This window comes from Pseudomonas sp. W2Oct36 (assembly GCF_041060465.1).
Lineage (GTDB): Bacteria > Pseudomonadota > Gammaproteobacteria > Pseudomonadales > Pseudomonadaceae > Aquipseudomonas > Aquipseudomonas graminis_B.
Genome location: NZ_JAUERW010000020.1, coordinates 57672 through 99601 on the forward strand (window position 1 = coordinate 57672; position 41930 = coordinate 99601).

At 56.9% G+C, this 41930-nt stretch carries 32 protein-coding genes and 1 pseudogene; 13 read left to right on the forward strand and 20 right to left on the reverse strand.

The features are described from left to right. Nucleotides 1–256: 256 nt before the first annotated feature. From gmd to QWI18_RS21615, 3 genes are all read left to right on the forward strand, one after another. Nucleotides 257–1288, forward strand: a complete 1032-nt coding sequence (gmd, locus tag QWI18_RS21605; RefSeq protein WP_369319811.1) for a GDP-mannose 4,6-dehydratase — start codon at nt 257–259, stop codon at nt 1286–1288. Then, the gene (locus QWI18_RS21610; protein WP_065988337.1) at nt 1288–2184 is read left to right on the forward strand and encodes a GDP-mannose 4,6-dehydratase; all 897 of its coding nucleotides are present in this window, start codon (nt 1288–1290) and stop codon (nt 2182–2184) included. The genes gmd and QWI18_RS21610 overlap by 1 nt, the downstream gene beginning before the upstream one ends. 135 nt (nt 2185–2319) lie before the next feature. Further along, a complete protein-coding gene (locus tag QWI18_RS21615; protein ID WP_369319812.1) occupies nt 2320–3441 on the forward strand; it encodes a glycosyltransferase family 4 protein in 1122 nt (373 codons plus the stop codon). 672 nt (nt 3442–4113) lie between these two features. On the opposite strand, the gene QWI18_RS21620 is transcribed toward QWI18_RS21615, so the two are convergent. Beyond that, a complete protein-coding gene (locus QWI18_RS21620) occupies nt 4114–5451 on the reverse strand; it encodes a DEAD/DEAH box helicase (protein ID WP_296315014.1) in 1338 nt (445 codons plus the stop codon). Nucleotides 5452–5511: 60 nt separating this feature from the next. Then, the gene (gene yedA / locus QWI18_RS21625; protein WP_369319813.1) at nt 5512–6411 is read right to left on the reverse strand and encodes a drug/metabolite exporter YedA; all 900 of its coding nucleotides are present in this window, start codon (nt 6409–6411) and stop codon (nt 5512–5514) included. Nucleotides 6412–6930: 519 nt separating this feature from the next. Here yedA and QWI18_RS21630 point away from each other — a divergent pair. Further along, a complete protein-coding gene (locus QWI18_RS21630; protein ID WP_369319814.1) occupies nt 6931–9276 on the forward strand; it encodes a DUF4214 domain-containing protein in 2346 nt (781 codons plus the stop codon). Nucleotides 9277–9297: 21 nt separating this feature from the next. Here QWI18_RS21630 and QWI18_RS21635 read toward each other — a convergent pair whose 3' ends face one another. The 3 genes from QWI18_RS21635 to QWI18_RS21645 form a co-directional block, all read right to left on the reverse strand. Next, entirely contained in the window at nt 9298–9912 is a 615-nt protein-coding gene (locus QWI18_RS21635; protein WP_369319815.1) for a PolC-type DNA polymerase III, read from the reverse strand. Between the two features lie 75 nt (nt 9913–9987). After that, nucleotides 9988–10467 carry an NYN domain-containing protein gene (locus QWI18_RS21640; RefSeq protein ID WP_192133557.1) on the reverse strand — a complete coding sequence of 160 codons (480 nt, stop codon included), beginning with the start codon at nt 10465–10467 and terminating at the stop codon, nt 9988–9990. Nucleotides 10468–10722: 255 nt separating this feature from the next. Further along, complete coding sequence (locus QWI18_RS21645; protein WP_369319816.1) at nt 10723–11547, reverse strand: DUF2076 domain-containing protein; 825 nt, start codon at nt 11545–11547, stop codon at nt 10723–10725. Between the two features lie 189 nt (nt 11548–11736). Here QWI18_RS21645 and QWI18_RS21650 point away from each other — a divergent pair, with 189 nt between their 5' ends. Both QWI18_RS21650 and QWI18_RS21655 read left to right on the forward strand, forming a co-directional pair. Then, the gene (locus QWI18_RS21650) at nt 11737–12390 is read left to right on the forward strand and encodes a YciC family protein (RefSeq protein WP_369319817.1); all 654 of its coding nucleotides are present in this window, start codon (nt 11737–11739) and stop codon (nt 12388–12390) included. 4 nt (nt 12391–12394) lie between these two features. Further along, entirely contained in the window at nt 12395–13489 is a 1095-nt protein-coding gene (locus tag QWI18_RS21655; protein ID WP_369319818.1) for an endonuclease/exonuclease/phosphatase family protein, read from the forward strand. 93 nt (nt 13490–13582) lie between these two features. Here QWI18_RS21655 and QWI18_RS21660 read toward each other — a convergent pair whose 3' ends face one another. Next, the gene (locus QWI18_RS21660; RefSeq protein WP_369319819.1) at nt 13583–15646 is read right to left on the reverse strand and encodes a TonB-dependent siderophore receptor; all 2064 of its coding nucleotides are present in this window, start codon (nt 15644–15646) and stop codon (nt 13583–13585) included. 195 nt (nt 15647–15841) lie between these two features. Further along, nucleotides 15842–17995 (reverse strand): annotated as a pseudogene (hrpB, locus tag QWI18_RS21665) (ATP-dependent helicase HrpB); the annotation flags it as partial. Nucleotides 17996–18069: 74 nt separating this feature from the next. Between hrpB (QWI18_RS21665) and QWI18_RS21670 the strand changes: the two are divergent. The 4 genes from QWI18_RS21670 to QWI18_RS21685 all read left to right on the forward strand — a co-directional run bounded on the left by QWI18_RS21670 (nt 18070) and on the right by QWI18_RS21685 (nt 24598). Next, entirely contained in the window at nt 18070–20472 is a 2403-nt protein-coding gene (locus tag QWI18_RS21670) for a hypothetical protein (RefSeq protein ID WP_010426713.1), read from the forward strand. Next, entirely contained in the window at nt 20456–22558 is a 2103-nt protein-coding gene (locus QWI18_RS21675; protein WP_369319820.1) for an integrase, read from the forward strand. Before QWI18_RS21670 ends, QWI18_RS21675 begins: the two co-directional genes overlap by 17 nt. Further along, nucleotides 22555–23181, forward strand: coding sequence for a hypothetical protein (locus tag QWI18_RS21680; protein WP_369319821.1), 627 nt, complete (start codon nt 22555–22557; stop codon nt 23179–23181). The genes QWI18_RS21675 and QWI18_RS21680 overlap by 4 nt, the downstream gene beginning before the upstream one ends. A gap of 232 nt (nt 23182–23413) precedes the next feature. Continuing rightward, on the forward strand, nt 23414–24598 hold the full coding sequence (locus tag QWI18_RS21685) for a site-specific integrase (protein WP_010426707.1): 1185 nt from the start codon (nt 23414–23416) through the stop codon (nt 24596–24598). Nucleotides 24599–24810: 212 nt separating this feature from the next. Here QWI18_RS21685 and QWI18_RS21690 read toward each other — a convergent pair whose 3' ends face one another. The 3 genes from QWI18_RS21690 to hrpB (QWI18_RS21700) form a co-directional block, all read right to left on the reverse strand. Then, nucleotides 24811–25752, reverse strand: a complete 942-nt coding sequence (locus tag QWI18_RS21690; RefSeq protein WP_122593049.1) for a hypothetical protein — start codon at nt 25750–25752, stop codon at nt 24811–24813. 317 nt (nt 25753–26069) lie between these two features. Then, the gene (locus tag QWI18_RS21695) at nt 26070–26291 is read right to left on the reverse strand and encodes a hypothetical protein (RefSeq protein ID WP_025990757.1); all 222 of its coding nucleotides are present in this window, start codon (nt 26289–26291) and stop codon (nt 26070–26072) included. A gap of 9 nt (nt 26292–26300) precedes the next feature. After that, the gene (gene hrpB, locus QWI18_RS21700) at nt 26301–28823 is read right to left on the reverse strand and encodes an ATP-dependent helicase HrpB (RefSeq protein ID WP_369319822.1); all 2523 of its coding nucleotides are present in this window, start codon (nt 28821–28823) and stop codon (nt 26301–26303) included. 270 nt (nt 28824–29093) lie between these two features. Between hrpB (QWI18_RS21700) and QWI18_RS21705 the strand changes: the two genes are divergently transcribed. Next, on the forward strand, nt 29094–30128 hold the full coding sequence (locus QWI18_RS21705) for a glycosaminoglycan attachment site (RefSeq protein WP_369319823.1): 1035 nt from the start codon (nt 29094–29096) through the stop codon (nt 30126–30128). A gap of 48 nt (nt 30129–30176) precedes the next feature. Here QWI18_RS21705 and QWI18_RS21710 read toward each other — a convergent pair whose 3' ends face one another. Together QWI18_RS21710 and QWI18_RS21715 are read right to left on the reverse strand one after the other, a co-directional pair. Next, complete coding sequence (locus QWI18_RS21710; protein ID WP_010426698.1) at nt 30177–30836, reverse strand: HAD family hydrolase; 660 nt, start codon at nt 30834–30836, stop codon at nt 30177–30179. Between the two features lie 462 nt (nt 30837–31298). Further along, a complete protein-coding gene (locus tag QWI18_RS21715; RefSeq protein WP_369319827.1) occupies nt 31299–31613 on the reverse strand; it encodes a hypothetical protein in 315 nt (104 codons plus the stop codon). 347 nt (nt 31614–31960) lie between these two features. Here QWI18_RS21715 and QWI18_RS21720 point away from each other — a divergent pair, with 347 nt between their 5' ends. After that, a complete protein-coding gene (locus QWI18_RS21720; RefSeq protein ID WP_157769297.1) occupies nt 31961–33214 on the forward strand; it encodes a hypothetical protein in 1254 nt (417 codons plus the stop codon). Nucleotides 33215–33433: 219 nt separating this feature from the next. Here the strand turns inward: QWI18_RS21720 and QWI18_RS21725 are convergent, their stop codons facing one another. Then, nucleotides 33434–33793 carry a hypothetical protein gene (locus QWI18_RS21725; protein WP_369319824.1) on the reverse strand — a complete coding sequence of 120 codons (360 nt, stop codon included), beginning with the start codon at nt 33791–33793 and terminating at the stop codon, nt 33434–33436. Nucleotides 33794–33962: 169 nt separating this feature from the next. Further along, nucleotides 33963–34766: an AbiJ-NTD4 domain-containing protein gene (locus tag QWI18_RS21730; RefSeq protein WP_010426688.1), complete on the reverse strand. Its 804-nt coding sequence runs from the start codon at nt 34764–34766 to the stop codon at nt 33963–33965. 1077 nt (nt 34767–35843) lie between these two features. Here QWI18_RS21730 and QWI18_RS21735 point away from each other — a divergent pair. After that, the gene (locus QWI18_RS21735; protein ID WP_010426684.1) at nt 35844–36581 is read left to right on the forward strand and encodes a hypothetical protein; all 738 of its coding nucleotides are present in this window, start codon (nt 35844–35846) and stop codon (nt 36579–36581) included. Between the two features lie 126 nt (nt 36582–36707). Here the strand turns inward: QWI18_RS21735 and QWI18_RS21740 are convergent, their stop codons facing one another. The 6 genes from QWI18_RS21740 to QWI18_RS21765 all read right to left on the reverse strand — a co-directional run. Further along, nucleotides 36708–38171 carry an SIR2 family protein gene (locus QWI18_RS21740; protein ID WP_369319825.1) on the reverse strand — a complete coding sequence of 488 codons (1464 nt, stop codon included), beginning with the start codon at nt 38169–38171 and terminating at the stop codon, nt 36708–36710. A gap of 39 nt (nt 38172–38210) precedes the next feature. Continuing rightward, a complete protein-coding gene (locus QWI18_RS21745) occupies nt 38211–38714 on the reverse strand; it encodes a TIR domain-containing protein (RefSeq protein WP_010426682.1) in 504 nt (167 codons plus the stop codon). Between the two features lie 104 nt (nt 38715–38818). Then, complete coding sequence (locus QWI18_RS21750) at nt 38819–40204, reverse strand: hypothetical protein (RefSeq protein WP_010426681.1); 1386 nt, start codon at nt 40202–40204, stop codon at nt 38819–38821. A gap of 157 nt (nt 40205–40361) precedes the next feature. After that, on the reverse strand, nt 40362–40742 hold the full coding sequence (locus QWI18_RS21755) for a hypothetical protein (protein WP_010426680.1): 381 nt from the start codon (nt 40740–40742) through the stop codon (nt 40362–40364). Then, nucleotides 40726–40995, reverse strand: a complete 270-nt coding sequence (locus tag QWI18_RS21760; RefSeq protein WP_239642828.1) for a hypothetical protein — start codon at nt 40993–40995, stop codon at nt 40726–40728. The genes QWI18_RS21755 and QWI18_RS21760 overlap by 17 nt, the downstream gene beginning before the upstream one ends. Before the next feature lie 345 nt (nt 40996–41340). Beyond that, a partial coding sequence (locus QWI18_RS21765; protein ID WP_369319826.1) for a hypothetical protein occupies nt 41341–41930 on the reverse strand: 590 nt, incomplete at its 5' end.

Below are 41930 nucleotides of genomic sequence, written 5' to 3' on the forward strand. Positions count from 1 at the left end.
CCGAGAGGACTTAGGAAGTTGGAGCGCAAGCCTGATGGCGCCGCTTCAGGGCTCTTACGTAGTTGGCACAACCCTTGTAAGAGGATGCAAGAACTGCACGTAGAACTTTGGGGAGCACTTTTATCTGGCGCCTATCGAGCCTATTGCCGGTTCCGTGTATATTTCCCGGCAAACAATTCGCGCGCGCCAGCGGTTGCTGCAACGCTGCCGGCTTTTCGCCACCAATACATAACTACCAACGGAGCTTGATCCCCGCATGAAAGCAATTGTTACCGGCATCACTGGTCAAGACGGCGCCTATCTGGCTGAACTGCTGCTTGGCAAGGGCTACACCGTCTACGGCACCTATCGTCGTACCAGTTCTGTCAATTTCTGGCGGATCGAAGAACTGGGCATCCAGAACAATCCAAACCTGCACCTGGTCGAGTACGACCTGACCGACCTGTCGGCCAGCATCCGCCTCCTGCAGACCACCGAAGCCACCGAGGTGTACAACCTCGCCGCGCAGAGCTTCGTGGGCGTTTCCTTCGAACAGCCCATCACCACCGCCGAAATCACCGGCCTGGGCGCTGTGAATCTGCTGGAAGCCATCCGTATCGTTAACCCGAAAGTCCGCTTCTACCAAGCGTCGACTTCCGAGATGTTCGGTAAGGTTCAGGCCATTCCTCAGATGGAAGACACCCCGTTCTACCCGCGCAGCCCTTACGGCGTCGCCAAGCTGTACGCTCACTGGATGACCATCAACTATCGCGAGTCGTACGGCATTTTTGCGACCAGCGGTATTCTGTTCAACCACGAGTCGCCACTGCGCGGCCGTGAGTTCGTCACACGCAAAATCACTGACACCGTTGCCAAGATCAAGCTGGGTCTGCAGGACTCGCTGGTACTGGGCAACATGGACGCCAAGCGCGACTGGGGCTTTGCCAAAGAGTACGTCGAAGGCATGTGGCGCATGCTGCAGGCTGATGAGCCGGACACCTTCGTTCTGGCCACCAACCGCACTGAAACCGTCCGTGACTTCGTCGCGATGGCATTCAAGGCTGTCGACATCACCATCAACTGGAGTGGCGAAGCCGAAGAAGAAATCGGCACTTGCGCCGCTAGTGGCAAGGTTCTGGTTTCGGTCAATCCGAAGTTCTATCGCCCGACCGAAGTTGAGCTGTTGATCGGCAACCCGGCCAAAGCCAAGGAAGTTCTGGGCTGGGAGCCTAAGACCAACCTGGAAGAGCTGTGCCGCATGATGGTGGAAGCGGACCTGCGTCGTAACGAAAAAGGGTTCTCGTTCTGATGAGTATCGCCGGCAAGCGAGCGCTGATAACGGGTATTCATGGATTTACGGGGCGCTACATGGCCGCCGAGCTCACAGCCCAGGGCTGCGAGGTGGTTGGCCTGGGCAGCAATCCGTCCGATGAAGCCAATTATTATCAGGCCGACCTCACCGATCTGGTGGGTCTGAGCAAGCTGCTGGCGGACCTTCAGCCGGACATCGTCGTTCATCTCGCGGCACTGGCGTTTGTCGGGCACGGCGCGGCGGATGCGTTTTATCAGGTCAATCTGATTGGTACGCGCAATCTGCTCGAAGCCATCGCCCACTGCGGCAAAGCGCCTGAAAGCGTTTTGATCGCCAGCAGTGCCAACGTGTATGGCAATGCGTCGGAAGGGCTGCTTGATGAAAGCACCAGGCCGGCGCCGGCCAACGATTACGCCGTGAGCAAGCTGGCCATGGAATACATGGCCAGTCTGTGGTTCGGGCGGTTGCCGATCATCATCGCGCGCCCGTTCAACTACACCGGCGTCGGCCAGGCGGAAAACTTCCTCCTGCCGAAGATCGTCAAACACTTTCGCGAGAAGGCCGAGAAGATCGAGCTGGGCAACCTGGATGTCTGGCGCGATTTCAGCGACGTCCGTTCGCTGGTGGCCGCTTACCGCGGGCTGCTTGAAGCCAAGCCGTTCGGTCAGTACGTCAACGTTAGTTCAGGCAAGACTCACTCGCTGCGTGAAGTGCTCGACATGTGTCGCGCCATCACCGGCCACGACCTCACCGTCGAAGTGAATCCTGCTTTCGTGCGGGCCAACGAGGTCAAGACCTTGTGCGGCGACAACAGCAAGCTGAAGTCGCTGGTCCCGGGCTGGCAGACACCCGAGCTGAGCGAAACGCTTGGCTGGATGCTGGCCGACGCGTAACGCCGCAGTACCCAACCCGAAGCGCTGTGAGGCGCTTCGGGTTTTCCTTTACCCTCCGCTCCACACATCCCCGCTCTGCCCGCAACGCACCTATCGCGAGAACAGCGGACGTTATCGTTTCGTCAGAGAATCCTGATGACCAAAGTTTTGCACTTCTTCAAGACCTACTTCCCGGAAAGCAAGGGCGGTGGGGTCGAGCAAGTCATCTTCCAGCTGGCACAGGGTTGTCAGGCCCATGGGATCGAGTCCCAGGTGCTGTCGCTGAGCACACAGGGCGCGGCGCGTAACGAGACGGTCGGCAATCACATCGCCCACCGTTCAAAGCAGGATCTGTACGTCGCGTCGACGGGCTTTTCGGTGTCGGGCATTCGGGACTTCAAAGAGCTCGCGCGCGACGCTGACATCGTGCACTACCACTTCCCGTGGCCGTACATGGACATCGCGCACTTCGCCGCGCAGATCAAAAAGCCGACGGTGGTGAGTTACCACTCGGACATCATCAAGCAGAAGACGCTGCTCAAGCTGTATGCGCCGTTGATGAACCGCTTTCTGGGGAGCGTTGATCGGATTGTCGTTTCCTCGCCCAACTATGCCGCCAGCAGCGACGCGCTGACCCGGTTCAAGGATAAGGTCGAGATCATTCCCTTTGGGCTGGATCGGGCCACGTACCCTGCCCCGTCTCAGGCGAAACTCGAGCACTGGAAGCAGCAACTGGGCGAGCGCTTCTTTCTGTTCGTCGGTGCGCTGCGTTACTACAAGGGGTTGGATTTTCTGCTTGAAGCGGCGCACAGGAATCGCCTGCCGGTGGTGATCATGGGCGGTGGGCACCAGGAGCTGGAGCTAAAGGCGAAGGCCAAGGCGCTCGGGCTTAGCAATGTCGTGTTTGTGGGCAGCCTGCCGGATGAGGACAAGAACGCGCTGCTGATGCTGTGTGAAGCGTTTGTATTCCCGTCGCACCAGCGTTCGGAATCCTTCGGGATCTCGCTGCTGGAAGCGGCGATGTATGGCAAGCCGATGATCTCGTGCGAAATGGGCACGGGCACCACCTTTATCAACATCGCGGACGAGACCGGGCTGGTGGTTCCGCCACGGGATTCGGATGCGTTGGCGGCCGCGATGAATACGCTGTGGAATGACAGAGAGCGGGCGACGCAGATGGGGTTGAAGGCGGCGCAGCGGTTTGAGTCGATGTTTACCGCGGAAGAGATGGTGCAGGGGTATGCGGATCTTTATCAGGATGTGCTGCGCCGGCGATAGGTATTAGCAGGATTGGCTTTAGCCGGGAAGACGCCGGTCGTCACGCCGCACAATTAATGGCGCTCACACTGGCCTCTTCCCGGCTGAAGCCGGTCCTACTGACACAGCGCGCTCCCATTGATCGCGTACACCCGTAGGACTGGCTTTAGCCGGGAAGGCGTCAGGTGTCACGCCGCAAATCTCATGGAGCTCATGCCGGCCTCTTCCCGGCTGAAGCCGGTCCTACTGACAGCACGCGTTCACCCTGTGGGACTGGCTTTAGCCGGGAAGGCGTCAGGTGTCACGCCGCAAATCTCATGGAGCTCATACCGGCCTCTTCCCGGCTAAAGCCGGTCCTACTAACACAGCGCGGTCCCGCATTGATCGCGTACACCCGTAGGACTGGCTTTAGCCGGGAAGGCGTCAGGTGTCACGCCGCAAACCTCATGGAGCTCATGCCGGCCTCTTCCCGGCTAAAGCCGGTCCCACTGACACAGCGCGGTCCCACATTGATCGCGTACACCCGTAGGACTGGCTTTAGCCGGGAAGACGCCGGTCGTCACGCCGCACAATTAATGGCGCTCACACTGCCCTCTTCCCGGCTGAAGCCGGTCCCACTGACACAGCGCGGTGCCACATTGATCGCGCTGAAGTCCGGGCACTGGTGAGAGGGCCCGGACTCTGCCGCTCTTCTTACGGCTTACGCTTGCGCGGTCCGGTGTTGAACACCGGCACTTTGCGCACTGGCTTGATGGACGGCACTTCTGCCGCCGCTTCGCCGCTGTCGACCCACTTGCCCAGATTGCGTTTGCCGCCTCCGCCACTGGTTTTGGGTTTCTTTGGCTTTTTCGGCTTTTTCAGAACCTGCCCGGTCGCGTCGGTGGCCGGCACGCGGTGTTCTGGAATGAAGTCGGGTTCTTCGCGGCGCTGGAGGGTCTGGCGGGTCAGCATTTCGATGGCGCTGAGCAGGTCGACTTCGTCGGCGCACACCAGGGAAATCGCTTCACCGGTCTGGCCCGCGCGGCCGGTGCGACCAATGCGGTGGATGTAGTCTTCGGCAACGATCGGCAGGTCAAGGTTGACCACGGTCGGCAGGTCATCGATGTCCAGACCACGGGCCGCAACGTCGGTGGCAACCAGGATCTGCACGTCGCCGCTCTTGAAGCGATCCAGCGCGCGCTGGCGAGTGGCCTGGGGTTTGTCGCCGTGAATGCCGTCGGCGTTGAGGCTCAGGCCTTGCAGGCGCTCCACCAGTTGGTCGACGCCGACGCGGGTTTTCGCGAAGACCAGCACCTGACCCCAGCGATGCTTCTTGAGCAGATGAATGAACAGCTCGCTCTTGCGCTTCTTGTCGACGGTGACGATCCACTGCTTGACCGATGATGCCGCGACGTTACGCGGGCTGACTTCGATGGTCAGCGGGTTGTCGAGCATCTGCCCGGCCAGCGCGCGGATCGCATCGGAGAAGGTCGCGGAAAACAGCAGCGTCTGGCGACGCTTCGGCAGCGCGGCGTAGATGTCACGCAGTTCTTCGGAGAAGCCAAGATCGAGCATGCGATCGGCTTCGTCGAGGATCAAGGTCTGGAGCTGCGAGAATTTCACGGCGTTCTGACGATACAGGTCGAGCAGGCGGCCAGGGGTAGCAACCAGCACGTCAACGCCTCGACGCAGTTTCATCATCTGCGGGTTGATGCTGACGCCGCCGTAGGCCGCGTAGGTGGTCAGCGGCAGGTGCTCGGCATATTGCGCGATGGCTTCGTGAACCTGCTCGGCCAGTTCGCGGGTTGGCACCAGCACCAGCGCGCGCACGGAGTTGGCAGCGACCTTCGGGCCTTCCATGGTCAGGCGTTGCAGCAATGGCAACGCGAAACCTGCGGTCTTGCCAGTGCCGGTCTGGGCGGCGGCCATGAGGTCGCGGCCTTCGAGCACGGGCGGAATCGCCTGGGCCTGAACGGGGGTGGGAGTCTGGTAGCCCAGTGTTTCGAGGGCACGCAGCAGGGGTTCGATCAGGCCGAGGGAGGCGAATGTCATTTCAGTACCGTTGGAAAAAGGTCAGCGCACAAGAGTCTGTAGAAGACAATGGCGCGCAGTTTACCCTTTCTGCAACGGTTTCTGCTTGCGCCACTGCGGCAGGCCGATGAGCACGACGGCGCTGATGATCACCGCCATCGCTGCACCTTCCGCCCAGCCGATGTGTTCGCCGGCGAACAACACGCCGAGCAACACCGCCACCGCCGGGTTGACGTAGCAATAGCTGGTCGCGGCGGCGGGTCGCACGTTCTTCAGCAGGTACATGTAGGAACTGAACGCAACGATGGAGCCGAACACCACCAGATAGGCCATCACCAGCCAGCCGGACAGGCCGGGGGATTGAGTGATGCGCTCGCCGCTCACGAAGCTGCCAAGCAACAGCACGGCGCCGGCCACCAGCATTTCGCAGGCGCTGGCCATCGGTCCCGCGGGCAATGGCAGGTAGCGGCTCCACACCGAACCGAACGCCCAGGTCGCGGCGGCGAAGATCACCAGCGCGGCGCCCATGGGGCTGGCCTGCAGGTTCGAGCCTAAGTTGAGCAAGGAGATGCCGACAAGGCCGAGCAGGATGCCCGCCCATTCCAGCCCGGTGTTGCGATGGCCCCAGAACAGGCCGAACAGCAAGGTGAACAATGGCACCACGGCTACTGCCAACGCTGCGACACCAGAAGCAACGCCTGCGTGTTCCGCCAGGGTCACGCCGCCATTGCCGCAGGCGAGTAGCAGAAAGCCGATCATCCCGGCGGATTTCCACTGTTTCCAGGTGGGCATCGGCGCGCCACGAAAGCGCATGAAGGCGAACAGGATGGAACCGGCGATGGTAAAGCGCACCCCGGCCATCATGAGCGGAGGCCAGGTTTCGATACCGATGCGGATGGCGAGATAAGTTGAGCCCCAGATCACATAAAGCGCGAAAAAGGCCCCGATGAGCAGCAGGGGAAAACGGCGGGCGGCAGGCATGAAAGGCTCTAGTACAGTCGTTTATTGTGGGACTGATTCTAGAAATGTCCGGGCCGCTGGCGTCAGTTACAAATGTGGTTTATTCGACCCATACACTTTTGCTGGCGGGGTGTTCGCAGCCGCTCACGAGGGGGCGGCAAGATGATCGGGAATTGAAAGTACGCAGTAAGCGATAGGCGCCATGACAGCCCGGCGGGCAGCCTGCCGACAACGCCTGCCCGGCCATCGCCCTCCTCCAGCCTCTCCCAGCGGTATTTCGTCGGCCCTGGAAAAAACCGCCTTTAGTCGCCAGAAAGCATGCCGACAACCTCATCAGGAATGGGCACTAGCGTCTTCGACCGTGCCCTGCCGTACCTTCTCGAAGAGCCACACCCTCGTCAAGACCAAGGCGGGTCAACGCGCGTGAAGGTCATGTAGCCCGTTTTCAAAGCTGGCTCAGCGGATTGAACTCATCACCGATCCCTACCCGATTATTGCGTCATTGACCTGGCCAGGCCTGCCTTGCCCCGGAGTTTCTACATGTGTTCGATGTGCGATGCGCTCACCCAACTCTGGACGGACGGAGCGAACAGCCAGGGTGTGAGCCAACAGACAGCCACCAGCCAGGCGACGCTTGGGCACCTGACGCTTGATCAGCAAGCCAACTACCTGACTGATGGCTATTGGCACGACGCCTATGGCGGTTCCCAACACCACTTTGACGTGCACGCCGGTGGGTCGCTCACCGTCAACCTGGCCAGCTTGAGCGCAAATGCTCAGGTTGTTGCTCGATATGCGCTGCAAAGCTGGACCAATGTCAGCGGCCTGAAATTTGTGGAAACCACCGCTGCCGCTGCGATCAATTTCAGCGAAAACAAAAGCGGTGCGTATAGCAGCTCCAACTATGCAGGCAGCATCATCTCGAACAGCAGCGTCAACATCGCTTCCGATTGGGTGAAATACGGTTTGTATTATCAGCAAACCTACATTCATGAAATCGGCCATGCGCTGGGGTTGGGCCATGCGGGCAATTACAACGGGAGCGCGACCTTCCCCAACAATGTTTTCTATCAAGAGGACAGCTGGAAATACTCGGTAATGTCCTACTTCAGTCAGGACGAGAATACCTATTCCAATGCCTCTTTCGGCTATGTCGCTACGCCTATGCTGGCGGACATCGTAGCCATCCAGTCACTGTACGGCACCGCCGTTACCCGCACAGGTGACAATACATACGGCTTTAACAACAACGCCGGAACCGACTTCATGCCAGGTCTGGTGGGCACAATTTATGATGCGGGCGGCAATGACACTATCAATGTCGGCACCTATGCCGGCGCTCAAACAGTCGATTTGAGAAGTGAAGCTTTTTCCAGCCTGTACGGCGGTGTATCGAACATCGCCATCGCGCGCGGTACGGTTATCGAGAACGCCATAACGGGTGCAGGCGCGGATACGCTGATCGGCAACGCCAGTGACAACTTCCTCAATGGCAACGCGGGCAATGACCAGTTGTTTGGCGGCGATGGCAACGATCGGCTGATGGGAGGGGCGGGTTCGGACATGCTCAATGGTGGCAACGGCTTAGACACCGCCTTGTATACCGAGGCAGGTGCTCGCTACTTTGCACACTACGATGCCGCGCTTGTGAGTGGTGCCAGCCTCAGCGTTCATGACGCGCAAACGTCCGATGTGGACTCGCTTTCAAGCGTCGAAAAGCTGGCTTTCATGGACCGCAATGCCAGTGTCGACGAACTGCTGATGGCTTTTCACAGCCGGTATGGCGCCTTTAATGCCGAGAGTGACGCCACTGTTTCATTGAGTTTTGGCATGGACCTACATCACACAGCGCTCACCGAGGATCAGGCTTACGTTGCCAGGCTCTACTCATTGTTCGGTCGGACGCCCGATTATCAGGGCTTGAATTATTGGCTGACGCATCAGGCGATGGGCAGTTCGGATGCAGAGATTCGCGATGGCTTTCTGAATTCCGCTGAAGGGATACAGCGCTTCAGCATGCTTGGTAGTCGGGACTTTGTGCTTGAGCTCTATCAGAATGTACTGCATCGCACAGGCGATGATTCAGGTGTGTCGTACTGGAACACGCTGCTGCAGCAGGGTTTGAGTCGAACAGCGGTTGCTGATGGCTTCCTGAATTCGCGCGAGAGCCATGACTTCTCGGAGGGCGAGGCAGGCTACATCAGGATCGTGGCTCATAACGCCTGGAACAATCTGGATATGGTGGTGGGCAAGGGCGTGGCCACCGGCACGGCTGGCGACGATCAGATCAGCGAGCAGGAAGTCAGGCTTGACGGCAATGCAGTTTCGCATCTGGCCGGCAACGCCGGTATCGACACCTTTATTTTCAACGACGCTGCATCCGCCTACACGATCAGCGCGCTCGATACCGATACGCTATCCGTTAGTCGTTCCACGGGAGCTGCGGCGACGTTCGACCTGAGTGGCTTCAATGTGCTGGATTTCGCAGATCGCGAACTGTTCGTTCTCGACTCGGCGCAGGCAAGTATTGGTCGTCTGTATGCCATCCTGGATCGTGCTCCCGATATCGAAGGCCTGAAGTTCTGGCTGTCTCACGGCGCCGCAGGCGAAACCGGTGCCCAGATTGCGGATGGTTTTGTGCAATCTGCCGAGTTTTCCCAACGCCTGCCCGATGGCAGCAACGCAGCCTTTGTCGAAAATCTGTATCACAACGTCCTGGATCGAGGCAGCGACGCTGGCGGCCTTGCCTATTGGGTCCAATCGCTGGACGGCGGCACGAGCCGTGGGCAGGTCGCATTCAATATCGCCAACTCCCCGGAGTCTGCTGCACTGACTCAAGGCGATGCCGGCTTCATTCACCTGATAGGGCATGCTGATTGGGTTTGAGCCACCTGCGCCGCAGTCTGGCTAGAGCCCCCGATGCTTGCTGATGGCATCCGCAATCTTCTTCGCCGGGACTTTTTGCAGCGTGCAGAGTAACTGGTGGGAAACGCCGGCCAGACCGTGGGTGTCGCGCAGTTGATGCCCAAGGTGGAGCGTGAGGTTGGCGGCCATTTCCGCGTCGGCCATGGCCCGGTGAGCCTCGCCGGTGTGGGGCAAGCCGGCCCAGCTGGTGAGGGTGCCGAGTTTGTGGTTCGGTGCGTGTGGCAGGAGACGTCGCGCCAGCAGCATCGAGCAGGCGAAGCTTTGTACGCGATTGCGCTTGATGCGTGACAGCTCGAAGTCCCAGAACTTTTGGTCAAACGAGGCGTTGTGCGCCACCAGTGGCGTCAGGCCGACGAACTCGGCGACCTCGTTCATGACCCGGTCAGCCGGCGGCGCCGTGCGCAGCATGCTGTTGCTGATGCCGGTCAGGGACTCGATAAAAGACGGGATGCGCACGCCAGCGTTCATCAGGCTTTGATAGCGCTCGACGATCACGCCCTGCTCCACGATCACCACGGCGATTTCCGTGGCGCGGCAGTAGCTGCTGGGGGAAATGCCGGTGGTTTCGAAGTCGATGACGGCGATACGTTCTTGCATGGCGTGGCCTTCAAATAGCGGGGTGGTGCGTGGACGTGAGATGTATCGGGCGGCCTGATCAGCGCGCTGCTGGCATCAATTCTTGAGCAGCAACCCGCCCTCGATGGGCACATAACGACTGGCCGCGCGGATCAGCGAGTTGGCGGTCAACCCCGGCACACCGTAGGCAATCGCTTCGACGCCGTGCTTGCTGATGATGCGCTCCAGCAACAGGTCGAAATCCCCATCGCCGGACGCCAGCACAACCTCATCGACATTCGGCGCGACGTCCATGATGTCGATGGTGATGCCCACGTCCCAGTCGCCTTTGGCCGAGCCGTCACTGCGCTGGATGTAGGGCTTGAGTTTGACGGTAAAGCCGAGGTTGCGCAGGATCTGCTGAAATTGCTGCTGCTTGCTGTCGCCACGGTCGATGGCATACGCATACGCCTCGACGATCTGACCGCGCTGGCTGATGTCAGCCCACAGGGCGGCGTAATTGAAGTGACAACCGTGAGCCTGACGCACTGTGTAATACAGATTCTGTACGTCGGCGAAGACCGCGATTCTTCTCACCCAAATTCCTCGATGCGCTGACAAGCGACAGGTATCCGAAAACCGGACCGGCGCTCAGTATGCCAGTTTGGGGAAGGGATAGAAGGATTGGGTGGAGGGCGCGGTTGTGCTGCGCAGACCTGATCCCTATAGAAACAATCCTGTGGGAGCGAGCTTGCTCGCGAAATGGCTTGGCCATCCGCCGAATCTTCAGCGACTGAAATGCCGCCTTCGTGAGCAAGCTCACTCCCACAGGGAGGGCGTTAGCTGCGGCTATCAGACGAACGAATCGTCGTCGTCAAACATGCCGCCACCGGAGTCGCTGCCGTAATCGGTATCGGCGAAGCCATTGGAATCACTGCCCCAGGCGTCGTTGCCGGTAGTGTCATTACCCGTCACGCGCTGCTGGTCGTCACCCCAGCCACCGCTGCCGCCCTGATCATGTTCAGCGGCAGGCTGGGCCGGCTGCTCCTGGATGATCTCGACGACTTCCTGCGGTTGGCTGTTGTGGTGGAACAGGCTGCTGATGCCTTCCGCCAGCATCACGCCACCGGCCACGCCCGCGGCGGTTTTCAGTGCGCCACCCAGAAAGCCACTACCGACGGGCGCCGCCGGTGCCTGTTGCGGTTGGGCATAGTTTTGCGGTGGCTGAGCATAGTTCTGCTGCGGCGCGTTGTAAGGCGGCGCGCTTGCAGGGCCACTTTCGCGCCAGCCGCCCGACGAAGGCTGCGGATTCGATGGACGCGAGAACGACGAAGCCGGTTGCTGAGCCTGAGGCTCGCGCGAACCGCCACCAAAGATGCTCGACAGAAACCCGCCGCCACTGCCGGACGGCGCAGGCGCCGCGGATTTTGACCGTTCCAGCTCAGCCCGCAGTTGTTGAATCTGCTCGTCGCGCTGACGGTTCTGGGCCTCCAGCTGCTTGATCGCGACTTCCTGCACCAGAATCGACTGCGCCATGTAATAAGGCGCAGCGGGCTGGCGAGTCAGGTGCTCCTTGATCAGCGCTTCGGCCTGCGCATCACGGGGGGCCGATTCGGTTTCTGCTTGCTTGAGCTTGCCAAACAAGCCGTCGATCAGGGTTTGTTCTTCGCTGTTCATGGCGACCTCGTTAGATTGCCGTAGGAATTCTGTTCTGAGCCATTGCTCAGGCATAGCCAGTAATGGGGCTGTTCAAGGGCGTTTCAATAGCATGTAAAAAAAGTTAAGAAGGCTCGCAGGTCGCGGCCGGTTGGCCGGTTCTGCGGCGCTACGTTACAGTGTTGGCCTGCTTATCCTTGTGATCCGTTCATGAATCCGCTGACCCTTCTGCAAGACTCGTTTTACTTCTTCCGACGCAACTTCGGCAGCATTCTTACGCTGTGCCTGCCGCTGGTGGTACTGGAGGCCCTGACCAAACAGCTCGTCGGCTTCGGGGCGAGCACCGGGGCCGCGCCACTGTTGGTCGGACTGCTTTTCTACCCGCTCTATACCGGCGCGCTGATCCTGTTTATGGACGCCAAAACCCGTGGCGAAGAACCGGTCAAATCCAACCTGTGGGCGGTTGCCTTGCGCCTGTGGCCCACCTTCGCGGTGCTGACGGCGCTGAGCACGCTGCTGATCATGGCCGGCATGTCGCTGTTCATCCTGCCGGGCGTGTGGGTGATGGTCAAACTGGTGCTGTCGGAATACCTGCTGGTGTTGCGCGGGATGGGGCCGCTGGAGGCGATGCGCGAAAGCTTCAGGATGACCCAGGGCCATGTGGTGCGGATTTTCGTCTGCGTGCTGTGCGTTTACATCCCGCTGTCGCTGCTTGAGGCGCTCAGTTATTACGTGCTGCCGGACCAACAGAGCCCAGGGCTGTCGATTGCAGTGGACAGTATTTCCAGCTTCCTGCAGTTGTTTATCAGCGTGGTGATGTTCCGGTTGTTCATGCTCATCGACCCACCTGCCCGGTCGGCCTGACAAGATGGCACGCCCGACGCGGTATCTGCTTTACCTCGCGGTGTGTGCCGGGTTGTTCGTGATACTGCTGTATGACGTGACCTGGCACCCCACCCGGCACGAGAAGGTGGCGGTATCCTGCAACGCGAAGGACGGAAAGCCACCGGTATTGGCGCCGGGTCAGACGCTCAAGGTGATGACCTGGAACATTCAATACCTGGCCGGCAAGCGTTATGTCCTCTGGTACGACCTGCCTGACGGAAGCGGCCCGGATGAGCGGCCAACGCCAGAAGACCTGGCCTACAACCTCGATGAAGTCGCGCGGGTTATCCGCGATGAGCAGCCGGACATCGTCTTGCTGCAGGAAGTCGACGACGGCGCGAAGAACACCGACTACGGCAATCAACTCGCCCTGCTCCAGGCGCGGGTCGCCGATCTGTACCCGTGCAGCAGCGAGGCGTTTTACTGGAGGTCCGACTTCGTGCCGGATCAACACATCTTCGGCAGTGTCGGCCGCAAGCTGGCAACGCTGAGCCGCTACCAGATGGACAGCGCCGAACGCCTGCAACTGCCCTCGCCGTCCGGCCATTTCATCAGCCGACTGTTTCAACCCCAGCCTGCGCTACTGGTCAGCTACCTGCCGCTCAAAGATGGCGGGCGCCTGGCAGTGACGAATACGCATTTAAGCGATGCCGAATCGGGCGGCGACGTGCAACAGCGGCAAGTAGCGTCGGTTCGTCAGTTGCAACAAGCCTTCGAGCAGAACGGGACGCTGTGGATAAGCGGTGGCGATTTCAATCTACTGCCGCAGGGGCAATATCAGCGGCTACCTGCCGGACAGCGCGCGCCGTATTCGGCGGAGAGCGAGCTGCGCAGCTTGTGGGAAAGCTTCCCGATGATCCCAAGCAATGAAGACGTAGCCGGTGAGGATCGTCGCACGTGGTACACCCGCTTCCCCAACGACCCGAGCATCAGCGGCCCGGACCGGACGCAGGACTTTCTGTTCTACAGCCCGAAGCTGAAGCGGGTGGAGGCGCGGGTGAGGCAGGCGGATACCCTGTTGATCTCTGATCACATGCCGGTGATTGCGCGATTCAGGGTACCAGCGAAGGTCGAGTAGAAAAGCGCCTCTAAAGCCTGCTTCGCGGATCCATGGCAGAGGGGCTTGATGTGAACCGACCGGTGCCGGATTACTCGGCACCGGTCGCTGCCATCAGAACGTGACGCTGGCCGTCAGCCGCGCGGTTCGGAGCGCCCCTTCCTCGACCTGGAGCGTGCTGCTGCCCGTGGTGGCCGGGTAGTATTCCTTGTTGAACAGGTTGTCGATGTTCAACTGCAGGCTGGTCTTGTAGTCATGGGTGGGCAAATCCCAGCGCACAAAGGCATCGGCCGTTGTGTAGCTGTCCAGCCAGAAGCTGTTGGCGTCGTCCCCCGGCCGCTCTCCGACGTATCGGGCACCTGCACCAACATGCCACTTACCGGTTTCGGCAGGCAGTGCGAGTTGATGGCTGAGGTACAGGCTCGCGGTGTGCATCGGCGCATTGGGCAAGCGGTTGCCTTCCTGCTCGGGTGACTCTTCGTTTTTCAGCACTTCCGTGTGGTCATAAGCGTAGGTGCCAATGATGCTCCAGTTACGCGCTATCTCTCCGGTCACATCCAGCTCAACCCCTCGTGAGCGGGCCTTCCCCACCGCTTCGTCGATGCTGTCACCGTTGCTCTGCAGCACGCTGTTCACAAGGTTCTTCTTGACGATGTCATACACGGCCAGGTTCATGTTGAGTGCCTGGACCGGGCTGTATTTGATGCCGACTTCGTAGCTGCGCCCTTCGGTAGGCTTGAAGCTGTTGCCCGCGTCGTCAGCATCGTTAGGCACGAAGGAACGGCTGTAGTTGGCGTAGAGCGCAACGTTGTCGGTCGGCTGGTAAACAATCCCGCCAAAAGGGAGAAACTTGTCGCCGTTGGAGTCGGCGCCCGGTGCGTACGAACTGCCCAGCCCCTGATCGCTGTATTGATCCCAGTGTTCCTGACGACCCCCGAATACCAGAATCCAGCGATCATTGAGGTGCCAGTTGTCCTTGAAGTATGCCGACGTGGTGACCAGGTTATTTTCGGCGTTGCTCTGGACCGCGCTGACCGTCGAAGGCTCAGCCAGATTGCCGTAGGTGGGGTCTTGGATGTTGAGGTTGCCGGCGGTGCTGCTGGCATTGCGATAGGTTTTACCGCGGTATTTATCCAGCGACTCGTTGTCCACCCCGACAACGATCTCATGCCTCTGGCCGAACAACTGCTGATCGCCTATGAAGTCCAGAGCGGTATAGCGGCTCTCATAATCATAGTGCCCGCCATTTGCAATCCGGCGCAGGGTGTCGCCTTTCAAGGTGCTCGGCTGTGCAATCGCCAGGCTGTAACGATCCTCGGTCCATCCGTAGGTCAACCGGCTTCGCCAGGCGTCATTGAGCTGGTACTCGAACTTCGCGGTGGTGCTTTGGCTGATGCCGACGGTCTTGGCCCAGCGCTCATCCAGACGGTCGCGGTAACTGATGTCGGCCGGGTGGCCATTGGCGAACACGGTGCCGCGGTCAAAGGGGCTCGCGTAATCGTTGTAGGTGTAGGCCAGCGAGAAACTGGCGCGGTCGCCCACCCAGGCGATCGATGGCGCAATCAGCGTGTGCTCATCAACACCATAATTACGCCAATAGTCCTCGTGGGAGCGCTCGGCAACCAGCCGATAAGCCAGGTTGGTATCGCCCAGCGGCCCAGTGGTGTCCAGACCAAACGTCCCGCCGCCTTCACTGTAACCAGACCCGGTCAGAGTCGTGCTTTGGGTGAATTGCGGCTGCTTGCTGATCACATTGATCAGCCCGCCCGGCTCCAGCGCGCCGTACATGAGCGATGCCGGGCCCTTCAGCACTTCTACGTGATCGGTGGTGGCGCCGAGATTGCGGCCGATCGCCGAGCGCACCCCGTCCCGCAAAATGGAGTTGTCGTCGTTGCTGCCAAATCCGCGCTTGATGACAGCATCCTTCGTGCCCCCCAACGTATTCGTCTGGGACACCCCACTGACAAAGCGCATGGCGTCGTTGAGATCTTTGACCTGATAGTCATCCAGGGTTTGCGCAGTGACCGTGTTGACGGTCTGTGCTTCATCCCGATTCTGGGTGGAGGTCTTGCTGGCGGTGCTCCCTTCAGAAACCGTATAGCTCCCCGAGCCGTCAGCTGCATCGCGTGTGGACTGGATGACACTGGGCGCCAACTCGGTAACCGTCTGAGCGGCCATTGCAAGACCAGGTAGGGCAGAACACAGCAGGACCGATGCATGAGTCCGGTTAAAGAGCTTGACCACGAGCTGACTCCGTAATGAAAAGAACGCTAATGCGATTCGTTACTATTACACGGGTTGAACTCGTATTTACCTCACATGGCTGATGAAGTTTTTTTTCAGCCGCTCGGGGTCATGCCTTTGTGCAGCCGATCACTTCCTCGGCTTCACCCGCGCGGTCGGTTCTGCAATCAACGGATCGTCCGGCCAATAGTGCTTCGGATACCGGCCTTTCAAATCCTTCTTCACCTCGGCATAGGTGCTGCGCCAGAAGTTGGCGAGGTCTTGGGTGACTTGCACTGGGCGGCGTGCGGGGGACAGCAGGTGCAGCTTGACGATCTGCCGGCCGTTGGCGATGCGCGGGGTGTCGGCCAGGCCGAAGAGTTCCTGCAGGCGCACTGCCAGAATGGGCGGGGACTCGCTGTAATCCAGGCGCACCGATGAACCCGACGGCACGGTCAGGTGATGCGGCGCCAGTTCGTCGAGCCGCAGGGGCAAGGGCCATGGCAGCAGGTTGTGGAGGATCGATGACAGGTCCAGGTTGCCAAAGTGGCTCAGTCGCGTGACCTTGCCCAGGTACGGCAGCAGCCAGTGCTCCAGCGTCGCCAGCAAGCCATCGTTGCTCACGTCCGGCCACTCGCTTTCGCTCAGCTTTTGCAGGTCCATCTGACGCAACAGGCCGACTCGCGCCTGCCACTGGCGCAGCTCCGGTGTCCATGGCAGCAGCTCCAGCCCTTTGCGCCGCACCAGCGCCAGCAACGCCTGCCCCCGTGCTGAATCGTCCAGCCCGGTGAGCGGCTCGCGGCTGATGATCAGTTCACCGGCCTTGCGCTGACGTTCGGCGCGGAATACGCCCTCGCGCTCGTCCCAATCCAGTTGATCGAACTGCGTCACCTGTTCGGCGAGCACTGTGTCGAACAGGTCGGAATCGAACTCGGCGGCCAGATAAATACGTTCTTCGCGCTGGCCCTGGCGGCTGCCCAGGTCGGCCACCACCAGCCACGGCTGTTTCATCAGTGCGTCTGGCTCGGCGAACAAGGCGGCACGGCCGTTGGCGAGTCGATACTCCGCGCCGCCAGCACGGCGTTGTTGTGCGACGCGATCGGGATAGGCCAGCGCCAGCAGCGCACCGAGCCAGCGCGGGTGATCAGGATCGATGACCGGTTTCCGGGCCGCACCCCTCAAATACCCCCGATATTGCCGAGACAATTGCCGCGCCCGCTGCACGCCGCCTTGCGCACCTTTCGCTGCGCGTTCTGCTCCCGCCAGCAACGTCAGTCGGCTGTGCAGATCGGCACCGGCGCCGCGCAGAATGTCGCGCTCGCCCAGCAATGCAGCGACATCGCACGCCAGCGGGCCCAGGCCCAATTCATGACCGCGCAGCAGCAAATGGGCGATGCGTGGATGCGCGGGCACCTCCGCCATCGACTGGCCGTGAGGCGTGAGTTTCCAATCTTCGCCCGGCTTGCGCGTCAGAGCGCCCAGCCGAGCCAGCAGGTCTTGCGCCTGGGCGTACGCGGCGGCAGGCGGCAGGTCCAGCCACGTCAGCTGCGCCGGTTCGACGCCCCACCGCGCCAGTTGCAACGCCAGGCCGGCGAGGTCGGCCTGAAGGATTTCCGCCGCGCCGTAGGCCGCCAATTGATCGTGCTGAGCCTCGGACCACAGCCGATAACAGACGCCCGGCTCAAGCCGCCCTGCCCGACCCGCCCGCTGAGTGGCGCTGGCCCGGGAAATCCGCTGGGTGTCGAGGCGCGTCATGCCGCTGCCGGGATCGAAACGCGGCACCCGCGCCAGCCCCGCGTCGATTACCACCCGCACGCCATCAATGGTCAGGCTGGTCTCGGCGATGTTGGTGGCCAGCACGACTTTGCGTTTGCCCTTGGGCGCGGGTTCGATTGCCGCGCGCTGAGCGCTCAGGTCGAGCTCGCCATGCAGCGGACACAGCAGCACGTCGCTGCGATCGCCGACCGCTTCAATCAGCTGCTGATTGACCCGACGGATCTCGGCCTGCCCCGGCAGGAAAACCAGCACGCTGCCGGACTCGCTGCCCAGCGCATTGAGCACGGTCTGCACCACCCGCGGCTCGATGAACTCCCCCGGCTGAAACGGCCGCCCCCACTGCATCGACACCGGGAACATGCGCCCTTCGCTGCTGATCACCGGCGCATCGTTGAGCAAGCTCGACAGCCGCGCGCCTTCGAGCGTCGCCGACATCAGCAAAATCTTCAGCGGCTGCTCGTCACGAAACAGCGCGCGACCGTTCAGGCTTAGCGCCAGCGCGAGATCGGCGTCGAGGCTTCTTTCATGAATATTGCCACTTGCACTGTCTTGTCAAAACCACGAAACTATAGATAACACAAGGACTTCAGGCAATCAAGACCGTGGAAAAAAATCTGACAATTATCAAAGGAGCGCTCTCGCTGGTGAACTATCCGTTCACCACCCTCCCCAGCGATGTGCTCGCACTGATGGAGCGCTGCTACGCTCCGATCGCGATGGATGGCATGGGTCAGATGATCAAGCTGTTCGATGCGTACTGCGGTATTACTAGAACGCAGGTCAGCTACCTGGGGATGTCCTCCCCCGGCTTCGAGCGCGTCATTCGCGGCTTCCTAGGTGCATTGTCAGATGAAACATTTGTCGACGTTAGCCGTGGACTCAGGGTCTCGTATGCCAAGGAATTCGTTAAGCTCATTCAAGCTATGGCAGAGGAGATTCCGTTGCTCCCCTCCTTCGAAGAGAAAAAAGACGGCTGGCCGAAGAACAACGTCAAGCATTGGGAAGTCGCCAGGGAGAACCTTGACCCTCAAGCCGTGAGATTTTGGAATGGGTGGCCCGTCGAGAGCGCAAACGGCAAAACCAGCTATCTCTCCATTCCTAATCTTTGGCTTTCGCATGGCCCAGATTTCGCTGAACATGTGTACAAATCCGTAAGCCAATGGGCGATCAAGATGCGCCGCCCGAGGACTAGTGAATTCAGCGCGTTCCTCGGTTTTGTATCACAGCGCCATGAAAGCTGGCCTATCGAAGCCTTTAAAGATCCAATTCAGATCAAGAATCTATTCCTAGAGTTCATGCTCTGGTACTTCAACGACCAACTTGCCCTGGGAAATGATCTTGCAGCCGCGACCAAGTCTTACGCTGCGTTTATTAATTTGGTGAATTCTTCGATGCTCGCGACAGGCTTTTGGGTTAAGCCTTTCGCGGGTTCATTGCCGAAGCCAAAAATTCTCCATGTGCCGGGTGCTGACACTAATAATAAGAAGAACACGAAAGGCGAAGTTATTAAGTCCAAACTAATCACCGAAATCCCGTATCAGGTGACAGACACTCAAGCTATTGAACTCCTGTTCAAAGAAATCAAAGCTGACAACGATATTCTTTATCGGTGGGCGAATACCAAAGCCTGGAACACCTCGAACAATCGGAAGGCCAGAAACCGCCTGGCTTTGTCGGGCAATTCTGAAAAGATCATTTACGCCACGCACTCTCAACCAGAAGATCTCAACCCTGCGGACGTGTGCGCAGCGTTCAACAAACATGGCTTCGACTACGTCAAAAGCGACTTTGCAAAACGATTTGGCAAGAACATCACTAGAGAATATCTAAACAACTTCCTGAACATTCCGACACCTGATGATCTTTACCCGTTCAAACTGCTATTGGTTCACGCATACCCCCGGATCACCCAGTCGTGCATCGACAATCTAGAGCTGTATAACAGCAAGGGTGAACTCACGGGCTTCGTGAAACTTGAAGGTTACTATCAACTCACTGGTTTCAAAGATCGGCGTGGGGGAAAGCTCAGCGAGATCAAAATCAAGCTGGAGCCAAGAGATGCGGTGCGTGTGCGGCAAGTCATCAAAGCCACACAGCCGTTGAGAGACTACCTGCGAGCCCAGGGCGACGACGCATGGCGGTACCTTTTCATTGCTTGCTCTCGCGGCCTGACACATCCGACGAAGATGATGCCGACGAACTGGAGCGCGGGCACCCTAGCAACGCGTTATCAGCATCTTGCTGACGAGTTCGCCCCATACTTCACGAATTCGAGCAACCCCAATACACTCAACAACCCCAGCAGCCCCAGCAGCCCGAGCCTTTCGAGAGAAGAGATCGAGGAGTACATCTGCCGGATCTCTATTACCTCTCTGAGGGCGACCCGAGCCGTTCTCATCTACATCGAGAGCAACAGCATCACAGAGACAGCCCACGCGCTGGGGCATTCTGAAGTGTCCCCTGATCTGCTGAGCAGCTACCTGCCAGAGCCGATTCTGGCCTTCTTCCAGACGCGGTGGATCCGGGTGTTCCAGCGAGGCATCATTTGCCAAGCGATGAAAGACAGCAAATATCTGCTGCGTGTCTCGAACTTCCAGACGATGGATGAACTCCACACCTTCCTTGAGAATCATGCACTCAAAGACATCCCTGAAAGCATGCGAGACCCGGAAGCATTGAAAAACCCGGAACTAGCCAAGTCGTCTGCCAAGAACAAAAGCAAGGACAAAAGCACGGACAAGGAAAAGGAAGCAGCAGACAGGGTCGTCATCTCTCTCGATGTCGGCATTCTGACTGCCCTGCTCTCGATCGAAGAAGCAGTGCGCATCTCCACCCGACGCGATGAGATCAACGCCAAAGCTCTCTACTGGGCGAAGCTGACCACCCTTCTTATTAACGATATCGTCGACGGGAACGAGTTCGACCTACAAGACTACCTTGCCACCGCCCGTACCCAGATTGACTCTGCTCAGATGGAGAACCTGATTTATGCTGCTGCCGCCTGAACTTGCGTTCCTCGAACCTCTGCTCCGCGCACCTGGAGAGGAGTACAAATCAGCCGTTTGGTTGTTGAACGATTTCGACAGCCCGGTCTGGCAGTATTCTTTTGAGTACAAGAAAAGCCCGAAAGAGCTGGATTGGGATGTCACTCTCTCCGACGGCAGCTCACTGCTTGACGAGAAGAACAAATCGCTCATGCAGGGATTCAAGTATTTTCTGACCTGCAGCACACGTAATGATTCTGACACAGGGGAGACGAACGACCTGAAGGGACAGCAGGCGAGGCAGTTCTGGCGGGCTTGTCACATCATTGATTTTCTTCTCCTGAATGACGCCAGGTACCAGCTCTGCAAGTATGGGTTAGCCGGGTTGACAAGCGGGAATCTCATCGAGCTGCTGGACACCCTCTCTAAGAACACATCAATCTCAGAGTCTGTGTATCAATGGACGACCAAGCTCAGAGAATACTGCTATGCACTTCTCAAGAAGACGGACGAACTGGATATCGTCGAGGCCCTCAAAGCGCGTCCTCAGCTTCTGGTTATCACTAACGAGCAGAAAGACGAGGACGGGCTGGGAATCCCACTAGAGCTCATTCCTCCCATTAGAGCGTCGTTGTACATCAACGGGATGTACGGCACCCCACAGGTTGACTATGGGCATCAACCCAACACGATCAAGCTGTCTCAGATCCTCTATCCTCAGTCGCTATGGGGCAAAAACCAATCGAAGACTACCCATGCAATTCTAGGGTTCAATGACGACACCTCCATGTTCACTCGCGAGTACCGAGGAGTGCCAGCGCACACCGGCGCGAACTCAATAATGCGTGACCAGACATATTTCAGTTATCAATCAACACTGTATAACCTCGGCACGCTTCATGAGATTGGTCTGCCAGCGCCACCAGTTTCCTCCTTGCTGGAAGCTGACACTTACACTCCAAAACTTGGCGCCAAGGGTCGCTTTAGAACCGTCCCCTCCGATACCGTCTTCAGATCGATTCGTCATGCAATTGAATTTCACATTGAGCATGGGGAGCAAATCATCAAGGGGTTCTGTCGAATTGCGCTGGAGTGCCAGAAACGCCAGATTGCGCCATCTTCGCTCTCAGAAAGCGAAGTCAAGAATATTGTAGGGCCTTACCTAGTAAACCTGGGAGTCTCACAGCTGTCCTTAAGCTCGCGGGTCATCGACACTAAAACGTTGTACGAGTCGATCAAAGGTGACAAAACCGAGTACTTTAAGAATCTCAGGGGTAATGTAGGACTCTACGATCTGCTTGCGACCTACGTCGGTGGAATCCAATTAACCGTTGGAATCTTGATGGCCAGGCGTGTTAGCGAGCTATCCAAGCTCAGAGCCGATAAGTGCTTGAGCGAGTGTGGTGAATGGCTGTATTTCGGCAACGCCAAAAGCAGCAAACATCTGTTTGGTCTTCGCCGATCTGAAGCACGGCCCATCGAACCGATCGCTGGTGACATGATAAAAAGCCTTATCAAAACGCAAAAAATCCTTTTGCGTATTGGGTATATCAAGTCTTATCACACTCTTTTCGCGGTGCCACACATGCGCGGGCAGCGAGGTCTCGTCGACACTAGCAATACAGCCTACAACCGCAACCTCGACATTTTCTGCGACTATTTCCAGACGCCACTGAACGAAAGTGGGCAGCGCTGGTACTTGCGTCAGCACCAAGTGCGTCGTTTCTTCGCGATGCTATTTTTCTATTGCGGTAGTTTTTCCAACCTCGACACGTTGAGGTGGATGCTGGGGCACACTGACATCAAGCATCTCTACAACTACATCACTGAGAGTACGGACGGTGCGATCCTTTCGTCAGCTGCGGCGCAGCATGCGGCTGAAAACATTCACATTGGCAATACCGAAAACTTCAAAGAGCTGGTCGAACTCATCAAAGAGCACTATCAAACTGAAAACTACACGCTCATCGCGACTTCCGAACTCGAAGATTTCATCAGTGATTTGATGAGTGAAGGAATGATTGAGATCGAGCCTGAATTTTTTACTGATGCTGATGGCACTCACATGAAGATCGTCTCCCGCCTGAAGTACAAGGAGGCAGCATGACAGACAAGAAGCCTACGCGTTCCGAATCCGTCAGGATTGGAGTACAGGCGCTGCATCACCTTCTCGGTCAAGTCATCACGACACCTCACTCATTCATCAGCGACGAGGCGTTGATCGCTGCACTCAATACCCAAGGTGGGCTGGCTCAGCTAGACCGTGCCGTAAACACGGCTGGTGGTCAAACGCTTAACACCTTCCCCACAAGTCTCAACACTCTCAAGAAGTACAGTGATGAAGTGTTCACGGGAGGGTTCAACACATTGAACGCACTGCGCGTAAAGGCTATTGAGGCTATCGAGCGCCATGAGCGAAAAAAAACCAAAAGCAACAAGCGCACGCGAGAAGGACTCAAGTTAACAGTCGCCGAAAACGAGCAAGAGCTCGATATGCTTCGACAAACCAATTTTCTGCTTCTTCGAGCACTTCAGGAGTCGATGGGCCAGATCAAAAACATTAGCTCCGCTAATGATCCGCTCCTTCGAGAAAAATGGGGGGCAGATGCGATCGCAACACTTTTGGCGATTACAAGTCTTTGCATTCCCCCGTTCAACCTGACTGAACTACCGGCTCATCAAAAAAACATAACTTCGACCGTGACTGATATCAATGACTACCGGACATAAGCACTCAGACATTTCATCTGGAAAGCTGTATACGCTTCTAGGGGAGCATGAGACGTTTGGCAGCTTCTCAGTTGACAGAATAATGCTGCGTGATGCTACGAACATTCCATTCATGAGCTGGCCTAACGGCTCGCCGTGTATTATTGGAAACCTGTTCATGCTCACGCTATTCAATAGGCCGGGGCGGGGCAGGAGGCGCGGGCTGTCTCGTTCGGGCCAAGGTGGGGGGACAATGGGTGATTACGCCGCCAAACTTAGTCAGTTGCTGCGACGCTGCTATCGGGACGAACGCGATCCCGTGATGTTGAACGATGGCAATTTTACAGACTATATCGGTGAGCTGCGAAGTGAGATTTCCCTAAGGAACCCACCTGGGAAAAAGCGCGTTGAAGACTCCATCAGTGAGATTGGTCGCGTGTGGCTCGACTTCCTGGGCTTTGTAGGACGCATTCATGGCTACGAGGACTTTGTATCGCCAGAGGGTCGAATTCGTGCAGAGATGAAGACTTTTGAGTTCGTAGATGTAGCAGGCAACAAGTCGAAACGTAGCTACCTCACCCACCATTCCTTCGGCCCACCGTCTCGACGTCACTCAAGAAACCCTATTACCACCGAGCAGATCATTCTGCTCAAAGAAACCTCCAGACAATCAAGAGAAACAAACTTTGTCAAAGCCAGGCGCTCATTGCTAATTGACGTGCTGGCAGACACTGGCGCTCGTCGCTCAGAGATCCCCTATCTCACAATCGATGACGTTAAGAAAGCCAAGGCAATGAAAGCACCCACTCTATCATTGACGACATTGAAGAGGGGTGAGCCTGTAATCAGACAAGTGCCTGTCAGCCCTTCGCTTCTTCACCTGCTTGATACCTTTATTGATAAGCAGCGCAGGACTTTGATGAAAAAGCTCAAAAAGGGAGCCAAAGATCATCGTTACTTTTTCGTTTCGGAAACTACCGGAGAGCCACTCACTAGCAAGACACTCTACAATGAAATCTCCAAACTTAAAGTCCTGGCTGGTATTGAATCTCAAGTCTTCCCGCACATGTTCCGCCATCGATTCATCACTGAGTTGTTTATCGACTTTATAAAAAGGCATGATGTCACGAATGCTGACGATTTCCGTCGAAGCCTTCTCAATACAGAAATTTTCAAGACCGAGATCATCCAGTGGACAGGCCATCTCTACGCAAGCTCTATCAACACATACTTGCACTTGGCGTTGAAGGCACTCGGAGATTATTCTGACGTGGTCAGTTCGATTCACCTGAAGCGTGCCAAGGACGCGTATTTCATTCGTGAAAGGGAATTGCGTCAGCGGCTCAGAGAGGGGATGCCCATCGATGAGTACTCTGCAGAGCTTGACCTGCTCCAATCACTTTACGAACAAGACATCACCGTCGCCGAGGCTCGATAAACCATTGGCTCGGCTGCCGGGAGTCAGACTTGGCGTGGGACATAGCCGAGTCGGGCGTTTTGCTACAGGATCGTCTCCCAGACGTAATGCAACTGACTTTCGCACTGCGTTATCGCATTTCCCGTGAAACGCCGCCTCATAGCTATTGTGAATCAATATTCAATAGCTATGAGTCAGCCTCGTTCCACAAAGGCTTCTCAGGGCCCCGTTCATTAGTTCTGAACCGCTCCTTCGACGATCTCCTGGTAGGCAGTTAAAAGCGCTTGAGCGTGGGTCTTCCAGTTCCTTGTAATTCGCTCTGCTGTGCCTACGGGCCAACCGTGTCCGTAACCTGTGCTTCCATCTGGCATACGTATAGAAGTCGTTGCACCATTTACTGCGGCAGCGAAGCTTTCGATCGCCTCAAAGACCGGTTCGGCTGCAGGAAGGCACCGTGAGAGCTGAAGGCGGTACCCCTCATTCAGCCAATGCCGAAGTCCGGCAGTTCCAATCGCGCGATTCGTTCTGTCAATCTCTATAAGGAGGTCAGCGAACAGATCGAAAAACCTCGCCGGGACGTAGCCTTTTGTAAAGTCCCACGTAGCAAGCCAATCAAGGTGCTGCCGAGAGATAAGCGTTGGCAGAAACTCCCGAGCATATGCAAGCGATTGAACATAGTCAGCGCGGCTCGGGCCGGCAGGCGTGGGCGGATCTGCCAAGGAGAACAAGCGAGGGAAAACCCGCCGAAGCTCGGCTTGGGGAATGAAATCCAGATTCGGAAGTTCGTCCCAGTAAAAAATACGCACTCGAAAGTCACCCTGTTTTCGCCGGTAATTGCATTTGTCTCCCGGCATCGCCAGTTGCACGCTGGAATGGCGCGGGGCGGTAGTGAGGATCACATAAACCTCGATCAGCCCCTTGTAGTCGTCAGTTTTCTTGAGTTCTTCCTCAATTTTGCCCCAAGTGAGCACCTTCGTGTTCCAACATTTGGACTGACCGACCACACCAAGCTCGGGATCGTCGGGCACCAGGTCGACCCCACCTTGCCCCTCGCCCTCGCTGCCGAAAACGTAGTACGTGGAATGTCGCTGTACGTTCCGTTGAACCAAATGCTGCATCCAGAACCGGCACAGGCTCTGGAATTCTTTCCAGTCGGAGAATCGCAGTTCTTTCATAGCTCCCTCATGTCCCCCGCCAAACCACTCTGACGAGCGTCAAGATACCTGACGACGGCTGACGGAACACTAACGGCAACTCCTAAGATAACTCTATCAATCGAGGTCGCGGCTGCGTAACAAGCGGAGAGCTCCTTGGAGCGCACTCCACACTGGTTCATGAGACATGCAATCACCCGCCTTTTGGCCGACGTATAGAGTGGAGCAAAGCTTATCGACATCCTTGATGATGGCGTGCTGGACGCCAACAATGCATGCTACAGCACGAATCCTTTGCTCAACCCTGACGTTGCCGTCCAGCTTTGATCAGCGACTCGTCATCCCCCAACCAATGCGTGATACCAACGAGCTTGGGGCGAGCTTTCGATCTCTCTAAACATCTCCCGGATACGCGCTTCCATGTGGATCCACATCATTCGCCTGATGAAAGCTACTTCCGCATCCTTCTGAAGCCTTTCGGCGTATTTCTCCAGCGCCTTTTTCATTGCAAGTACCGCTCCTAATAATCCGTCACCCAGCACCTGATCATTCCAGGCCAATCCATCCTCTCAAGTCCCTCTCGGCTTCGCCCGTGCGGTAGCTTCTGCCACCAGTGGATCATCAGGCCAAAAATGCTTCGGATAACGGCCTTTCAGGTCTTTTTTCACCTCCGTGTACGTGGTCTTCCAGAAATTCGCCAAGTCTTGCGTAACCTGCACTGGGCGCCGCGCTGGCGACAGCAAATGCAGTTTCACCAACTGTCTTCCGCTGGCAATCCGAGGTGTATCTTCGAGACCGAACAGCTCTTGCAGCCGCACAGCGAGCACTGGAGGTTGCTCCGAGTAGTCGATGCGGATGTTCGAACCAGAAGGCACCTGAATCGACTGAGGCGCCTGGGCCTCCAGTTCCTGCGGAAGCGGCCAAGGCAGGAGGTTTCTGACTATCGAAGACAGATCCAACTGGCTGAAGTGGCTGAGCCTCGTGACTTTGCCCAAGTATGGCGTGAGCCAACCCTCCAGCGTGTCCAGCAAGTTGGCATCGGTAAGATCGGGCCACTTGCTTTCTGTCTGGCCATTCCGGATATCCAGCTGACGCAGCAAACCGACCCGCGCTTGCCACTGCCGCAATTCAGGACTCCAGGGCAGAAGCTCGATGCCCTTGCGCCGAACCAGATTCACTAGCGCTAGCGAGCGGGTGTGCTCATCCAAGCTTGGCAGAGACGTGGTGGCGATAACCAGCTCACCAACTCTTCTCTGCCGCTCAGCCTTCAGTACCCCTTCCTTTTCATCCCAATCAACCTCGTCAACTGACCTCACAAGGCCGGCCAACTCAGTATCGAAAAGATCCGGATCAAGGTCGCTGGCCAAGTAAATCCTCTCCTCGCGCTGCCCCTGACGGCTCCCCAGATCAGCGACCACCAACCACTCATGCTTGGTGAGCGCATCGGGCTGGGAAAAGACTGCCGCACGACCGTTGGAAAGTCGGTAATCAGAGACGGATGTACGCCTCTGCAAGCCGATCCGGTCGGGGTACGCGAAGGCCAACAGGCAACCTATCCAGCGTGAGTGATCTGGCTCATCGGCGGGATCAGAGGCCTTTCCTCGCAGCAGGGATCGATACTGTCGAGCGGACTGCTTCACACGCTGAAAGGAACCACCGCCACGACCTGAATGCTGCTCGCCTGACAGAGCAATCAGTCTGGTATGAAGATCAGCCCCCGCGCCACGCAGGATGTCTTTCTCACCGAGCAACGCCGCAATGTTGCACGCCAGGTCATCCAGGCCCATCGCGTTGCCTTTGATGAGCATGTGAGCGATACGTGGGTGCGCAGGTAGCCCACTCATGGCCGATCCATGTGGAGTGAGCGTCCCAGCATCATCAAGAGCACCGAGGCGTTTGAGCAGGTCTCTCGCTTGAGCGAAGGGGGCTGATGGAGGTCGGTCGAGCCAGGTCATTTCCTCTGGCTTCATTCCCCAACGGGCCAACTGGAGTGCCAGAGCTGCAAGGTCGGCCTGTAGGATCTCAGGAGTGCTATAGCCGGACAGCTGCTCATGCTGCGACTGCGACCATAGGCGATAGCAGACACCCGGCTCCAATCGCCCCGCCCGTCCAGCTCGCTGGGTAGCACTGGCCTTCGAGATTCGCTGAGTGTCGAGCCGTGTCATCCCACTACGAGGATCGAATTTCGGAACCCGCTCAAGGCCACTGTCCACGACCACCCTGACGCCCTCGATGGTCAAGCTGGTCTCTGCGATGTTTGTGGCCAATACGATCTTGCGCGAACCTGCAGGCGCTGGATCTATCGCAGCACGCTGAGCGTTTAGATCAAGGTCACCGTACAACGGGCATACGATTACATCTGTCCGACCACTCAGTTGCTCCTTGAGGGACTCGGCCACCCGGCGAATTTCGGCCTGCCCAGGGAGGAAAGCAAGGATGCTGCCCGACTGTTCGTTGATGGCAGCCAAGCAAGTGTCGGTGACTCGTGTATCCACGAACTGATCAGGTTGGTGCGGACTTCCCCAGACTGTCGAGACTGGATACATCCGCCCTTCACTGGTGATCACTGGCGCATCATTCAGCACTTTCGATAGCCGAGCGCCTTCCAAGGTTGCGGACATCAAGAGTAGCTTCAGCGGCGGGTCTTCTCGCAAGAGTTCACGGCCACTCAGGCACAGAGCCAGCGCAAGGTCGCTATCAAGGTTTCGCAGGTGGTACTCATCGAAGATAACCACGCCCACACCGTCCAACGCAGGATCATCTTGGAGTCGGCGAGCCAATATACCTTCGGTCACCACTTCGATTTTGGTGCTCGGGCCTACCTTGCTTTCGAGGCGGATACGGTAGCCGACCGTCTCACCAACCTTCTCACCTAGCTCACTCGCCAATCGCTCAGCCGCAGCCCGAGCAGCTAGCCGACGAGGTTCGAGCATCAGAATCTTCTGATCGCCAAGCCAAGTCTCGTTCAGCAGCGCAAGCGGCACACGAGTCGTCTTGCCTGCGCCAGGGGGAGCCTCAAGGATCACTTCGTCTCTGGCGGTCAATGCTGCTTTAAGTGCGGGCAGCACGGCGTCTATTGGCAGGGAAATCATCAAGGCTCCTAGATCAGGAGCGCAGTATACCCGGAGAGTGTCGAGGGCTTCAGGAGGGGATGGCGTTCGTCGAAATATTCAGGCCTACGCTATCCAACGACTGATGAGCCCAGGCTTGGAACAGTGGGTGAAAACTCCACAAGCTCCTCGTCCCGGCTGCCGGACGCAAAGCCGATTTTTAGCATGGCCGGCCACCTGCCAGATACATGGCCTTTAGCTACACTGCTGCGCACTCAATCTTGAACATTGCCATTACGGAGAGCCCTGTATATGGCCATTGATCTGTTCTCCCCTCAGGTCGCCACCACCGCGCAGCATCCGATCTTCAAAATGATGTCTGAGGAAATCTATGGCCCTGAACGCGCAGCACTCTCCCGTTGGGCCGAAGGCTTCGAAGATCGTGATGGAAAGTTTGTAAAGGAGCTTCAAACCACTTTCGAATCATCGTTTTGGGAGCTGTATCTGTTCGCAGCGCTGAAGGAATGGGGGCTCTCGACTGATCCTCGTCATCATGCGCCTGATTTTGTCGTCGACGGTGAGGCCCCATTTTGCCTGGAGGCAACCATCGCAAATCCGCCGGCTGGCGGGAAGCCCGCTTATGGCTTCTCCATGGCTCATCCCCCAAAAGACTTCACCGACTTCAACATCGAGTCCACCTTGCGGATCTGCAACAGCTTCGATGCGAAAGTCAAAAAATACAGGAACAGCTACTCAAAAATGGAGCACGTTCAAGACAAGCCCTACGTTATCGGTATCGCATCATTCGACAGGCCGCACGCGCATTTTGCAGCTGGACGTCCGATCATAGCTGCGCTTTACGGGCTCTATCATGATGAAGCCGCGACGAAGCCCGGAGATACGCGCGTTGCGTCCTACAACGTCGCAGCTGCCCCCAAAAATGCCAACACCAACATCGAAGTGGGGTTATTTTGCGATGACACGTACGCGGACGTTTCCGCTGTGGTCTACAGCAGTCTCGCGACTTGGGGGAAATTGAGGGCCCTGGCCGACAACCCTGACGCACTCTCCGCGTACTGCACGCTTCACCCCAACCCCGGCAACCTCTTACCAATCATGCGTTCCGCGATAAAGAGAGACTACAGCGAGCATCTGATGGATGGGCTGTATGTGCTCCACAATCCCTTCGCTCGTCAACCGCTGCCATCGGGACTGCTGAGCCACCCTCGCCTGTGCGAAGTCAATGTCGCTTCGGACGGCGAGCTCATCATGACTGCTCCTGACGATTTCCTACTGCTTAGAATGATCAAAACGATGAAAGTGACTGACGTTTCTGAGCAGGCGTGACCATGGTCAACACTCAGGGCGGCGTGATGTGTGGCTAACCTACTCCTACTAGAGAGGTTCGACGAAACCGTTACGCCGATCTTCAATCACCAGCTCAGCGAAATGCCGCAGGCTGCTGATAGGCCCTCCTCCCTTTCTGTCGAGATGGTACCCGGATATCCCGACGACTCTGGGCCCCATCTGGTCGCACTGTACCGAATCACCAATCATCACAACTCGGTCTCCCGCTGCCGTCATATCCCAGGTTGGTGAGACATGGAGTCGGTGACAGATTTCGCGGTAAATGTCTTGGTTCGGCTTCATGCAACCAAGCTCATAGCTCAAGGCAAATCCATCCACTTCCCCGAACAGATCTCGAAGTACGGGGCCGTACGGCAAAGCCAGGTTAGAACAGATGCCGATCGCTACGCCATCAGCCTTGAGCAACTGCAGCGCTTCCAGGGCATCAGGGTACGGTGTGATCGAGACCAACTCAGCCTCAAGATCATTCTGCAACGACCTCATCTGCTGGGCGCTCAAGCGAATGCCGAAATGGTTAGCAGCAGCTTCAAGGGACAAGCTGGACGTCATCAGCGTGTGGAGATCCGCAGCGCCGGGCCTGCGGCCTTGTTCTGCACCGATGCGCAGGAGCTGCCGGAAGGGGTGGCGTTTGCGCCCGATGTGAACAACAGTCCCGAACGCATCGAAAACAGCGGCTACGATTGGCATTGGTTAGGCACTTGATAATCAGTCGGCGCTAGAACGTCACTTCAGAGGTGGCGGAGTTCGTTCGGCTAGGTTGGAGAAAATGGTGAAGTGGCTACAGGTACAATGAATCACGCCTGAGCAGCATACCATCGACGCGTGACAGACAAACGCCCGCCCGAAGTGTGCCCTCCTCCATCCACCTGACCGGCCTCTTCACTTCAACGGCAGAGCACTGCAGCGACTCAGGATCGTGCCGTGCCAGGCGCTCAAGTATGTTCCTCCATGTCAGAGCAGCCATCAGCATCTCTACCTGCCCGCGTTGTTGCCTGGGATTGCTGACGCCTTTGCGCCAGTCGTTCAAGCATCCAGTCGCCTGCCAACTCGAACTCGCGCATCATCGAGTCAAATTCTTCATCAGTAAGTGCCCGGGGGACTTGATTGGCCTCCATAGAACCGGCTCGCCTGCGCATGAGTGGATGGAAATTAAACTTGAACAGGCTGGATCGAAACGACTTCAAAATATCGAAATTTCGCCTTCTTGGCGGCTGCTTTTGCCTCACTTTCCGCCACCAAGCTACTCAGAGTGTTGGCGTCGTGGGCAGACGTTTCTTCAGGCCCCTCGAACACCTTCGTGACGGTCATCGTGACGCGCAACCTGGAAGACAAAGGCTTTGATCGAGGAACCTTGCGAGCAGGAGTAGATGAGGGCGCGCTCTGCTCGGTAACAGAGGCACGAGGCGGCTGAGCACTGCCGAACAGCGCTTGGCGCATTTGCTCCTCGGTAAGGGATTCACTCATCATTTCGTTCTCATGAATATCAGGCAGTCGATGATGAGCATGGCTAATGTAAACCTGAAAATTGACCTGTAAAGCTTGAAGCCTTACAGGTCAAAAAACAGGTTTACACGCAGCCAGTAGGGCATCATCTGGACGAACATTTTACACCTGTGAACGCTACACACCGACGAACACGGTATCGGAGGCTGAGCGAAAAGCCCACCGAAGAACTACATGCCCTTTCAAGGTGAAATCTTGAAGGCAGAGCCCATGATCGACAGGGTAGGTAAGCCCAAGCATGAATGAAAGCGAGCCTACGGAAACCCGTGGGCGGGGATAGAGTTTTCTCGTAGATGGGGAAGGAAAGCTTGATCGAACTACTGAAGTCCAAGATCGGATTGCTGCATGGCGCCGAGCTCGAAAATTTCGTGCGCCGACTGCTCCCGACGGTATCCAGCGACTACGAGAACTTGAATGACACCTTGAACTATCTGGGTCGGGTGACTCGGGGGTCTGCCGATCTGCTGGCCTACAAGAAGGCGGATGACCGCTACATTGCCGTGCTATGCACTGGCCAGATTTCAGGACTGCAAGCTAAGGTCTTGGGTGACATTGAAAAGCTCAGACGTGAGGATTGCGAGATCCGCGACAAGATCGACGAGGTCGTGGTCTGCATTGCGGCGCCCGTCGGCACGGACGAAGAGGTTTATCGCAAAGCGTGTTCGAACCATGGCTGGTCTTCGACCATCTATCCTCTCCATCAGCTCGCCCACCTTGCAAATGAAAACCCTGAGATCGCAGATGCTCTTTGCGCCGTAGAGATCTCGGCGGTGATGAAGAGGCTGGATAATCAGCGAGAACAACTCCCTGCCAAAGACACGACAATGACAAAACGCTTCTACAACTGCGGTAAGCGGGTTCAGGCGGTCAGAGCAAGCCTGTCAATGCCTCCGAGCCGTTTCATTGACTTGATCGATTACGACAGCGAGCAGCGATTGGCCTACTTGGAATCCGAGACCATCGAGATGAGTCAGGTCGAAATTGCAGGTGTTTGCAACGCAACCGGAGTTTGTGCTGAATGGCTGACACACGGTGAAAAGGATATGTTCTCCATAGAGACCATCTCTACCTACCATTGGGAGCACTTGAAGTGGCTGAAGGACGCCTGCCCATCGTCCGTGCACGTTTTGATCAACGAAACAACCCAGCAGCTGGTAGTGCTCGCACATTTACATTCGAAGAACTGGAAAATTTACAGCATCGGCTTCGACATCAACTTCGCGGCCTGGTGGGGAGACCATCATAGAATTCCGGAAGTCTATGACATGCTTAAACAGCTTGCGGACGATTACCGAGGGCGAATTTTTGGCAGGATGATCGGTGCCAAGCAGCATGCTGACATCCTGTCTGGTAACACTCATCCTGCCCTGTTTCTGAACAAAACCAATTCTGCTGGTGCCCACTGGTTCGACGATATTTTCGACTACGATCACGGCTATCCGATCGCTGAAAAATACGAGGGTTGGTATGGGGTATGGTTTACGACAGCGCAAGACTTCTTCAGGCGGCTGGTGCCAAAGACATCCGCATCAAATTTAGCAGGAGCGACGTGCAGCGACTGAGAAAGAGCAAAGCATCCTCGCGGATTTTGCCATGGCCTTGTGAGGTCGGTGGACATTGCTCCGGGAGGCGTCCCGTCACCTGCCAATCTGCTTCGGCAGGTGCTCTGTGAGCTCAGGACTTGGTGAGGATGGGGCCGAGGTTAAACAGGCGAGCGCATCCCACTAGGCTGGTATGGATGACCAGTCACCGAGGTCATCCATTTCTTCGACATCCTTCGGTCACTTGGCGCGCTTGTGATCGACACCGCTGATTTGCAAAAGCACAGCGACATCACCATCGCTATTCCAAACGGACGTATTCATGTTCCAGTACACCCGGTGCCATACTGTTCCGTCTTCCGCTTTCAATGATGTATCAGTCCCTTTTTTTGTCCACACAGAGACTCTACTGCCCTTCCTCACCTCCACGGAGGGCAGCCACTTTACATGGCGGTGCTTGTTCGAAACCTTTCCGTCCTTATCGTAGGTGGTGTCCATGAGCACGTAAGCACTCAGATTGCAGTCCTCCAGCACATTCAGCGCTACGTGCTCTTTATCGAGGTCACCATGGTTAAAAACGCCTGCGATTTTCAGCTTCATTTTCGTCCTTAAAATGGGGGAATAGCACTGCCAGAGTATCATCGGGCCATCATCTGATGACAGGCCTCTATCTCGCTACATATGAGCCTGCGCATTGGTCACATCATCTGCCACGCCAGCGCTGGATCGCCCCCCCATCCCAGAGAGCCTAGAACACGCCACAGGGCATTCATTTCGATTTCTTGATCAGGTAGCTGCTGACCGACGCACAAAGCCCCACGACCAGCTCAGCGTCCTCAAATGAGGGTTCTCGGCCTTCCTGGATGTGCCGCCCAAACTCGGATGCATAGGCCCAAGTCTTGATTACCACCTGATCCAAGGGCGGTGAAATGAGCATTCGGTGATCGTTCATGATTTTACCGAGTGTAGCCTGATGATCACCTGTGAGCTGCCGAGCGACGCACTCCAGCGACGCCATGGCATGCTGTATCGCGCCGGTCGGATCCGGCGCCGGACGCCTTGAAAGATCGGATATGGCCTCATGCAACTCTTTACTGGCCGTCACATGCCCGAACTGATGCTCCGTATCCTTTGCCGACTTCAACACCTGCTCAAAAGACTCAGAGCCCCGAATCTCAATACGCCCCCCCAACAGCTTCCAGCCAATACCGTGCTCGACAAAGAACTCGTTGAGCTCGCTGTTGAAGTGCTGGTAGGCATCAGGGTTATAGTGCGTGTTGCCCAGGTAGTCGTCGAGCCGCTCGATGACGTCATACACCTTGAACCATTTGCACCGCTCAAGCAGCTCGACGTTTTCCTCATGAATGTTGGGCGTCTCAGTCCAGTTCTGCCTGTCAGGAAGCACCTTCAAGGTCTGACAGATCACTTGACGCAGGTTAGAGGGTTTGAGGCCGCACTCGTAACTCAGTTGAATCAGGTATTCCTGCAGCGCTTGTGGCGCGTCTTCCCGGACAGTGATTTCTGCCTCGGCAACCTGTGAGAAGCCGTGACGCTTTGAGAACGAGTCCTTCATGGTAATGCTCCGTATGATCGGCCTGCAGGTAGTTGCGATCGTGATTCACCCGATAATGCCCGACATTTTGGATATCGTGTAGAACACTGTTCGAACAGGGCTTTGATGGCGTAGCGCGACTGGTAAACAGCACAGATACAGGCGTCAACCCAGTAGGCTAAAGCCCTAAGTCTGTAGCAAAGAAGTCATCTCTGATTTCGGAGCTGGCATAACCCTGGGTGACCAAACGGCGTTGCAGAGAACGGACGATGTGCCAGTGAAGCCTACTGCGAATCTCGATGTACTCATGATGCAGCGAGTACACGCCTGGTGCAGCGTACTGCGAGAGCACATCCGCCAATACCGCCAGCCCGGGGCCGGCTATGTTCACATGCAAACGGGCTGTCTCGTCAAAGCCGGGTCGTCTCCGGTACTCGGCCATTGCCTCTGCTAACTCATCCCTGAGAAATGGCCCGTACACAGACCAAGACAAAACCCAGATGGCGGTTTCCAACTCAGAACTCAACCGCATCCACTACCGCCCACAACGAACAAACACAATATATGGTTATATAAAGCCATAAAAATCACAAAAAACCACTGCATATAGTTTTTTTCAAAAAAATCACTGGTAGTTTGTTTTCAAAGAGTAAGCAGCAGCCTACCGGCTGCTAAGTAGAACGATTCCCCCTTTCTCCCAGCCTCACCACTTCAACCTCAGCTTCACCTCCAGTCCTCAAGACCGTGTGACCTAGAAGCCGTAAACATCAGAAGCAAAAGCCGCCGGTATCCTGTGAGGAATTCAGCGTCTGGGCCACCTCTGCTTTTTCTTTTGCCTTCAAATATAACAACTCCGTCTCGTTTAAAAATTTTCAAGTGGGGGGGGGGTGAAAATAAATGGGCGCTTGCCGACGAACGGTAAAAACCTTGCTAGTTTGGCAACGCTGTACTATTGCCTGCAGGGCCCGAATATCAAGGGTTCCAGCGGCAGATGACTCATTTTTTTGAGTTTTTGTCGATTTCGGGTGCGTTTCTCGCGCCGCCATGGAGAACAGCTCTCCTTACACCCCTTCATCCAGGATAGGAAAAAAGATTCGCATGACAGAGGACACACAAAGCAAAGCCAAGGCCAATGCTGCTGAAGCCATCTCAATCGGGTTCATCGAAAAAGCTTGGGAGTTCAAGTGGGGAATCCAGCTCGTCTACATAGCGCTGTACGCTGATGCGGTGCTGGCCTGGTTCCTTCACAGAAACCTGCTGTCGGTCACATCTGACAGTGCTCAGATCTGGGGGGCGGTGGGTGCCCTGCTCATCGCTGCCGCAGGATTCTGCCTCACGGTCTCCCTGATTATCCCGTTCATCTCTGGGCTCTTGAGAGCGATCGTCATCGAATATGCTCCCAACTGGCTCCTCAGCGGCTTCAGCGAGCGCACTACGCGCCCACACGAGGTGTCACTTCACTATTTGCACACCGAAGCGTTACGAACGCGGGATGAGTTCCTGATGGCTATCTACCGGGAGAAAAAGCCTTCCTGGATGCGCCGGTTTACCGACCAACAGCAAGCAAGTACCTTGATATGCGGTCTAGCGCTGTTAATGGTTGCAGATGCCTGGGCAGGCTACGCCTCCGGGACTCAAACACTGCTCGTATGGCTCGCCGAGGGTCATGAGGGGCTGTTCTACCTTTGCTTAGCCCCGACCGCGATCATGCTGCTGATCTCCACGATCCTGAAACCCTACCCACGATCCGATGTTTATCATCCACTCTTGCGCAAGCAGCAGGATCAAGAGCGTGATGCCATGTATGGCCGGGGTGACAAGACGCCGAACAGCTAAGAGCGCGACTATTGGCGTCTGAGGGGTGGCCTGGCCGCGAGCGGGGGTCGAACCCTTTACTGAAGGAGCTCGAAGGCCGGCCAAGCCACATTCCTCGCCCTGTACATACTCTCGATCTGGTGTCAATCAGCTCGCACGAGCTATTCGGTCGATGATCTCAAACACTTGGGAAACGAGCTTGCGCCGCCCTTCTTTGCTCGTCAGCAACCCTGGAGTGGAGAGTAATTTCAGCTCTTTGTCAGTTGGCCTAACGGCGTCCTGTCCGGATGAGGAAAGTCCTGATCCTGACAGTAGGTCACTGATTTTCTGCGCAGCCCCCCCCGATGCGCCCACAGGGAGCAGAAACACTCCGGCATTCTTGGCCACATCAAATTCCTGCTCCACTCCCTGAGCGACCTCCAGCTTGTCGCCGGCAAGCTTTGCACCGCCAATGAAGATGGCTATCCCGGCCTGTCGTGCAAGTTCGAGTCGAAGCGCAGTCCATTCGTCCTCATTGGGCCGGGATCCCATCAGTGGCTGAGGAAACGGTCTTGCAATCAGGCGTCGATCCAGATCCCACCCTCCTCCCTGCTGCAGCGCACTCAGGAACCCCGACAATGAGGCAGATCCAACCAGCAGACCGGCCCCCGTCACCAAGTGGCGCCCTGTCTTCCCGATCTGACGACCAATATCTTCGGCCAACGCGTGGATGTTGGTTGACTCAGAACCTCCACGCTCGATAGGCCAGCTACCACTCACCCATATCCTACGTGCAGCGATTCGCCTCTCAATCTGTCGCAGCAAGGCAGGGATCTCGGCGTAGTCGCTGACCTCCACTGCCAGCAGGCCGTACCGTTTCAAATCTTTCGCCCAAAGCTTGTGCTGTGCATTGCGCGCTGCGAACTCCCCATCGGTCGCGAAATCGGACTTCTGTGGCGCACGCACAATAGCGAAGTGCTCAGGCGGGGCATCGGTGAAGCTTTCCCGGATCAGCGAGAGGACATGCCGAATATTGGGGTCGGTGAAGCTGATGCCGATGAACAGCATGGACATGCTGGTCAGGTGCGCTTGGAACAGTGGCAGGTATTGGCCCCGTTTCGAGCGAAACAACTCGTAGTCATCCGTTGAGATAACTACGTCGTCGAGGCGATCGACAGAACCGTGCATTTTGTAGAGCAGCGCTGCGCCTGGCGTCACCCTAAGGGCTAGATCCTTGGGGCTGGAGATGGGGTTGAGCGGGCGGCTAATGGATTCGAAGGCACGTTCAATCAGGCGGTCATAGTTGGTCGTCCAGATATGTCTGACCGGTAGCCGCGAAATGATCTCAACAGTCTCGGGAATAGGTTTGTCGGGGCCTATCTCGCTCTTGATGACATTGCGCACACGTGTGGCACCGCCGTTTTCTTGGATGCTCCATTGGGCGAGAGCGGCCAGATCGTGGACATTCTTCGAGTCGATCTCAAGCTCTTCGGCTATGTCGTTGAGCAACGCTGACCAGGACGGGTAACCCGCGCCCATCGACACGCCGGCCCCGACGAAGATCGCCCCCACGCCATCGTTGAGTGCCTCAGGGTACTCATTGAGGAATCGGTTCATCGCCGCTTTACTCATGGTCGGCGCTCGTCAAATGCGCGGAGTCCTCCCCGGGCTTCACGGCTTGTAGTTCTTGCGGATCTCGATGGCATCCTCGATCCATTGCTCGATGTTTTCCTGGATCGATGCGTACACCGCTTTGCTGTCAGCGCCTACGGGTGTGATCAGCTTAGCGTAGTTCGAAAGGCTCACAGTGCCGCTCTTCAACGTGACCTTATCAAAGGGGTTGGAGCCTGCAGCTGAGCCATTCCCGTTGGTATCCAGCAACTTGTTGATGCGAATGGCTACGACGCCTTTGCCAGCGTTCCAACCTTTTATGATCTCGGTCAACACCCATGGGCGGCTCGCGGTTTCGGAGCCGACGAGGACGACCACACAGGACTTCCCTACCAGGCTGTCATCAATCCATTTTTCAATGGCTGCGTTACCCTTTTTCTTGACCTCTTCCCACTCGTTCGCCGTGTAGAGCTTTTGGCCATCCAATGCACCGATGTTGCGAACTTGCTGGGTGCGCCAAAAATCATTGTTGAAGTGGAAACTGAAGAAAACATTCCTTGCCATTGCATAGCTCCTGCGCGCGGGACGGACGAGTGTGTAGGTCTCGATACGATCAAACCTAACCGATTGGAGAAAGCGAATCTACAGGTTAAGACGGCGATATGACATCAAGTGTGTACAGCCGCAACAACCGAGTATCGTTTGAACAGAGATCGCCAGAACTGGGCCAGCAACTGATCCGCTCCTGGCTGCGAAAGCTCATGGCCACCGAAGCGATAGACTTCGTAGCCCGCAAGCCTGAGATCTCTATCCGCTTGCATCATGGCTGAGTAACGCTGCGGGCTGGCACGGTCATTTTCGTCCGCGTAGTGGTGCTTGCCGTCCACCTCAATCACAACCCTCACCCCACCCGGGAGTAACAAGAGGAAATCCATGCGGGAGCGCAGCAGTGCCTGCTTTCCCCGCTGCTCGACCGTTTTGGCATCCCAGTGAAACCAGACCTCCGGCAGCAAGGCAGGAAGCTTCGGAACTTCAGATGCAAATGTGCTGTAGAACGTCGTGAATGCCAGCCGTTGAACAGGCGACACTTTCGATGGGAGAGAAGCTAGCAGACGCCGATAAAGCACATCCTTGCCACCACCAGCATCGAGCCCTCGGCTGGTCTCAAACCACGCCTGAAGATCCTGCCAGAGCAGCCCCGCCGGACTGATCGCCCGGTCGTATATCAGAACGTCATCCGCTCCCGTGACGACTTCAACATCGTTATCCAAAGCATTGCCCAGCCGCAGGTCAGGCTTGCGCGTCGACGCGAAGATGAGGTTCTTGGGGGATTGCAGAGCGCTCCCACCGGTCGAGACCAGCTTTGCCGCCTGATAGCCGTCCGCACCAGGATTGGTAAGAAAACGCACCCCACACGGCGCCAGTGCCTGATCTACCTGAGCAATAAACTCACGCTGCGCCTGATCATCTGGCCGAGCAGATGACGACGCCAATCCCTCGATGAAGCGGCAGAAGCGAGCATCCGACGCTTTGTAAGCTCCCAGTTGGTCGAATACGGTCGGCACATCCCAGTCCGAGTGGTTGACGTAATGGCGCTCGATTTCCTCCAGAAGCGACGGGCCTTGCTCAAAAAAGCCGAAGGTTCCACGCTCCTCCACCTGCCACACGCCTCTGAGTACGTCATAAAACCCACTGAGATCCGTATAGAGTGGCAGCGCGTCGAGGCGCTTTGCCAAATCACGCCGGTACCGGGCCGGAACTGGCGGGTATCCTTCGCCAACCCAAAGTGCTTCCTGAATGACGTCACGCTCGCGAACCATCAGCGTCATAACCCCAAGCGCACGATGAGCCGCCTTGAAAACCTGCTCATCAGTCGACGCGTCAACCGCGCCACGAAGGCGCTCGGCCTTGGTCGTGGCAGTGGGGCAATCATTGAGCCCCAGGTCTTCCAGTAGGGCCGTTATGAGCGTCCCGGTATACCGCAGCTTTTGGTTTCCCAGGGTTTCCCTGAGGAGGGATCTGAGCTCGTCGTGCTGTGTTTGACTCAATGGCATGGTGGCAGGCGCCGGCGACGGAGGAGGCCCTATAGTGCGGCATTAATCGCGCGCTCGCCTTTGGAGATCACTTTTTGGGTGAAAGGCTTCAAGCGGTTGCTTACCGCTGACTGGCCAGGCGTATTTATCTGCGCCTGACTGAGCGAAAGAAAACGGCTCAGCGCGCCGCTCGAACCGTTTCCACGTCAGCGGACTTCCTGAAGCCAGACCCTAGCAAAATGAAAACGGTACTGGCGGTTTCGAAAATACCCTTCGGATCGTAGTGAACCGCAAACCCAGTCAGAACCTTATCCCCTTGGGACAAATGGCCGGTTCCATGGGAAACGACGTAATGGCTAAACATCACCAGCGGGAGCATGTGGCTCCCTAGCGTTACCGATGAATCAACCCCGAGCACGTCTATTACGACCCACGCGTTGACGAAGCAAACAGGTTTGGTCGTCAGCTCAAGCTTGCGCTCGATGGCTTGCGCGCTGTCCAGGGATGCACCTGCTGTAGGCTCTCCGGTCAGGCTTTGCATCTCAGCAATGGCCAGCATGTGCATCTCCCCCGTCATCGGGCAAAGACAGCGGCCACGGGCCATCCTCGGCTACCAGGACATAAGCGCTGCCCGAAAATGTCAGGGCGACGACATAGCCATTGATCTCGATGAACTCTGTCACGGAAGACGTCCGGATGAGCCGCCCAGTTTTGAACCGATCCTTATGATCAAAAAACACCCTTCCGACCAAGTGAAATCCCTGTAACTCGGGGCTGAAGAGGAACGCAGTGATGCCGATGGAAAACGACATAGCCGCAGCGGCTCGAACTGCGGCTGGAATCGACGCAGGAGCGCTCATCCGCGACTGCCCCCTAACCGGGTCACGATGATGTAGTGGTCGCTCCCACAAACGCTTTGAACCATCTCGAAACCCCGGACAGTCGCCACCTTACGCACTGGCGGTGTCGCGACAGTCATGCCATTGATTGAGGCGCCCGACCGATCCAGGTAAACGGAAGCGGCGAACCTATCCCCAACCTTGGCAGCATTCATGAGGTAGGCATCAACTGGCACCCCCCAGTCGATTTTCCGAGCGATTTCTACCTCTGACGGAATCTGATTACAGTCAACAACATGCAACGGCACTTTCATCACATCAAAATTCCACAACTTTTCTGCTGTCGAACCCGGTGTCTTCGCCAGGATAACCTCTCTGGTTACTGATGACGCGGCAGCCCCCGAGTTGCATATCTATCGAGTGATGAGTGTGGCCAAACACCCAAGCATCGGCTTGCATGAGTAACGAGTGCCAAGCGTTGAAGTACGCGGCACCAAGATGCCCCTCATGCTCGTCCCACCCTACCTCGGGAACAGGTGCGTGATGAGTAATGACGATGGAGGCGCCCGAAAAAGGCTTGGCCAATTCGCGCGTCAGCCACTCTCTGGTGCCCCGGTTACGCGCTGCGATGTCATCAGGCCGAATCTTGCGGTAGTTCGACGAAGCTCGAATTAACTTGAAATCTGTCATCTCCTGGCGCGCAACCGACATCGCAGCGGAGACATCACCAGTTGCCGTGAAATCAGTCCAAGCGGTCGCCCCAAGAAACCGTGTTTGCTGGAAGACGAATGTCTCGTTTTCCAAAATATGAACGTTGCAGACTGTGTGAAAACCTAGCCAACCTGCCTCAGATCTAAGAAAATGCCCCGCATCGAAAGATGCGGGGCATTTTCTTATGGCGTACATCC

Bases quoted from the DNA above. Each gene is read 5' to 3' on its own strand.
- gmd (WP_369319811.1), top strand. From the start codon at position 257: ATGAAAGCAATTGTTACCGGCATCACTGGTCAAGACGGCGCCTATCTG.
- QWI18_RS21610 (WP_065988337.1), top strand. From the start codon at position 1,288: ATGAGTATCGCCGGCAAGCGAGCGCTGATAACGGGTATTCATGGATTT.
- QWI18_RS21615 (WP_369319812.1), top strand. From the start codon at position 2,320: ATGACCAAAGTTTTGCACTTCTTCAAGACCTACTTCCCGGAAAGCAAG.
- QWI18_RS21620 (WP_296315014.1), bottom strand. From the start codon at position 5,451: ATGACATTCGCCTCCCTCGGCCTGATCGAACCCCTGCTGCGTGCCCTC.
- yedA (WP_369319813.1), bottom strand. From the start codon at position 6,411: ATGCCTGCCGCCCGCCGTTTTCCCCTGCTGCTCATCGGGGCCTTTTTC.
- QWI18_RS21630 (WP_369319814.1), top strand. From the start codon at position 6,931: ATGTGTTCGATGTGCGATGCGCTCACCCAACTCTGGACGGACGGAGCG.
- QWI18_RS21635 (WP_369319815.1), bottom strand. From the start codon at position 9,912: ATGCAAGAACGTATCGCCGTCATCGACTTCGAAACCACCGGCATTTCC.
- QWI18_RS21645 (WP_369319816.1), bottom strand. From the start codon at position 11,547: ATGAACAGCGAAGAACAAACCCTGATCGACGGCTTGTTTGGCAAGCTC.
- QWI18_RS21650 (WP_369319817.1), top strand. From the start codon at position 11,737: ATGAATCCGCTGACCCTTCTGCAAGACTCGTTTTACTTCTTCCGACGC.
- QWI18_RS21655 (WP_369319818.1), top strand. From the start codon at position 12,395: ATGGCACGCCCGACGCGGTATCTGCTTTACCTCGCGGTGTGTGCCGGG.
- QWI18_RS21660 (WP_369319819.1), bottom strand. From the start codon at position 15,646: ATGGCCGCTCAGACGGTTACCGAGTTGGCGCCCAGTGTCATCCAGTCC.
- QWI18_RS21675 (WP_369319820.1), top strand. From the start codon at position 20,456: ATGCTGCTGCCGCCTGAACTTGCGTTCCTCGAACCTCTGCTCCGCGCA.
- QWI18_RS21680 (WP_369319821.1), top strand. From the start codon at position 22,555: ATGACAGACAAGAAGCCTACGCGTTCCGAATCCGTCAGGATTGGAGTA.
- QWI18_RS21685 (WP_010426707.1), top strand. From the start codon at position 23,414: ATGGGTGATTACGCCGCCAAACTTAGTCAGTTGCTGCGACGCTGCTAT.
- QWI18_RS21690 (WP_122593049.1), bottom strand. From the start codon at position 25,752: ATGAAAGAACTGCGATTCTCCGACTGGAAAGAATTCCAGAGCCTGTGC.
- hrpB (WP_369319822.1), bottom strand. From the start codon at position 28,823: ATGATTTCCCTGCCAATAGACGCCGTGCTGCCCGCACTTAAAGCAGCA.
- QWI18_RS21705 (WP_369319823.1), top strand. From the start codon at position 29,094: ATGGCCATTGATCTGTTCTCCCCTCAGGTCGCCACCACCGCGCAGCAT.
- QWI18_RS21710 (WP_010426698.1), bottom strand. From the start codon at position 30,836: ATGCCAATCGTAGCCGCTGTTTTCGATGCGTTCGGGACTGTTGTTCAC.
- QWI18_RS21715 (WP_369319827.1), bottom strand. From the start codon at position 31,613: ATGAGTGAATCCCTTACCGAGGAGCAAATGCGCCAAGCGCTGTTCGGC.
- QWI18_RS21725 (WP_369319824.1), bottom strand. From the start codon at position 33,793: ATGAAGCTGAAAATCGCAGGCGTTTTTAACCATGGTGACCTCGATAAA.
- QWI18_RS21730 (WP_010426688.1), bottom strand. From the start codon at position 34,766: ATGAAGGACTCGTTCTCAAAGCGTCACGGCTTCTCACAGGTTGCCGAG.
- QWI18_RS21735 (WP_010426684.1), top strand. From the start codon at position 35,844: ATGACAGAGGACACACAAAGCAAAGCCAAGGCCAATGCTGCTGAAGCC.
- QWI18_RS21740 (WP_369319825.1), bottom strand. From the start codon at position 38,171: ATGAGTAAAGCGGCGATGAACCGATTCCTCAATGAGTACCCTGAGGCA.
- QWI18_RS21745 (WP_010426682.1), bottom strand. From the start codon at position 38,714: ATGGCAAGGAATGTTTTCTTCAGTTTCCACTTCAACAATGATTTTTGG.
- QWI18_RS21750 (WP_010426681.1), bottom strand. From the start codon at position 40,204: ATGCCATTGAGTCAAACACAGCACGACGAGCTCAGATCCCTCCTCAGG.
- QWI18_RS21755 (WP_010426680.1), bottom strand. From the start codon at position 40,742: ATGCTGGCCATTGCTGAGATGCAAAGCCTGACCGGAGAGCCTACAGCA.
- QWI18_RS21760 (WP_239642828.1), bottom strand. From the start codon at position 40,995: ATGTCGTTTTCCATCGGCATCACTGCGTTCCTCTTCAGCCCCGAGTTA.